At 35.6% G+C, this 57,671-nt stretch carries 44 protein-coding genes, 5 pseudogenes and 2 riboswitches; of the genes and pseudogenes, 20 read left to right on the forward strand and 29 right to left on the reverse strand.

What is annotated here, in order from left to right:
- Window positions 1–472, forward strand: a pseudogene (locus KFD70_RS19530) (DNA topoisomerase III); the annotation flags it as partial.
- 39 nt (window positions 473–511) lie between these two features.
- On the opposite strand, the gene KFD70_RS19535 reads toward KFD70_RS19530, so the two are convergent.
- The 6 genes from KFD70_RS19535 to KFD70_RS19560 form a co-directional block, all read right to left on the reverse strand.
- Window positions 512–3,400, reverse strand: coding sequence for a YhgE/Pip domain-containing protein (locus KFD70_RS19535; RefSeq protein WP_336453254.1), 2,889 nt, complete (start codon window positions 3,398–3,400; stop codon window positions 512–514).
- A 310-nt stretch (window positions 3,401–3,710) separates the two neighbouring features.
- Complete coding sequence (locus tag KFD70_RS19540; RefSeq protein ID WP_336453253.1) at window positions 3,711–4,502, reverse strand: endonuclease/exonuclease/phosphatase family protein; 792 nt, start codon at window positions 4,500–4,502, stop codon at window positions 3,711–3,713.
- A 3-nt stretch (window positions 4,503–4,505) separates the two neighbouring features.
- Window positions 4,506–6,143 (reverse strand): PTS transporter subunit IIBC, encoded by a 1,638-nt coding sequence (locus tag KFD70_RS19545; RefSeq protein ID WP_336453252.1) that lies wholly within the window; start codon window positions 6,141–6,143, stop codon window positions 4,506–4,508.
- A gap of 188 nt (window positions 6,144–6,331) precedes the next feature.
- On the reverse strand, window positions 6,332–7,996 hold the full coding sequence (locus KFD70_RS19550; protein WP_336453251.1) for a glycoside hydrolase family 13 protein: 1,665 nt from the start codon (window positions 7,994–7,996) through the stop codon (window positions 6,332–6,334).
- A 391-nt stretch (window positions 7,997–8,387) separates the two neighbouring features.
- Window positions 8,388–10,052 carry a SpaH/EbpB family LPXTG-anchored major pilin gene (locus KFD70_RS19555; RefSeq protein ID WP_336453250.1) on the reverse strand — a complete coding sequence of 555 codons (1,665 nt, stop codon included), beginning with the start codon at window positions 10,050–10,052 and terminating at the stop codon, window positions 8,388–8,390.
- 36 nt (window positions 10,053–10,088) lie between these two features.
- A complete protein-coding gene (locus KFD70_RS19560; RefSeq protein WP_336453249.1) occupies window positions 10,089–13,721 on the reverse strand; it encodes a SpaA isopeptide-forming pilin-related protein in 3,633 nt (1,210 codons plus the stop codon).
- Between the two features lie 155 nt (window positions 13,722–13,876).
- Window positions 13,877–13,969, reverse strand: a riboswitch (cyclic di-GMP riboswitch).
- A 261-nt stretch (window positions 13,970–14,230) separates the two neighbouring features.
- Between KFD70_RS19560 and KFD70_RS19565 the strand changes: the two are divergent.
- From KFD70_RS19565 to KFD70_RS19580, 4 genes and pseudogenes are all read left to right on the forward strand, one after another.
- Window positions 14,231–15,576 (forward strand): annotated as a pseudogene (locus KFD70_RS19565) (FAD-binding oxidoreductase).
- A 449-nt stretch (window positions 15,577–16,025) separates the two neighbouring features.
- Window positions 16,026–16,748, forward strand: coding sequence for an amino acid ABC transporter ATP-binding protein (locus KFD70_RS19570; RefSeq protein ID WP_336453248.1), 723 nt, complete (start codon window positions 16,026–16,028; stop codon window positions 16,746–16,748).
- Window positions 16,749–16,861: 113 nt separating this feature from the next.
- A complete protein-coding gene (locus KFD70_RS19575) occupies window positions 16,862–17,656 on the forward strand; it encodes an ABC transporter substrate-binding protein (protein WP_336453247.1) in 795 nt (264 codons plus the stop codon).
- 117 nt (window positions 17,657–17,773) lie between these two features.
- Window positions 17,774–18,466, forward strand: a complete 693-nt coding sequence (locus tag KFD70_RS19580) for an amino acid ABC transporter permease (RefSeq protein WP_336453246.1) — start codon at window positions 17,774–17,776, stop codon at window positions 18,464–18,466.
- 70 nt (window positions 18,467–18,536) lie between these two features.
- Here the strand turns inward: KFD70_RS19580 and desB are convergent, their stop codons facing one another.
- The gene (desB, locus tag KFD70_RS19585; RefSeq protein WP_336453245.1) at window positions 18,537–19,622 is read right to left on the reverse strand and encodes a Delta(10) desaturase DesB; all 1,086 of its coding nucleotides are present in this window, start codon (window positions 19,620–19,622) and stop codon (window positions 18,537–18,539) included.
- A gap of 610 nt (window positions 19,623–20,232) precedes the next feature.
- On the opposite strand from desB, the gene KFD70_RS19590 reads away from it, so the two are divergent.
- Both KFD70_RS19590 and KFD70_RS19595 read left to right on the forward strand, forming a co-directional pair.
- Window positions 20,233–21,756, forward strand: coding sequence for an FAD-dependent oxidoreductase (locus KFD70_RS19590; RefSeq protein ID WP_336453244.1), 1,524 nt, complete (start codon window positions 20,233–20,235; stop codon window positions 21,754–21,756).
- Between the two features lie 146 nt (window positions 21,757–21,902).
- Window positions 21,903–22,077: pseudogene (locus tag KFD70_RS19595) on the forward strand (MFS transporter); the annotation flags it as partial.
- Between the two features lie 141 nt (window positions 22,078–22,218).
- On the opposite strand, the gene KFD70_RS19600 reads toward KFD70_RS19595, so the two are convergent.
- From KFD70_RS19600 to KFD70_RS19635, 8 genes and pseudogenes are all read right to left on the reverse strand, one after another.
- The gene (locus tag KFD70_RS19600) at window positions 22,219–22,992 is read right to left on the reverse strand and encodes a nucleotidyltransferase domain-containing protein (RefSeq protein ID WP_336453243.1); all 774 of its coding nucleotides are present in this window, start codon (window positions 22,990–22,992) and stop codon (window positions 22,219–22,221) included.
- A gap of 222 nt (window positions 22,993–23,214) precedes the next feature.
- On the reverse strand, window positions 23,215–24,324 hold the full coding sequence (locus KFD70_RS19605; protein ID WP_336453242.1) for a PRK06851 family protein: 1,110 nt from the start codon (window positions 24,322–24,324) through the stop codon (window positions 23,215–23,217).
- Window positions 24,325–24,582: 258 nt separating this feature from the next.
- A complete protein-coding gene (locus tag KFD70_RS19610; RefSeq protein ID WP_336453241.1) occupies window positions 24,583–24,966 on the reverse strand; it encodes a hypothetical protein in 384 nt (127 codons plus the stop codon).
- Window positions 24,967–25,173: 207 nt separating this feature from the next.
- A pseudogene (locus tag KFD70_RS19615) lies at window positions 25,174–26,417 on the reverse strand (ATP-binding protein).
- Between the two features lie 562 nt (window positions 26,418–26,979).
- Window positions 26,980–27,648 carry a DUF2642 domain-containing protein gene (locus tag KFD70_RS19620; RefSeq protein WP_336453240.1) on the reverse strand — a complete coding sequence of 223 codons (669 nt, stop codon included), beginning with the start codon at window positions 27,646–27,648 and terminating at the stop codon, window positions 26,980–26,982.
- A 201-nt stretch (window positions 27,649–27,849) separates the two neighbouring features.
- Complete coding sequence (locus KFD70_RS19625; RefSeq protein ID WP_336453239.1) at window positions 27,850–28,299, reverse strand: spore coat protein; 450 nt, start codon at window positions 28,297–28,299, stop codon at window positions 27,850–27,852.
- A 108-nt stretch (window positions 28,300–28,407) separates the two neighbouring features.
- Entirely contained in the window at window positions 28,408–28,878 is a 471-nt protein-coding gene (locus KFD70_RS19630; RefSeq protein WP_336453238.1) for a spore coat protein, read from the reverse strand.
- 322 nt (window positions 28,879–29,200) lie between these two features.
- Window positions 29,201–29,440, reverse strand: a complete 240-nt coding sequence (locus KFD70_RS19635; RefSeq protein WP_336453237.1) for a helix-turn-helix domain-containing protein — start codon at window positions 29,438–29,440, stop codon at window positions 29,201–29,203.
- Window positions 29,441–29,631: 191 nt separating this feature from the next.
- On the opposite strand from KFD70_RS19635, the gene KFD70_RS19640 reads away from it, so the two are divergent.
- On the forward strand, window positions 29,632–30,000 hold the full coding sequence (locus KFD70_RS19640) for a hypothetical protein (RefSeq protein WP_336453236.1): 369 nt from the start codon (window positions 29,632–29,634) through the stop codon (window positions 29,998–30,000).
- 290 nt (window positions 30,001–30,290) lie between these two features.
- On the opposite strand, the gene KFD70_RS19645 is transcribed toward KFD70_RS19640, so the two are convergent.
- Window positions 30,291–31,340, reverse strand: coding sequence for an NAD(P)/FAD-dependent oxidoreductase (locus KFD70_RS19645; protein ID WP_336453235.1), 1,050 nt, complete (start codon window positions 31,338–31,340; stop codon window positions 30,291–30,293).
- A gap of 328 nt (window positions 31,341–31,668) precedes the next feature.
- On the opposite strand from KFD70_RS19645, the gene KFD70_RS19650 reads away from it, so the two are divergent.
- The 3 genes from KFD70_RS19650 to KFD70_RS19660 are packed head-to-tail and all read left to right on the forward strand — an operon-like array spanning window position 31,669 to window position 34,676.
- Window positions 31,669–32,592, forward strand: a complete 924-nt coding sequence (locus KFD70_RS19650) for an iron-hydroxamate ABC transporter substrate-binding protein (protein ID WP_336453234.1) — start codon at window positions 31,669–31,671, stop codon at window positions 32,590–32,592.
- A 51-nt stretch (window positions 32,593–32,643) separates the two neighbouring features.
- The gene (locus tag KFD70_RS19655; protein WP_336453233.1) at window positions 32,644–33,678 is read left to right on the forward strand and encodes a FecCD family ABC transporter permease; all 1,035 of its coding nucleotides are present in this window, start codon (window positions 32,644–32,646) and stop codon (window positions 33,676–33,678) included.
- Entirely contained in the window at window positions 33,675–34,676 is a 1,002-nt protein-coding gene (locus tag KFD70_RS19660; RefSeq protein ID WP_336453232.1) for a FecCD family ABC transporter permease, read from the forward strand. Before KFD70_RS19655 ends, KFD70_RS19660 begins: the two co-directional genes overlap by 4 nt.
- Window positions 34,677–34,730: 54 nt before the next feature.
- Here the strand turns inward: KFD70_RS19660 and KFD70_RS19665 are convergent, their stop codons facing one another.
- The 5 genes and pseudogenes from KFD70_RS19665 to KFD70_RS19685 form a co-directional block, all read right to left on the reverse strand.
- A complete protein-coding gene (locus KFD70_RS19665) occupies window positions 34,731–35,372 on the reverse strand; it encodes an L-fuculose-phosphate aldolase (protein ID WP_336453231.1) in 642 nt (213 codons plus the stop codon).
- Window positions 35,373–35,406: 34 nt separating this feature from the next.
- Window positions 35,407–35,754 carry a DeoR/GlpR family DNA-binding transcription regulator gene (locus KFD70_RS19670; protein WP_336453230.1) on the reverse strand — a complete coding sequence of 116 codons (348 nt, stop codon included), beginning with the start codon at window positions 35,752–35,754 and terminating at the stop codon, window positions 35,407–35,409.
- A gap of 54 nt (window positions 35,755–35,808) precedes the next feature.
- Window positions 35,809–36,324, reverse strand: a pseudogene (locus KFD70_RS19675) (phosphotransferase); the annotation flags it as partial.
- The gene (locus tag KFD70_RS19680; RefSeq protein ID WP_336453229.1) at window positions 36,320–36,862 is read right to left on the reverse strand and encodes a hypothetical protein; all 543 of its coding nucleotides are present in this window, start codon (window positions 36,860–36,862) and stop codon (window positions 36,320–36,322) included. The gene KFD70_RS19680 and the pseudogene KFD70_RS19675, both read right to left, overlap by 5 nt.
- Window positions 36,859–37,167, reverse strand: coding sequence for a helix-turn-helix domain-containing protein (locus tag KFD70_RS19685; protein ID WP_336453228.1), 309 nt, complete (start codon window positions 37,165–37,167; stop codon window positions 36,859–36,861). The genes KFD70_RS19680 and KFD70_RS19685 overlap by 4 nt, the downstream gene beginning before the upstream one ends.
- Window positions 37,168–37,745: 578 nt before the next feature.
- On the opposite strand from KFD70_RS19685, the gene ahpC reads away from it, so the two are divergent.
- Both ahpC and ahpF read left to right on the forward strand, forming a co-directional pair.
- Entirely contained in the window at window positions 37,746–38,309 is a 564-nt protein-coding gene (ahpC, locus tag KFD70_RS19690; protein WP_336453227.1) for an alkyl hydroperoxide reductase subunit C, read from the forward strand.
- Between the two features lie 14 nt (window positions 38,310–38,323).
- Complete coding sequence (gene ahpF, locus KFD70_RS19695) at window positions 38,324–39,850, forward strand: alkyl hydroperoxide reductase subunit F (RefSeq protein ID WP_336453226.1); 1,527 nt, start codon at window positions 38,324–38,326, stop codon at window positions 39,848–39,850.
- Between the two features lie 213 nt (window positions 39,851–40,063).
- On the opposite strand, the gene KFD70_RS19700 is transcribed toward ahpF, so the two are convergent.
- On the reverse strand, window positions 40,064–40,672 hold the full coding sequence (locus tag KFD70_RS19700; RefSeq protein ID WP_336453225.1) for an SAM-dependent methyltransferase: 609 nt from the start codon (window positions 40,670–40,672) through the stop codon (window positions 40,064–40,066).
- Window positions 40,673–40,930: 258 nt separating this feature from the next.
- A complete protein-coding gene (locus KFD70_RS19705; RefSeq protein WP_336453224.1) occupies window positions 40,931–42,037 on the reverse strand; it encodes a M20 peptidase aminoacylase family protein in 1,107 nt (368 codons plus the stop codon).
- Window positions 42,038–42,332: 295 nt separating this feature from the next.
- Here KFD70_RS19705 and nhaC point away from each other — a divergent pair, with 295 nt between their 5' ends.
- On the forward strand, window positions 42,333–43,754 hold the full coding sequence (gene nhaC / locus KFD70_RS19710) for a Na+/H+ antiporter NhaC (protein ID WP_336453223.1): 1,422 nt from the start codon (window positions 42,333–42,335) through the stop codon (window positions 43,752–43,754).
- Here the strand turns inward: nhaC and KFD70_RS19715 are convergent, their stop codons facing one another.
- The gene (locus KFD70_RS19715; RefSeq protein ID WP_336453222.1) at window positions 43,755–45,044 is read right to left on the reverse strand and encodes a transcriptional regulator; all 1,290 of its coding nucleotides are present in this window, start codon (window positions 45,042–45,044) and stop codon (window positions 43,755–43,757) included. It lies immediately after the preceding gene.
- Between the two features lie 90 nt (window positions 45,045–45,134).
- Between KFD70_RS19715 and KFD70_RS19720 the strand changes: the two genes are divergently transcribed.
- From KFD70_RS19720 to KFD70_RS19730, 3 genes are all read left to right on the forward strand, one after another.
- Entirely contained in the window at window positions 45,135–46,244 is a 1,110-nt protein-coding gene (locus KFD70_RS19720; RefSeq protein WP_336453221.1) for a mandelate racemase/muconate lactonizing enzyme family protein, read from the forward strand.
- 14 nt (window positions 46,245–46,258) lie between these two features.
- Window positions 46,259–46,954, forward strand: a complete 696-nt coding sequence (locus tag KFD70_RS19725) for a GNAT family N-acetyltransferase (RefSeq protein ID WP_336453220.1) — start codon at window positions 46,259–46,261, stop codon at window positions 46,952–46,954.
- A gap of 256 nt (window positions 46,955–47,210) precedes the next feature.
- Complete coding sequence (locus KFD70_RS19730; protein ID WP_336453219.1) at window positions 47,211–47,702, forward strand: hypothetical protein; 492 nt, start codon at window positions 47,211–47,213, stop codon at window positions 47,700–47,702.
- 333 nt (window positions 47,703–48,035) lie between these two features.
- Here the strand turns inward: KFD70_RS19730 and KFD70_RS19735 are convergent, their stop codons facing one another.
- The 5 genes from KFD70_RS19735 to rlmD all read right to left on the reverse strand — a co-directional run bounded on the left by KFD70_RS19735 (window position 48,036) and on the right by rlmD (window position 53,736).
- Window positions 48,036–48,743: a M48 family metallopeptidase gene (locus KFD70_RS19735; RefSeq protein ID WP_336453218.1), complete on the reverse strand. Its 708-nt coding sequence runs from the start codon at window positions 48,741–48,743 to the stop codon at window positions 48,036–48,038.
- A gap of 309 nt (window positions 48,744–49,052) precedes the next feature.
- A complete protein-coding gene (locus KFD70_RS19740; protein ID WP_336453217.1) occupies window positions 49,053–49,574 on the reverse strand; it encodes a YehS family protein in 522 nt (173 codons plus the stop codon).
- Window positions 49,575–49,944: 370 nt separating this feature from the next.
- Entirely contained in the window at window positions 49,945–50,793 is an 849-nt protein-coding gene (locus KFD70_RS19745; RefSeq protein ID WP_336453216.1) for a pyridoxamine kinase, read from the reverse strand.
- A 339-nt stretch (window positions 50,794–51,132) separates the two neighbouring features.
- A complete protein-coding gene (locus KFD70_RS19750) occupies window positions 51,133–52,122 on the reverse strand; it encodes a tRNA dihydrouridine synthase (protein ID WP_336453344.1) in 990 nt (329 codons plus the stop codon).
- 237 nt (window positions 52,123–52,359) lie between these two features.
- Window positions 52,360–53,736: a 23S rRNA (uracil(1939)-C(5))-methyltransferase RlmD gene (gene rlmD / locus KFD70_RS19755; protein ID WP_336453215.1), complete on the reverse strand. Its 1,377-nt coding sequence runs from the start codon at window positions 53,734–53,736 to the stop codon at window positions 52,360–52,362.
- A 121-nt stretch (window positions 53,737–53,857) separates the two neighbouring features.
- A riboswitch (purine riboswitch) is annotated at window positions 53,858–53,959 on the forward strand.
- 552 nt (window positions 53,960–54,511) lie between these two features.
- Here rlmD and KFD70_RS19760 point away from each other — a divergent pair.
- From KFD70_RS19760 to KFD70_RS19770, 3 genes are all read left to right on the forward strand, one after another.
- Complete coding sequence (locus KFD70_RS19760) at window positions 54,512–55,708, forward strand: NupC/NupG family nucleoside CNT transporter (RefSeq protein WP_336453214.1); 1,197 nt, start codon at window positions 54,512–54,514, stop codon at window positions 55,706–55,708.
- Window positions 55,709–56,185: 477 nt separating this feature from the next.
- Complete coding sequence (locus KFD70_RS19765; protein ID WP_336453213.1) at window positions 56,186–57,304, forward strand: polysaccharide deacetylase family protein; 1,119 nt, start codon at window positions 56,186–56,188, stop codon at window positions 57,302–57,304.
- Window positions 57,305–57,444: 140 nt separating this feature from the next.
- On the forward strand, window positions 57,445–57,627 hold the full coding sequence (locus KFD70_RS19770; RefSeq protein ID WP_336453212.1) for a hypothetical protein: 183 nt from the start codon (window positions 57,445–57,447) through the stop codon (window positions 57,625–57,627).
- Window positions 57,628–57,671: the final 44 nt, after the last annotated feature.

Raw genomic sequence — 57,671 nt, forward strand, 5'->3', positions numbered from 1 at the left:
AAAAGGAAAATTTAAAAAAGAAGTATTCATTTCAGAAATGAAAAGCTATACGAAAGAAATTGTTACCGAAATTAAAGTGAGCGATAAAAAATATAAACATGACAACATTTCAACGAAAACTTGTCCAGACTGTGGTAAACCAATGCTCGAAGTAAATGGGAAAAAGGGAAAAATGCTTGTATGCCAAGATCGCGAATGTGGTCATCGTAAAAATGTATCCCGTACGACAAATGCACGATGCCCGCAATGTAAGAAAAAGCTAGAACTTCGCGGTGAAGGAGCTGGACAAATCTTTGCATGTAAATGTGGCTATCGCGAAAAACTTTCTACATTCCAAGAGCGTCGCAAGAAAGAGTCTGGTAGTAAAGCTGATAAGCGCTACGTTCAAAAATATATGAAGCAGCAACAAAAAGAAGAAGAGCCATTAAATAATGCATTAGCAGAGGCATTAAAAAAATTAAAGTTTGATTAAAATAAAAAAGTTCCTACCGCTCTCGGTAGGAACTTTTTTTTAGTGAATAATTTTACTTCCTTTTGCATTCTCAACAAATTTTTCACTCGATTTGTTAATTGGTGTTTTCAGTAATAACGCCATAATAAGCATAATTACGACAAAGACACTTAATACAAGAAGGTCACGCAAGACAATATCCCAAAGCATTCCACCTACTGTTTCACGAATTGCACTAATTGCATACGTAAACGGTAAGAACGGATAAATTGCTTGGAAGAATGTTGGTGTCATTTGAATTGGGAATGTTCCGCCTGATCCAGCTACTTGCAGTACAAGTAAAATGATTGCCATCGATTTCCCTACGTTCCCAAAAATAGAAACGAGTGAGTATACAATACAAACAAAGACTGCACCGATAAATAGACTGAATACAACAAACCAGAACTTATTAACCACATACGTACCAAGTAAGAACATATCTCCCATTGATACGATAAACGCCTGCATAAGCCCTATCGTTAAGAACGTTAAGAAACGTCCAAAGTAAATCTCATGGCTCTTATAATTCGCGCCCGGCTCATGTACTTCTACTGTTAATAATGAAACCATTAACAATGCCCCTACCCATAACGCAAGCACTGTATAGAATGGTGACATCGCAGAACCATAGTTCGGCATCGCAAATAATTTATTTTCTTTTAAATTCACTGGATTTGCAAAATAGTCACTTTGTTTTTCAACATCATTTTTTAATAATCGGATAATGTCTTTTATATCCTCTTCCGATTCAAACTTGCGAATTTTATCTGCTAATTCTTTAATCTTTTTCTCAGTAGCTGGCATTTCAGCTTTAATATCTTCCACTTTCTTTTTACCTTCTACTAAGCCTTTAGATGAATCTTCTAGCAGTTTTTTTACATCTGGAAGCTTTTTATCTGCATCGTTTAAAATCTTAGATGTATTTTTTGACATCTCTTTTGTACGAGCAATTGCTGCATTGAAGTTCGGAACGATTTCTGAATCGTATCTTGCTAAAATGTCACCTAATTCAGCCGAAACATTTTTCGATACTTCATTAATACTTTCAATAACATCTTTTGCTGGTTGCTGTCCTTTATTAATAGCGTCAATCCCTTTATCCGTTAATTCCACGCCTTTTTGTAGACCATTTTGTGCTTTTTTCAACTTCGCAATTTGATCATTAAAGTTTTTATCGCTATTTACATCAGCTAAAACTTTGTTGGCATTCTCTAAGACAGGTATCATGTCACCAATCATATTTGAAGCTGCTTGGAATTGACCGTTTAAACTATTTAAGGCTACTTTCGTTCCATCTAACCCATTAATACCTTTATTTTGTATATCTTCCACTGCTTTTTGGGCGTTAGTTTTAACCTCTTCAATACCATCTCTTACTTTATTATATTCAGTCTTTGTCTTTTCATATGTTTCATTTATTGTATTAGTAGCTTGATCTTTAAGCCGTCCTATTTCTTCGGCAGTACTAACTGCTTTTTGATAATCCGCTACAAACGTTTCATTATAGTCTTTCTCAGCTTTATCAATTAAAGCATTCGTTGCATCTAGCTTTTGGTTAATTCCATCTCTCACATCTTGTTTTACTTCTTGCCCTGTACTAATTAGCTCATTAAGACGTTTAAATCGATTATTTAAATCTTGTTGACTATCTCTAATAGCAGTTAAATGATTTACTCTATCTCCAAAGAACTTCTTACCAAAATCAGTCGTTGCATTTTGCTGAAGTGTAGACATCATCGTAATGATTGAAGAAAGATTATCTATATGGGTTTGGAGATTATTAGAAACAGTTGTGATGTTTTTCTTGGCTATTTCAGGATCAATACTTCCATTTTGCAACCCATCCATTACACTTTTCGCATATGCCGTTCCTGTACGTGCTGAATTCAATACACTGTTTACTGTTTGATTAATCGTGCTTGCAATATTTTTATATCCCTCAGTATTTAATTCCGGAATTTGTAGTTGCGGCATTGCCGGAAACTCAGGAAGTTTAGGTAACTGTGAAAGATTTGGAACATCCAAGTTAATTCCTGGCCCCATTAAAAAGTCAGTTATGGCCGCCGCACCATCCATACCTTTTTTCAGTACCGTTAAATCTCTCTTAATTGTTCCTGGAGCATTCTTTAACGTTTCATCATTTCGTGCGAAAAATTCATCTAAACTTTTCAATGTTGCCTGCCCATCATTAATCACACTTTCTACAACAGGCAGATCCTCTTGTGCAACTTTTACAAGATCTTGTGCTCTAGTTGCATCATCTAACGCTGTATCCACAAGCGTATACATTTCTGGGAACTGTGCTTCTAGCTTGAATACAAGATCTTTTACTTTTTCGATGCTTGGTAAGTTTGTTTCTAAATCGATTCCGAGGTCATTAAACACTTGAAAAATCTCACCGTTTGCTGTTTTAACGAAGTTTTTGCTGATTTCTTCGGTTATACCTGATGCACCTTTTGCTGTAATTTTCGGTGCAATCGCATTTACCTTTTCATTCACATAATAATCTAGTTCTGGTTTTTGTGGATTGTCGCTAATTACTGTTGCAATTTTTTCAGAGAAATCTTTAGGAATTGTAATACTTGCATAATAGTCTCCGCGCTCTACTCCATAAATTGCTTGCTTTTCATCAACGAATTTCCATCCAAGGTTTTTATTCTTTTTCAAAGAATCTACAATTTCTTTCCCGATGTTAATATCTTTTCCTCTTAAATTTGATCCAACATCTTGGTTAGAAACTGCAATCGGAACTTCTTTTGTGTTTCCATATGGATCCCAAGAAGCTTTAATGTTAAACCATGCATATAACGATGGTAAAATCATTAGCCCTAATACAATTACAATCGCAGCCCAATGTTTGGCTACATTCCGTAAGTCCGTCTTATAAATACGCCATATTTGTTTCATATAAGCTATCACCTAACTATATATTTTTCCTTCTTTCGAAAATGATACATGCATTTTGTCATTATATCATTTTCTACATCGTGGATTAAACGAAAATGTACGATTTTTCCAATCAAAACACTTCACTTACTTCATTATATAACGAAGTCGATAAAGTATTCATACAAAATGACCAAATTGGTTTTACATTCAGTAATAACAAATATATAGGAAATGTCATAAAAAATACAAGTATTTTATCTTGGAAATACTTGTATTCGTAGAAAAAAATCCTCACAGCGCTTACATAGCTATGAGGATTCTTTCTATATTATATATCCAATTGAACTACTACTCCGAAATGATCTGAAATAACATTGCGATTTACACCATTGAAAATAACTTTTGAAGAAATAACTGTTGTTGGTTTGTTACTTAAAATAAGATCAATTCGTAAGTTTTGCTTATTTTCATCCCAACCAGCAATTTTTCCTTGTACAGTTGTTCCTTCATCTTTTTTCAAAGCTAGCTCATATGTGTCGTAAAATCCTTTTTGCATAAGATACTCGTATCCTTCACCTTGCAAACGAGCATTATTATTAAAATCACCCATTAAGAATGAAAGTTCATCTCCATTTACATACTCTATTAAACGATTCACTTGTCCTCGGAACGATTCTTCCTCATCATTCCACCAGCCAAGATGACAAGAATAAAATGTTATGTTCTTACCTTGATAAGAAATTGTTGCATGAACAATCTTACGTGTTTTCCAATACGCTGTATCCTTACTTTCTGAGACAAAGAAAGAACCTTGTTTTTCAATTGGATGTTTCGTTATAATCGCTGAACCTTCTTCATATATGTCATAACCAATATGCGAGAAATCCCAAACAATAGTGTACTTTTCTAATCCTAACTTCTCAAGCTCTGCAAGTAATACAAGTCCAAAGTTATCCTTTTTCTTGTTACCGCATACATTTTGAGATTTAATAGACTGACTAACCTCTTGTAAGGCAATCACATCGTAATCTTCTTCTTGAATCGTCTTAGCAAGATGTTTTATTTTTTCTACTTGGTTCTCTTCTTGCCAAGAATGACAGTTTAAAGTGAGTAATTTCATTTATTATGCACCTAACATATCTTGAATGTCTGATTTCAATACATCAGCTTTTGGACCATATACTGCTTGAACACCTTTATCTTTTACAATAAGGCCTAAAGCTCCATTTTGCTTCCATTGCGCTTCTGGTGCAACTACATCTAGATTTTTCACTGTTACACGCAAGCGTGTCATACAAGCATCTACGTCCGCAATATTATCTTTCCCACCTAACAAATCAATAACCTTTAATGCTAATGCGCCTTCTTTTACATTTGTTGCTTGTTCTGAAGATTCATCTTCGTTATCAATATAGTTACCTGCACGTCCTGGCGTTGGTAAATTGAACTTTTTAATCAAGAAATTGAATAATGTAAAGTTCAAACCAAAGAATACTGCTGATACAACAACAAAGTTAATTAAATCTCTTGTTAATCCTGCATTCACCATCATTGGTGTACGCGTAATTAGCTCGATAAAACCAAATGCATGAACGCGTAGATTAATCAAATCTGCTAGTGCAAAAGCAAGTCCAGTTGTAATTGCATATACAACATATAATACTGGTGCAATGAACATGAACATAAATTCAATTGGTTCCGTTACCCCTGTTAAAAATACTGCTAATGCAGCTGATAAGAACATTGGTTTATATTTTGCACGTTTTTCTTTATCAACATTACGGTACATCGCGAATGCAATACCGATTAATGCAGCTGTAGAACCGATAACTTGCCCTGCTTTGAAACGCGCTGGTACGACATTATTTAATAAATCGTTATAAGCTTTTGTGTCTCCATTTGCTAACAAGTTATTTAAATCTGTAATCCATGCAAGCCATAGTGGATCTTGTCCTGCGACCACTTGACCAATTTTCGATCCTGTTAACATCGTATATGTTCCGCCAAGCTCTGTATAGTTCATCGGAATCGTTAACATATGATGTAATCCAAATGGTAGTAGCAAACGCTCTAATGTCCCGTATACGAATGGTGCAACAACTGGTGCACTATCTTTAGATTCTGCAATCCAGCGACCAAATTCATTTAGTCCACTTTGAATGAATGGCCATAAAAGTGATAAAACAATCGCAGTAATTGTAGACCAAACGATAACAACGAACGGTACAAATCGTTTTCCATTAAAGAACGCTAATGCTTGTGGTAATTTATTGTAGTTATAATATTTATTGTATAAAGTAGCTCCTAAGAAACCTGTAATAATCCCTACGAATACTCCCATGTTTAATGCTGGTGCACCAAGTACAGAAGTGAAATAATCTTTTACAAGTAAATCTCCTGCTAATAATGAAGAAACCTTCGCTTTTGAATCCGCTAACATTTCAGCGTTTACACCAAATATAGCTCCCGTAATTCTATTCGTTAAGACGAATGCTAACAGCGCTGCAAATGCACCACCCGCACGATCCTTTGCCCATGATCCCCCAATTGCTACTGCAAATAAAATATGCAGGTTTGTAATAATTGCCCAACCAATGTCTTCCATTACTCTAGCAATCGTATGTACTGCATTTATATCCCCAGCAGACATACCAATTAGCTTACCAATGGAAATCATTAAGCCCGCTGCTGGCATAACTGCTACAACAACTAGCAATGCTTTCCCGAACTTCTGCCAAAAATCAAAAGACGTAATTTTCATCTGTTTCTTCCTCCCCTTTATTTATAAAATCCCTAATGATATAGATAATAATTTCTTTTTGCTTATGAAAACGATACCTTTCCAACGCAAACGTTTTCATAAACCTATTTTAATAAAAGCGTTTTCACATTGCAATATAAATTTATTATTTTTCATAAAAAAAGATGCTACAAGAGCATCCTTTTTTATTAAGAAATACGATAAACCCTTGTTTCATAAGGTTTTAACGTAATTGTAGTACTATCATTATGTTCAGCTACATCATAATTATTTAAAAGCAAACGTTTGCGTTCTAACGCAAACGAGTTCTCATTATACACAGCTTCCTCATTTGAAATATTACTAATAACAATCACTTTTTCATCATCTAACGTACGTGTATACGCATAAATTTGTGGATCGTCCTCTAAGATTAAATCATATGTTCCATAATTAAATACATTATGCTCTTTTTTAAGTGCAATCATCTTTTTATAGAAATTAAAAATAGAGTCATCCTCTACTTTCTGCTTTTGAACATTAATTTCTTTGTAATTTGGATTCATACCAAACCATGGTGTACCAGTTGTAAAACCAGCGTTTTCTTCATCGTTCCATTGCATTGGTGTGCGTGAATTATCGCGGCAAGATGCCCAAATAATTTCCATCATCTCTTGATGCGACACGCCTTCTTCAATCTTTTGACGATACAAATTCTTAATTGCTACATCATCATAATCTTCAATATTCGGGAATTGAACATTTGTCATTCCAATCTCTTGCCCTTGATAAATAAATGGTGTTCCATGCATAAAGAAGTACATCGCTCCTAAAGCTGTTGCACTTTCACGCCAATACTGCTCATCATCTCCCCATGTAGAAACGATACGAGGTTTATCATGGTTCTCAATATACAGCGCATTCCAACCTTTATTTTCTAATCCTTTTTGCCACTTTGTTAACACCTGTTTCAGTTCCACAACATCAAGCTCTTTTTTCTTTTCTGCATCCCATAAGCTTAAATGTTCAAACTGAAATACCATATTGAATTTACCATTTTCTTCTCCAACCCAAAGATCAGCATCTTCAATTTTCACACCATTTGCTTCTCCAACAGTCATAATATCGTATTTAGAAAATGTGTTTTCTTTTAACTCTTCTAAAAGCGGCTGAATCCCATCAACATTCATATGCTTATCAAAAGAAGGTACGTATGTTAAGCCTTTTGGATTCGGCATATCTTTTAAGCCTTCTTCTTTTTTTATATGACTGATTGCATCCACACGGAACCCATCAATTCCTTTATCTAACCACCAGTTTACAGTATCATATAAAGCTTCACGAACCTCTGGATTCTCCCAGTTTAAATCCGGCTGTTTACGTGAGAATATGTGTAAGAAGTATTGATCTGTTACGTCATCGTACTCCCAGGCAGAACCATTAAAAATACTCTCCCAGTTATTCGGTTCTTTTCCGTCTTTTCCATCACGCCAAATGTACCAATCACGTTTTGGATTTTCTTTAGAAGAACGGGATTCAATAAACCACGGATGCTCATCGCTCGTATGATTAATAACTAAATCAATAATAAGTTTCATACCACGTTTATGCACTTCATTTAGTAACTCGTCAAAATCAGCCATCGTTCCAAACTCATCCATAATGTCTTGATAATCGCTAATATCATATCCATTATCATCATTTGGTGATTTATACATTGGACAAATCCAAATTACATCTATTCCTAAATCCTTTAAATAATCGAGTTTTGCAATGATACCTTGTAGATCTCCAATACCGTCGCCGTTAGAATCCATAAAGCTGCGTGGATAAATTTGATAAGCAACCGCTTCTTTCCACCAAGTTTTCTTCATAATAATCTCTCCTTTTGCATCCTTTTTAAAATTTATGCAAACGTTTTCGTAACACTATCATAACAAAATATGGAGAGTTTGCAACGAGAATTTTTCATACTATCATTAAATATCTACATTTTTCTTAGAAACAATACCCTTGTTTTATTGTTATTAACTATATTTCAAGAACAAAATCGTCAAAGCCATTCTATGCATGGTATTCCACAGAACACGTACTCTTTTGGTTAACAAATTACTTACAATTAGTTGAATATACGTCCTAATAAAAAACACATCCAAAAATAATATTACATTTCATAGCACCTCTTTAATTGTGCTAAAACACAAAAAAGAGAAGAGCTACTCGCCCTCCTCTTTTCACATTACATCACTATATTTCTCTATAACCTTAGTTTTTTGCAGGTTTTTTTCTAAAGAATACAAAAGCTGCTACAGCCATTAACACAAGACCTACTACAGTGAATAGAACTGTACCCATACCACCTGTTGCAGGAAGAATCCAGCCGCTCTTGTTGTTTTCTACTGTTAATTTCACTGTTTGGTTATCTTTATCAATCGTTACATTAATTGGCTCTTTTAATTTTTGATAAGAAGCTTTTGTACCATCTTCTTTTGTATAAGTTGGTGCTTTCGTTTCGACGATTTGATACTCACCATATGGAATTTGTTCCCATTTAATTACACCATCACTATTTGATACACCTGTCATTTCTTTACCATTTACTACTACAGTGTTTCCATTTTTATCTTGTAGTTTAAATTCTGCGCCTTCTAGTTTTTTACCATCAGCCCCGTCAACTTTTGTTAATGCAATGCTACCAGTTGTTGGGACAACAATTACTGGCTTAGATTCCTTGTGGCCACTTACATCATTGTTGTTTGTAAAATCAATTGTTGCTGTATTGGGAATTTCTGTTCCAGCTGCTACTTCTTCTTTAATTTGTGATTTGATTTGTAAATGAAGCTCTTTTTTACCATTTAATTTTGAGAAATCTTTTACAGTAGCTGTTACTTTTTGTCCTTCTACAACTACTTCTACCACACTTGAATCTATTTCTACACCGTCAATTTTCACAACTGGCTTACCTTGAATCACTAATCGATTATCTAAAGTATCTGTTACAACATAATTCTTATAATCTTTAATATCCTCTGGGATCAACGTTTTAATATCATAATTGTAATCTTTTAACGGATTAATCGGTAAAAATTCTAGATCATTATTAATCTTTTTGTCAATCGTTGGTTCTTCATAGTTTTTCACTGTTACTGGCACTACTACACCAGACTTAATTGTACCATCTGCATTAATTGTACCTGACTCTTTAATTGAAAACGCATGTTTTGTTGGATCTAAAACATATCCATCTAGCGCTTTTGTTTCTTTAAAGTAGTAGTTACCATATGGTAAGTTTTCTACACGAATTGCACCATCATCGCCAGTTTTTAAACCTTCTCCATTTTCAACTACTGTGTTATCTTCATGATATAAAGTAAATTCTACGCCTTTTAATACTTTATCTTTCGCACCTGTTTTGATTAATTCTACTGCACCACGTTTTGTTTCATTCTTTGGGTACATATGAACATCATAGTTCAATTCTTTACCGTCTTTCGCTGTCATTGGAATATCAACATAATATGTGTTTTTATTTAAGTTAACATGAGCTGGACCAGCAATTTCTTTTACTTCATAACGACCTAAAGGAAGATCTGTAAATGCAGCTTGTCCATCTTTACCTGTTGTTTTTGTAATCGCTTTTGCATCTGCAACATCTTTTACAGCTTCTTTTACAATCTCTCCATCTTTTGTAATCTTTTCAAAAGATTTGATTTGTTTAATTTCAAACGTTACACCTTCTAGTGCCTTAGCATCTCCTGGAATTGTTTGACCCGCTTCACCAGTTCCTTCACCTGTTGCTGCACCTTTTTCTTGTTCGTACTTATGAATTGTTAAAGAACCTTTCTCTGGAGCTGCTGCATTTGCGAACATGCTCGGTAATGTTGCAAATGTTAATACAAACATTAAAAGCATACTAAAAATCTTTTTCATATTTATTATCTCCTTCTCTATTAATTTTTAACTCTATTAGTTACTGCTTCTTTTACAGAAAAATAAAAATACCGTGATTACCATAAGTATCGTACCGAGAAGATAGAAAATAGTGGTCCCTATTCCACCAGTGTCCGGAATTACCCATTCACTCTTCGTATTTTCTATCGTTATTTTTTGTACTGATGATCTGACCTCTATTTCAATTGGATCTCTTAAAAGCATATAGCCATCTGGAGCTTGTATTTCTTTAATCGTGTACTTTCCAAATACTAATTGGTCAGAAATTGCCTTACCATTTTCATCTGTCGTTAATTTCCCAACTTCTTTTCCATCTTTATCCAAAATTTGGAATACAGCATTTTTCAATTTCAGATTGACATTTTTCGCATCAACCTTCGTAAGTTCAATTACGCCTTTTTCTAACAATTCGTTTTCAACGGTTATCTCAATCGGCGTTTTTGTGTCTTTCGTTATTTCGAAATCATATGATTTACCGTCTAGTTTATAACCTTCTGGAGCTGTGACTTCAACTAACTTATATTCACCGATTGGTAAATCAGTTGCTCTAGCTTTTCCATCTTCGCCCGATGTGATTGTTTGGATGACCTGATCACCTTTACCCCGAACTTCGAAAACAGCACCTTCTAACGGATTGTTACTACCTTTTTCTACTTTCGTAACTTCTAACTCTCCAGCATCAACTGTATCTTCAACTAGCCCAGCATCGATTGTCATATTGTGTTCATCTTCACCAAGTTTGATAATTTCTGAGTATCCATCTTTATCAACGTTAGAATCGCTTTTTTCATCATTTCCAGCATTCTTTTGCGTCCACTTATATCCATCTGGCATTTTAAATCTAACTTGATATTCACCTGGATCTAAATTTACGAATTTGTAGTAACCCGGATTTCCTTTTTTGTCATTACCAGTTCTCGTCATACTAATGACTTTTCCATCTTTATCTAGTAACTCTACGACTACACCGTTCATACCAGTGTTTCCGTCATTTTGGATTCCGTCTTTGTTTTTATCTAGCCAAACGTAATCTCCTAATGAACTCTTTTTCGAAGCTTTTAACTGTACACCAACTCGGTTTGGCTCTGCTGGTTGAATCCATTTTCCAGTTACGTCATTTATTGCACTATATCCAAACGAATTCCATGCAATTCCAGTAGAATCATCTATATCAACTGGCGCACGCATTGACCATTCTAGTATCGCTTCTTCTCCAGGGTATACAAGTTTATTCTTATCAAATTCAAACTTAACAGCAGTTACTTTTGTTAAATCTGATGGTGGCTCTAAAGACCAGTTAGGGTCGTTGGCTCCCTTTGGATTCACGAAAACATCATTATCTTGTATCAAATCATCACGTTTCGGATTTGATGCAGTCGTATAATAAATTTTAATAAAGTCGCCTTCGGTAAGTTGAATTGGTGAAGTTAAATATGGAGTCCATTTACTACCACGTTCTTGAACATGATTCTTTGTTTGTAAAACTGATTGATCACCCTCTGCCGGGAATATATCAATTAAGACACCATTTCTTACTGCTACAGTTCCACCATTTTCAATTTTCAAGCGGTATTTTACTTCTCCACCTGGTACCGTCGTTGCAACTTCTGGTAAACCTTTCCAATCCTTATCTAATTCACCTTTTACATATTTAATTGATTTTAAAGATTGTTCTTCTTCAATTTCTATAGCATCTTCACTTTCAATGATTGGATCGGTAACATCTCCATCACCATCCAGATCATTTTCATCTTTTAATGTTTTTTGCTGCCACTCATTCGCAGATTTAATCTTTGATACATTAGACATCAGACCTGCTTTGTTGTAATACTTACCTGCCATTGCAAAGTTATTTACCTTCACTTTAAATTTCACAGTTATCGCATCACCTGATGACATATCCAACTCAGGAAAATTCCATCTTAAGAGAGTTCTTCCCTTTTCTTTATAGTTTGCTATTGTTTCTACCTTTACTTTTGCAGCATCATATGACTTCTTATCCCAACCACCTTTGGCAAGTGTATACTGCTCAGAACCAGGAACATACTCCAAACCTTTTGGTAGCCAATCTACAATGATCGGTTGTTTGAAAGGAGCAGACTGCCAATCTGCGTTACCAGTTAATTCAAATTCAACTATATCACCCTTGATGTACTTTTCTCCTGGCTTTGTTAATGCTTTTTTCTTAAATGTAACTTTTGATTCCGGATTTTCTTTTACTGTCACTTGTGCGGTAGCATCTTTTTGGTACTGCTTTCCATCGATATCATATGAAATATGTGCTGTATTTTTTAAAATGCCTTCTTTAAAATTGGGATCATCCACTTTAAAGTACAACCAAACTCCAGAACTTATAGCAAAATTCGCAGGTACTTTACCAAATTCATATCGAATTCCAGTTACTTTGTCGCCTTCAGCTAAGGATAAAGAGGAAACATCTAGCCACTCTCCTCTATTGTTACGAATGACTTTCCATTCTTTCCACTCTGGATTGTTTTTTGTTTTATATAAAAGCTTATATTCACTTACACCTAAGAATACACCAGTGTGCATTCTCGTAAAACGTAGTTGTTCATCAAAGCGATCATCTTGAAGAACAAAATTATCTATTTCCTTAGAATATTGATTTTTAATGTTATACAGTGTAAAAGCAATTTCTTCATTTTTACTGTATTCAGGCTTTTGAGCAGCCTTTACTAAATTTGAAAAAGCTTGATCTGGTGGAATAACAGGAGGTTTTGTTTCTTTATTTGAAACTGTAACATATGCATGTGTTTGTTTTGTCAGTTCCTCTTCACCTTTTGGCTTCAGCTTCGCTTCAACCCTATTTGGAATTGATTTACTTTGATTTTCACCAAAATTTTCTTCCGGAAACTTCACCTTAACTGTAACAGCCTTTTCGCCTTCTACATTCTTCAAATCCCATGTTACGGTATGTGAATTTGCATCATATTTTCCGTTATCACTCGCCGAAATAAATTGTGCTTCCTTCGGTAACAGATCTTTGATTGAAAGAGAATCTAGCGTCGTTGGACCACTAACATGTTTAGCTCGAATTGTATATTCGACTTCTTCTCCTGGCTTAATTGTCCACTTATTAGGAGTCTTACCTATATTCCATTCTGGTTTCTTAGGTGGTTCAGGTGGGACTTCTTTTTCATGTGCTACAACAGTTACATTATTAGAAGTTTTTCCTCCTTGATCAGATACAAAATCTGCTACAGCTGTAGCTGTCGTTCCATCTTTTGTTCCTTTCGGAAACTTAACTGTAATAGGAACCGCTTTAGAATCTCCATTTGGAAGAAAATCTTTAAATGTATAAATGACCGAATGCGTTTCTTTATCATATATCGCATCCGTACCACTAATCTTCCCATGTCTTACATATTCGACTTCAGGTGGTAGTTTAACAATAATTTTTGCATCTTTATGTCCACCCTCTAATCCGAATGTACTTAAATCAAGTTGATATACAAAATCTTTGTCTACATCTTTTTGCGAACCATCTCCGCCCTCTACTGAGAGCTTTAAACTGACATTCGCTTCTTTGTCATATGTTGCAGCTTCTACCATATGTATAAACGGCTGTGCAATGATTTGCATTAGCATTAAACAAATGACAAATATACTAATCTGCTTATTCTTCATACTCACGCCCCTCCATTAATATTTTTTCAGTTTAGATATCCTTGCTGTTGTTGAATATCACCCCCTTTCAGGTAAAGACGAATGCGAGTGCATACTGTCTGCGTGTTATTTTTTGACAATTCCGCAAAATAAAAAGATTGTCGGGTTGCAATTAATATTGCAACCCGACAATCTTAGTAACAGTAATTTATCACCTTAGACTCTAAGCTTTGCGACCTACCCTTTCGAATAGTGTGCCAAAAATTTCTATTTTAAAATCACATATACTAATATACTAGGTAAAAGATTTCTTTTCAACACCATTACGAAAAGAACCTACCAAATACTATCACTTTGAACAAGTTACACTGTTTCTACCTTTTTAATAGAATCCTTGCCAAATTTCAATTTGCTACTCCTTCTTTCGCAAACTATACACCTTAATCAGCTGCGAATGCTGGTAATCACTCCTAAACAAGCTTTCTCATACAATAGTAATAAAATGTTCTATAAAAGAAAGGAGCTCTATTTTGAGTCAAACAAAACTAACCGGTCGTATCGTAACTCCAACAGACCCAGAATACGATATAGCCCGAATAAACTTAAATTTAAGTATTCCAAAGCTTCCTTACATAATTGTCTTCTGTCAAAATAAAAAAGATGTATGCAATGCCTTAAAGTGGGCTAGAGAACGTCATATACCATTTCGTGTACGGAGTGGTCGCCATAGTTATGAAAATTTTTCACTATTAAACGATGGTCTTGTTATCGATGTAAGTGAAGTGAAATGAACAGAATTACAGTCTCTCAAGATCGTTTAACCGCAACCATTGAAGCTGGTGCAAATCTTGGCACTGTTTATAGAAAACTTTGGAAATACGGCGTAACACTCCCAGCTGGAACAAGTGCCAGCGTAGGAGTTGTTGGGTTAACACTTGGTGGCGGTATTGGTATGCTATCACGCCTATTCGGATTAACCTGTGATCAACTATTAGAGGTAGAGATGGTGCAAGCATCCGGTAAAAAAGGAGCGAGACTCATTCGTGCCAGCAAAATGAAGAACCCTGATTTATTTTGGGCATGCCATGGTGGAGGTGGTGGAAACTTCGGAATAGTTACATCATTAACATTTCGTGTTCATCCCATTCAAAATGTCTCTATTTTTTCGGTCACTTGGGAATGGGAAGACTTTATTAGCGCATTTCAGGCTTGGCAAAGCTGGGCGCCTTATGTAGATGAGCACCTTACTTCATCTATTGAGTTATTTTCTAAACAGCGAAATGAAATTGAAGTAAAAGGCGAATTTGTTGGTCCCCCTTCTGTTCTTCTTGACTTATTATCTCCTCTACTCCATGTAGGATCCCCTACCCTTTTTATCGATAAAGTTCCTTATATAGAAGCTGTTCAATTCTTTAATAGTGGTAATATCCCTGAAAATTTCAAACGCTCTGGTTCCTATGTATATAAACCAATTCCTCTTAGAGGAATTCAAGTTCTAAAACATTTTCTTAGTCATGCTCCCAACCCTTCAGCTAGCGTTTGGCACCAATCACTTGTAGGAGCTGTAGAAGATATCTCTCCAAATGAAACAGCTTATTTTCACCGAAAAGCAATTATTGCCCAAGAATATATTTCATCTTGGGAATGTGATGAAGAGGAAGAAGAAAATATACAATGGATTAAAAATTTGCAAAACGCTATGTCGCCATATACATTAGGCGACTGTGTCAATTGGCCTGATATTGATATTAAAGACTGGCAGCGCACTTACTATGGGACAAACTTTTCCAAATTACGGGCAGTAAAAACAAAATACGATCCATTCAATGTTTTTAAGTTTCCACAAAGCATTCCACCTTTCAAATTTCTAAAATAAGCTTCTCAATAATCTTGAAATATCCCCATTTAGATTAGGCAGAATGTCATTCTGTTCTTCCTTACATAAAGTGAAACTTCCATAAGTGGGGGCTTCATCCCCCACTTATGGTTAGCTCTCACCAATCGGGCTTTTACGGGTAGTTGATTTCCTACCTATCTTCCTTGTTTCGCTCTGAATCTTAAGGTAGGGATCTTACTGCCCGTTAATGCGGGATAAAACACAAATGACTTTTAATTGGATTCTTCACTCTCAAAAATCTAGGAAATTGAATCCCTTTTCAAATAAGAGGCCTCCCTTACTAATCATAAAAATCAAGAAAATATTTCTCACGTAATCTATACCAAAACAATGTTTTTGGCAAAAAATAAAGGGTTTTGACACTTCATGACTAATAACAAAAATAAGGGGCAACATTTGTAAAAGACAATTTTGACTGGGGGGTTGGTATGATTCAAGTTCAAAATTTAGTAAAATCGTTTGGTTCATTAGACGTTTTAAAAGGTATCAATTTAGAAGTAAAAGAAAAAGAAGTTGTTGTTTTAATTGGCGCAAGTGGTTCTGGAAAAAGCACTTTACTTCGTTGCCTTAACTTTTTAGAAATGTACGATGAAGGTGAAATTCACTTACAAGGGGAACGAATTGATCCTAAAAGTACAAACTTAAACAAAATCCGCGAAAATGTTGGAATGGTATTTCAACACTTTAACCTCTTTCCACATATGACCTCATTAGAAAACATCGTAGAAGCACCTATTCATGTAAAAAAAATAGACAAAACAAAAGCGAGAGAAATTGGAAACGATTTATTAAAAAAGGTCGGATTACAAGACAAAGCAAATGTAACACCTCACCTTTTATCTGGTGGACAAAAGCAACGTGTTGCAATCGCACGCGCACTTGCGATGAATCCAAAAATCATGCTATTTGACGAACCTACATCAGCTCTTGACCCTGAACTTGTTGGAGAAGTACTCCAAGTTATGAAGGAGCTAGCTGGCGAAGGAATGACAATGGTCATCGTCACCCATGAAATGAGTTTTGCACGAGATGTAGCAGATCGCGTCATCTTCATGGATAATGGACAAATTGTAGAAGATGCGCCACCAGAACAGTTTTTTTCAGCGCCGTCAAATGAGAGAGCAAAACAGTTTTTACGAAACATTTTATAAAAATATTTTAATCTCATACGGACAGCTTATCTCCCAATAGAAAAACTCTCATAGTACTTTGAAACGTGGCATGATTGTCCGTATGTAAAAGATAAATATCTAGGAGGGGTTTTGTGAGAAAGAAAATATTTACTGTTGTTGCAGCTATTACACTATGTGCATCATTCCTACTTGGAGCCTGTAGTAAGGAAAGTAGTACGACTTCGGGTGGTGGCGAGAAGGAATTTCGCTATGCAATGAGCGGCTTATATAAACCATTTAACTTTAAAGAAAATGACGGGAAGTTAGTTGGTTTTGATGTTGAGATTGGTGAAGCACTCGCAAAAAAAATGGGAATGAAGCCTGTTCCAGTTACAAATCCTTGGGAAACATTAATTCAAGGTCTAAAAGCAAAAAAATATGACGTCATATTAGGAAGTATGGCAATTACAGAGGATCGACTAAAGGCTGTTAATTTTTCAAACCCATATTACCGTTCTGGCGCTCAAATTTTCGTAGCTAAAAAGAATGATAGTATTTCTTCCGCAGAAGACTTAAAGGGGAAAAAAGTTGGTGTTGTAAAAGCAAGTACCTTTAAAACACTAGTTGCAAAACAAACAGATCAAATCACAGAATATGACAGTGATATTACTGCTCTTATGGATTTAGAACCAGGCCGAGTAGATGCAGTTATTACTGATCAAATGGTTGGTCTTCGTATGATTAAAGAAGGTAAGTCGAATGTAAAAGAAGCTGGCAAACCATTGAATCTTGATGAAATGGGAATTGCAATTCGCAAAGATGATAAAGAAATGGTGAAGAAGGTAAACAAGGCATTAGATGAAATCATTAAAGATGGCACATATGAAAAAATCAGTAAAAAATGGTTTGGACGAAACATTCTTGGAGAAGAGGAAAAGATAAAATAAAACGATTTACTTCTTCTAAAGAACAAATCATTTTTTACCCCATAAGCGATGCCCCACCTCAGCTGTGGGGCATTTGTATCTATTTCTGAAAATAAATTCTATATTGAGGTGACTCGAATGATTGAAATTTTCACATCTACGTATCCTACCCTTCTAAAGGCTGTTGTCATAACATTACAATTAACATTAACTTCCTTACTACTTGGTTCATTAATTGGATTACTATTTGCCTTCTTTCGTATCTCTAATAATAAAGTATTAAATAATATCGCTCATGTTTACATCGCTATTATCCGTGGTACACCGTTAATCGTACAAATCGCAATTCTTTACTTTGGTATTACATCTGTTATTGTCTTCACACCTTTTTGGGCTGGTGCAATCGCTTTGGCTATTCATAACGGGGCGTATATTACAGAAATTTTCCGCGGGTCTATTCAATCTGTCGATCGAGGGCAATTAGAAGCTGCACGCTCTCTTGGAATGTCTTATCCGCTCGCTATGCGGCGTATTATATTACCACAAGCATTTCGTTTCTCTATTCCGCCCCTAGGAAACCAATTTATTATCGGATTAAAAGATTCTTCACTTGTTGCCTATGTAGGTATGTCAGAATTATGGGGCTCCGGCCTCTCTATAGCTGCTGGTAACTTCCAACAATTAGAAACATATATTATTGTTGGGATATACTATCTTGCACTCGTACTTTTATTTACCTATCTCGTAAACCTCTTAGAGAAAAGACTTCAGCGTAAACAAAGTAATTCTTTACAAGTAAATAAAGAGAAAGAAAAGGCGGTCTCTCTTTAAAAAAGAAAAGCAAGCTACTCTTTGGTAGCTTGCTTTTGTAGTTGGAGGTTTCTAAATGATTCATCAAAAATCATGGATTCACTTTTTTGATCGTTTCTTGCTCCTCTATATGCTCCTCACGATATGAAATATTCTCAGGATCTAGTCCATTCCCTAGAGAACCATAGAAATGTTCCTTATGAGGATCAACTAATTCACTACCTTGGTAGTACACACGAGGCGTGTTCCAAAGCGCTGCTAATGCTTTTGTCATCGGCATTTCATGATAACGCTCCGGCCACATTTCTTTAATCTTCTCTTTTACTAACGGATAATATTTTGAACTCATAGCAGGAAACAGATGATGTTCCGTATGATATGAGAAATTAAAATGTAAAACGTCAACCCAGCGCGGCACTGTTACAGATAAACAGTTAGCTAGTGGATCATTCACAGGAACAATTGGGTTTAAACGATGGTTGGTTGCAATATATGCCATTACAATAAAGTTTGCAATTAGTAACGGAATCACATAAGCAAACAGCCACTTTGCAGGCCCCATAATAAATAGTAAGCTAATCCATACTGTCCATGGCAAAAGAAGTTGAAGCCATACAGATCGTTGATTCGATGACTTAAATTCTTTTATAAAATGAAAGAACATCCGAGTTGAATGTATTGTAAATTGAATTGTTAGTGACAGAAAACTAAAGAAAGAACGTACATGAAGGGGCATACGATACACCCATCTTAAAAATTTACTCTTCTTCATCTTTTCAAGCGTTGGCCACGCATCAGGATCATGTTCTTCATGCTGCGTATGAACATGATGCGTTGCATTATGCCACTTTCTCCATAATTTCGGTCCTGTAGACAACGGCATAAATGCAATCGCCCCTAAGAAATCACGAAGCCAAGCTTTTCTTACAACCGTCCCGTGCAAAATTTCATGTCCTAAAAATCCAAGTGAAGCAAAACATAATCCGAGAACAATTGCAATCCCGAGATTTGCCCACACATTTAAATCGAATAAACCAATCGTTATTAATCCAGCTACCGCCACAAGTAAATAAGCCAGTCCACCAAACAAACGAGTTGGAACTGGTTTAAATGCTTTTTTTGGCAAATGCGGCGATACACGTGCTGCATACCATCCAAACGTATGAAGCTCCTTCATCCTTTTGCCCCTTTCTTATGCCGCGCTTACGCAACTTGCATAAATCAATTCTTGTTTCCAGATTGATAAAACTAGGTAATTATAAAAAGCATTTATATACATAAATCATACTCACTCTATTGTCACTCATTTTTGCTTTTATTATTAATGAAAAACATTTCTCTTTTTACTCTTTATCAACCTTTCCACATGATGAATCATATCAATAGACTTTCTGTATTGTCAATAACTTTTATGACCTAGTAATAAAATGTGGTTATATTTTTATAATAATATTTTATTTTACCAAAGAAAAAACATAGATTTTATAAGCCTTTATCCATTATATATATCAATGCTTTCACATATAAGAAAATTAGTTTTATTCAAGAATAGCTTATATACGAACAGAAATAATTCTTTATAGAATTAACTGTCATTTAAAATACCCTTATGACGAAACATGCGATTTTTATTATACTAATATAATTTTTCGTTTTATAAATATTTATAATTACCTTCTGTTCGCTTTATATTATTTTCTGCTTCTAAATAGAAAATACTTTACATGAATTTCATATAAATTGGAAAAATTAAGTAGTAAATTGTTTTAAAACAGGAGGAATATATGATGACAAACGATTCATTTCCCCGATTTCCAGAACCATACTGGCGTGATTCTACTTCACTCCCTACTTTTCCTAAACTAGCAGAAAATATAAGAACTGAAGTTGCAATTATCGGTGCTGGAATTACAGGCATCACAACCGCTTATTTACTTTCAAAAAAGGGTATGAAAGTTGTTTTAATCGATTCCGGAAACATTTTAAATGGAACGACAGGCCATACGACTGCAAAGATTACTGCACAACACGACCTGATTTATGATGAGTTGATTCATCATTTTGGAGCTGATCAAGCTCGTCTATACTATGAGGCAAATGAAAAAGCGTTACAATTTATTAAAGAAACAATCCAAACAAATAACATCGACTGTGACTTTACTGAAGAAGATGCCTACTTATACACAACTTGCAACGACGGATTACACAAATTAACAAAAGAATACGAAGCTTATAAAAAGCTAAATATTCCTTGTGACTATGTAGATTCCATTCCAATTCCTATCTCAGTTCAGGCAGCGCTTGTTATGAAAAACCAAGCACAGTTTCACCCTCTTCATTATTTAAAAAATCTGGTAGATCAGTTTGTTGAAGCGGGCGGAACAATCTATGAGCAAACGACTGCAATTGATATTGAGAAAGGTTCATATCCACAAGTTATTACAAAAGATGGACATCGTATTACATGTGGATATGTTGTCTCGAGTTCCCATTTCCCTTTCTATGACCCCAGCTTTTTCTTTACAAGAATGTATGCAGAACGTTCCTACGTTTTAGCTATAAAAGCAAAAAAAGATTATCCTGGAGGTATGTATTTAAGCATTGATAATCCTACACGTTCCTTACGTTATACAACAATGAATGGGGAAAAACTCATTCTTGTCGGCGGTGAAAACCATAAAACGGGACAAGGAATCAATACAATGCTTCATTATGAAGCACTATACTCTTTCGCAGAAGAAACATTTGGAATACACGAGATTTCATACAGATGGTCAACACAAGATTTAACTACTTTAGATAAAGTTCCTTACATTGGCCATATTAATGAAAATAATCCAAACATATTTGTTGCAACTGGTTATCGAAAATGGGGTATGACAACAAGCACCGCTGCAGCCCAAATATTAACAGCTGCGATTACAAAAACAAAGAGCCCTTACAAAGATCTCTTTGCTCCATCACGATTCCATTCAGATCCAGATATAAAAACATTCGTTTCCCAAAACCTTGATGTAGCAAAACATTTAATTGAAGGCAAGTTAGAATTTGTACTTCGTAAACCAGAAGACCTTGAAAACGGTGAAGGTTCCGTTGTAAGAGTAAACGGAAAACGGGCAGGTGCTTATAAAGATGATGAAGGAAAACTACATATTGTCGATACAACCTGTACGCACCTCGGTTGTGAAGTTGAATGGAATAGCGGTGATTGTACGTGGGATTGTCCTTGTCATGGCTCCCGCTTTTCAATCGAAGGAGATGTAATTGAGGGGCCGGCAGAGAAACCACTGAAACGGGTTGATGGAGAATAAGTTCCCTTAAACTAAATTTGCCCCATAGAAAGACATTGCTCTTTTTATGGGGCAACTATTTAAACACCGATAAAATTCGACAATTGAAGGATAATGTTAATTTTTAATAAATTAGTATATTAATCTATTTAAAAGAGGTGTATACTATGCAACCATCTTCTCCATCTCATCTAGAATCCACAAAAACAAACTTTTCAAACTCTATTACAAAAATTGTCGTTTTCATCTGTTGGCTATGATCTAGGTATTTACGGTGCCGCTTTACCATTACTTCTAGAAGATAAAAGCTGGGCCCTGTCTCCTGCAGAGGCTGGCACAATTATTGTAGGAATATTAATGACTCTACAATATGATCAAGTATGGAACTTTTACTTATTTGCAATCGCTGGACTTATTGCAGCCATCGCTATTTTCTTTATTCCTCAACAAAGTAAAGCTAGCTAAAACAAACCGAGCACCAATCTACTGGTGCTCTATTTCAAATAACATATCTCGAAACAAATCATTCAACTTCTCAACTTCAATGCCCCTTCCTTTTTCAATCCCCTTCACATATTCCTGGTAATACTTTATCTGCTCCTCCAAAAATTCATTTAATACTATATTTTTTGGACCAGCATCCAGCTCAACACCCGCTTTTTTCTTTACTAGCAAATCTTCAATTTCATTTAAAAGCTTTTGTTCTAGCGACAATTCATTAATGAATCGTTCAAATTCTACAGGCGGTAATATCCCTTTCTCTTCTAACCATTTACAAGCTAAAATAGGGCGCAATACGTAGAAGTACTTTTTCAACTTCACACGCTCTCCTTGTAAAAATTCACGATAGTTTTTTGAAGCCATATGTAAGTAGTGATAAATCGTTGCTTTTGGATCAAAATCGCTTTCGCTCATTTTCTGTAGACGTTCTGGGAGATCCGAGTTCTTAGAATAAAAGATCGGAGAACGGATCCATTCTAATAATGCTGGATTTGATTTCGCAAATAGTTGCAGTGCTTTTCTAATATCCCAACCACTTATATCTAAAACATCACTAATTGGATACTCAATAACATCACGCTTTTCATTTATGGATAAATACCAATCTACCGGATGAATGTATACAAATCTAACATCGTAATCACTATCTTTCGACGGGAATCCCCATGCACGGCTTCCGGATTCGACAGCAAATAAAATTTTCACATTATTTTCTTTCTCAATTCTCTCTAATTCCAATTGAATTTTATCTCTCATATGTATCATCCTCATTTTTTGATCATTTCCCTGGAAATTCGACAAATATAATCTACTTATTATTGAAGTGTTATTCTAATTTTAACATCGATATATCGTTGACCACTCCCACAGCTAAAGCGTGTGAGCTTTCCCGCTCACAAATTCTGTAACTCTTTCGTATGTAAAATAATAAATTTCTCAGAAAGCTGTCAGGTCCTTCCCGACAGCTCTACAATCACTTCATTTTTGCTGCTTGCCAACAAATTTAGCAATTCGCTCAAATTCACTCTGTATTTCATCTTTATAAGCATCTACTTTTGTAAAATCCATCGCAGTAATATAAATTCTTTCCAATTTATCTCGAACTGCTTTTGCTTTCGCTAAAAAAGACATCGCTTCACTCATTTTTGTTTTATATTGAATGGAAACATCGCGAATTTCTGTAGCGTATTTCTCATCCGTTCCCGGAGTAACAATGAGATCGTACATATCAATAATCTCATCACCTTCTCGTTCAGGAAAGTATTCATGCGGTGCAGTGCTGTCAAAGATTGCAAAACCTAATTCTCTTACAATAATCATATCAAGGCTATTTGGATCAAAGCCACAATGATACACTTCAACTTCAAAGCCTTTTTCTTCTGCTGCAGCTGCTAATTTTTTTAACATCGTCGATTTCCCTGACCCTGGGCGTCCTTTTATAAAATAGCGATGCGGAATACCTTCTGTTAAATTTGGAACAAAATCAACCGCACCTTTTGGTGTTGCTGCCCCCAAGAAGCGGTGCTTTACAACCGCTTGTTTTCCTTTGTTATCTGCAAATAACTTTTGTATAAGCTGATTTGTTAATTCATTCGCTTTTTGAAAATCAATATTATCAATATAAATTCTTTCCCAATCATCATGTATAGCTAATGCTTCTTTGAAACAAGCATATGCTGATTGAAATGCGCCACTTGCTTCTGAAATATACCGTGTAATTTCATCTTTATGTTTTCGTAATTTCTCGGAATCCCATGCAACACCTAAGTTTACATATTCTTCTACAACTCCAGGTGTTTTTGGTTCAATGATATGTGGTGCTGTTCCATCTACAATTCCTACTTTTAATTTTGGGATAATAACACCATCGATGGATTTATTATCAGAAGAACAATGCAAAAGCTCAATATCATATCCTCTTCCACCCCACTCACGCCCAATTGCTTTCATCAGTGAGGATTTCCCCGTTCCTGGACCACCTTTCAAAATAAAAAGCCTTTCCAATCCACTTACATTTTCCTCATATAAGCTATAAAAACCTCTCGCTGTATTTCCTCCAGCATAATAATTTAAAATCTTTCCTGTCACTGCCCTCACTCCTTTACCCCGCATTAACGGGCAGTAAGACTCCCACCTTAAAATTCAGCGAAGGCAAAGAAGTTAGGTGGGAGATCAACTGCCCGTAAAAGCCCGATTGGTTCAACTAATAATCAGTGGGGGATGAAGAAAACCCCCACTGATTAAAGTTTCACTTTATAGCAGTCTACTTACATAAGTTACCATATGCTGGAATCCTTAGTTGGGTGAATATCTATTTTCGTTCTTGCAATAAAAAAGCAGAGATCATCATTGATCTCTGCTTCGGTATTTTCGATTTAAATGAAAGAAAAATTGTTCAATTCGAGGACGAACCCATGCAAAATAGTCTTTATCTTTCTTTTTCGTACAAATGATTTCTTCTCCGTCAACCATTTCAACAAGCTCTAGTTCTAACAATTGCCTCGTAAATTCTAGAATGTTTACTTCTTCTTTTGGATATTCTTCCTTTAATTTCTCTTCGATCTCTCCTAATAAAAAGCCGTCACGCATCATTGCAAGTGCATCAATACAAAGTGGCGGCATTTCATATTTTTCGCCTGTAATTGTATCTTTTACAATATAATTCTTTTGCTCTTTTCGAAATTGAATGTTGTGTAAACATACAGTCGAATTTAATGTTAATTCCATCATACCACCTCTTTCATAATATCTGCATAGAAAAAAGGATGCGTATGCACCCCTCTTTTTAGTTCACGTAAAACAAAAAACTACAAACCGTTATATGAGCAAGAAGCTGCATACCGATATTTTTCTCCATTATAAACTAAGTGTTTTATAAAAAAAAGCATTCTCGAATCTTTTTATAAAATGTTTATATTTACACAACAAGAGCACTTTTCAGAAAAGTGCTCTTGTTTCTAATTTCGATATAGTTGGCAATGTTATTTCTACTTTTGTCCCTTCACAAATATCACTTTCAAATTTGATATCCCCTCGATGTTCTGCAATAATTTTGTGTGTAATAATTAAGCCAAGACCCGTTCCATTCTCCTTTGTTGTATAAACAGCTTTTCCAAGTTTATCTATTTTTTCACTATCCATACCGCATCCTTCATCCTGAATGAAAATACAAATTTTTTGGTCAATTGTTTTAGATGCATAAACCTTTAAGCTTCCGCCATCCATCATAGATTCAATTCCGTTTTTCACAAGATTTAATACTACTTGCTTTAATTGTTTTTCGTCACCATTTATATCAGGTAAGTCTTCATCTACCTGTATATCGATTTTTACATCATACTGCATTGCATAACTTTCCATTAATTGAACAACATATAACAAAATCTTTTGCATATCACACAATTGATAAGTTGTTGGTCTTGGCTTTCCAAGTAGCATTAACTCGCTAACAAACCCATTGATTCTCTCAATTTCTTGTAGCATAATATCGTAACTAACAGCATCGGTTGGATTGCGTTCTTTTTGAATTTGAGTAAATCCTTTTAAAGCTGTTAGCGGGTTTCGAATTTCATGCCCAATTGCTGTAGACATTTTTCCAATCAACACAAGATTTTCTGTTTTTTCCCTATCTTTGAGCACTGTCACAACTGTACGAACATACGACTGAAACCTCTTTAATAAAGAGTTGGAAATAATGAAAAAGAAAATACACAGTACTAAGGGGATAATAACTTTTATATCTTTTAACAATAAAGTAAAAAACGTATACTTCCCAATTACGCTGAAAGCAACTAAATAAAAATATTTTTTATTGACAAAGACCGGTGCGAAAAGTATTAGAAATATTTCTACCATATTTCCATTTTCAAATACGCGATCTGCTTTTAAATAAATCATTACATTATTGATAACATCAATTAGCATATAGCCCATTAAAAATAAATATTTAACAGCATATGTATGCCCTATCTTTTGAAGATACATGGAAGTCGGAAATAATAAACTTACAAAAATATATATCCAAAATCCTAGTCCACCCTCTGGCCATCCGACTTGTGCCTCGTTTATGTTCATTGCAGGATATATACAATGTCATATACAAATAAAATAATATAAAATAGTAATAAAAATACTTTTAAAGCTTCTTTTTCTTCCTGCATTAAGCTTTGTAATTTACTCATCCAAATAACCCCTCTTAAGCAATATAACAGTATGTTGCATTGGTTAATTCTTTAAATTATACTTATGAAATTGTTGTCAGAGCAACCTGTAACTCTTTGACCATATTTAAACATTACTTTAAATATGGATTCCTCCTCATCTAGTTATTACGTCATATAAATTTCATAATACATCGTCCCATATGAAATAGCTATTATAGATCTAAATTAAAAAACGACATAAGGTGAAACGTTAATCAGTGGGCTTTTTCTTCATCCCCCCACTGATCGATTATCAGCCCTCGCCAATCAGGCTTTTACAGGTAGTTGATTCACCTCCTAACTTCTTTAGAAAAGCGGAAGCAGCTCGCTCAAAATCGCAGGACGCCCGCGCCCTAGGCAGAGAGGCGCTTTTTACCTCGTCCGATGGGGCTAAACGACCGGAGATTCTAGCCGCTAGAGCTGGACAATGCTTTCGCTGACTCTTGAGGCTTGGTTCTTACTGCCCGCAAATAGTGGGATAAAAATAGGCTCGACCTTTTCTTCTACATATATAAAAGAAAAAGCAAGCCTTCTTAACTCCTTACGGAAAATGAACCGATTTTACATGTTTAATATTTAAATATATTTTTTCATCACGCGCCTTAACTAACTCAATATGACTATCTTCAATTTTCGTCATCTTCCCAATTTTATTTGCATGTTCTCCTAAATCAAACACCATCATTTTTCCTGACATTTTGATTAGCTGTTCTTCAAATGTTCTAGCTATTGTAATATTTAATGGATTAACTGGAAGTTCATTTTTACTGAGGGAGTACGGAATTTGATTTTCTTGATAGGGGATTAACCATTTTAGATGTTTTAAAGAAATATATACTATTTTATAAACGGGACTATAGAATACTAAATAGTCATTCATAACACCTGTAACATAACCATGGATAGAGTGATCACCCGCCACATAAACCTCTGTAAAAATCCCTTTAGCTGTGCTCAAGACTTTTCGTAGGGAAATGGACGGCGACTCGCTTTTCATGATAGAATCCATTTCTGTTCTTTGTATTTCGGCCACAAAACTCGCCATAAATTTATAATACTGAATATGATATAAGGAAATATAGATATGATCTTTTCCATCATAAATAACAACAATATCATTGCCCACATCAATTAATATTCCTTTAAACCTTTTATCACCAATTAATGTAACATAGATATATTCTCCAATATTTTTGCTTAGTTCATTCATCTGTATCCTCCCTTCTTCAAAGAGTGGCTCCCTCTCTTTCTCTCATTCACATGTAGCTAAAAAAGAATACTAAGGGGAAAGCATGTATGCAGAACGACACAATAATCTCTGTCCACCAGCATAAATAGCAGAGGGGACATCTAAACTATAGTAAAATAATAGCAATTCAACGAAAAATATTTTCCTCTTCTTACTAATACATTACTCTTCTTCATCTTTATGAGTTTGAACGATTTGATTCACGTTTTTAATGTAAAAATTAATAACGTAGATTATTTCATCACGGTTTATTACTGTAATGTACTCTTCATTTACTTCACTTAATACCCCTTCTACACTTTCTAGTCCTCCACGATTGATTTTGACCCATTTATACTTAAGGCTACCTAGTATCTCTTGAAACGAGGTACCATCCACATAATATTGCTCAATAAAATAAGGACTTAATTCTATCTCTTTTTTCTTTTTCACAACACCCTTTACATGCTGCCGTTGATAATAAATGACTTCTCCCGTATTTCCTTGTAAAATGAGATAATCATCGCCTACCTCTAACAAAACACCCGTATAGCTTTCTGGTCCTCCAAGATTTACTTTTACGCTTTGATAAACCCAGCTTTCTATTTGATTTTCAGGTAATATATTTTCCAATTTTATCCCTCCTTTTGCTTTATTACTATTTGCCTCGATTATCCACTTGATTATCTTGTTCCCCTTACTTTTTGAATATGGAACATATATTATATTTTGATTGGATTATTAGTTATTTGACTGATAGTCTTGATAGCCATATATTTCATCTTCTAGTGCCTGTATGTCATAAGTTACATTTTTAATATGAAAATGTGGAATCTGTACAATTTCCTCTTTTACAATTAATGTCACATATTCAGAAGAAACATCTTGTAGAATTCCTTCATTTTTTTCTAGACCACCACAATTAATTTTTACCCAACGATGCTTTAAAATTTGTAGTAAATCTTGAAAATCTTCACCTTCTGCAAATATTGGTAAAACTCCAATATCTGCAGCAACGTCTTTTGCATTCTTTGTAATACTTTTTAGATGTTGAAGTTGATAATAGTAAAACATTTTGTTTTCACTTAATAAAATGAAATAATCCAAATACACTGCGACCACTGTACCTTTTTGGGACTCTCGTCCACCTCGATTCACTCTAACACTTTCTCCAATCAATTCATACAGCAAGTCATTACTAATGATGCTCATGAGAAAACTCCTTTCAGTTTCTTATAAGTCGTTTGCACTGATAGTATATGTATCTATACAGGTTACGTTCTCTACGATTGTCTCATTATACAAAAATATGTTTTTAACACGGGAGTACATATACCCCTTATGTATAAAAGACTAACATGGCTTCTATCAATGCCCATCCTGATATTAGTCCTCCATCTTATACAAAAAACTTTATTATTTCATCATAAAAAATACCGTTTCAAGATGCTTATCCTACAGCTCTTGAAACGGTATTTATAAAACTGGTTCTGTATAATTTTTCATAGAATACGACGCTATAAACCCAAGAAATTTAATCTTCGTCTTTTACATCCATATCCTCTGGAATTGGCTCATTTAATATTTCTTCTACTAACTGCTTATATTTTTCCATTTGCTCTAAATGTGTGTTGAACTGTTCTTTATTCAGCAAATATTGCTCACCGTCATACAAAGCTCGAATTCGTTTTTGTTGAACTAATTCTTCAATGTAAGATTCAGGAAGATTTAAATATTCCGCTGCTTCTTTTATCGTTATATACAATGGTTTCATTCCCTTATTATTTTTTCATATACAGCATTCATCTTACTTCATTATAGGACAATTTTGTAAACAAAATAAAAAGATTTTGTAAATACAAATCAAAAAGCAGGTAGATGCATTCCATATATTGTATAATAATATAGTGAGTATTCAAAAAATATAGATGGCATTTATCCATTTACAAAAAGGAGAGTTAACATATGGCAACTCGTCACATCATTACAATGTTAGAGCAATCATTACAAGCGGAAACAACAAACACTGCCGCTCAACTTTCTAAAGCTTTACCAAAAAGAATTATTGAGCAAACAAAGACTGCAAATGAAGACGTAAACTATAATACCATTGGAGAATGGTATCAAAATCATTTCTTATTCAAGCAAGGTGATTTTCTCTGGGCTAAATATGCTTACTATGATGCATACTGCGAAGCATTCCAAAGCAAAGGGCAACTTACAAAACGTGTACGTCACATATTAGAATCTGTTGCTAGAAAACATGGAAAACAATACATTTCTTCTGTACAAAACAAACAATTTCCTGATCAGTACACACAAGGAACAGCGTAATTTTCCTTATCTCTAAAAAGAGATAAAAAAATTTTACAAATAAAATGTTCACGTCTCTGTATTCTCTTCTTTCAAAATACACGTAAAAGGCGTGACCTGAAGAAACCGGTGTAATACAAATGATAAAAAACATAGTAAACAGATAAACACCCAGCCTCCTTCCTTTCTTAATAAAGATAGGAAAGTGACTGGGTGTTTATTTGTTATCAAAAGTAATTGAAACATCTTTCATATATCTGCTATAAAAAAGATATATGAGATTTACACTCGTTTCCCCTCTGTTTTTTCTTCTATTTCATCATTTGCTTAATAAGCTCCCTATTACGCTGTTTAAATACATCATTATGTGATGATACCATTCCATATTCACTCGCATCTGGCTGAATAAATTGTTTTGCTTTATTTACAGCATTTCCAGCATCTTGGAAAGCACCCGCAATTAAATGCAATTTCCCTTCATGCTTTAAAATATCTCCAGCAGCATATAATCCTTCTATTGAAGATTCACTATTCGTACTCCCAGCAATAAAATAATCATCAGCAATTTCAACATTTAAATCGCTATTTTCCAATAACTTCATATCACGTTCATAACCGTGATTAATGATTACTTCATCAATTGGTAAATAGGAAACCTCTCCTGTTTCGTGATTAGTCAGTTCCACACGTTCAATCGCTTCATGATTTTCGCCTGCAATTAATTTCGTAATCGATGTATGAAAGATGCAGGAAACTGAGCTATTCATAAGCTGAGTAACTTGTGCTTCATGACCAGCTAAAGCATCTTTTCTATATGTTAAATAAACCTTTTTCGCAATTGGCTCTAATTCATTTGCCCAATCTATCGCAGAATTCCCACCACCTGAGACGATAACAGTCTTATCTTTAAATTGTTTTAAAGATTTTACAGTATAATTTAAATTTGATACTTCAAATCTCTCTGCACCTTCAATTGCTAGCTTTTGCGGTTTTAATATGCCGCTTCCAGTAGCTACAATGACTGTTTTTGAAAAATGTTTTTGACCAGAGGAAGTGATTAACACAAAAATCCCCTCTGGATTCTTAGTAATTGATTCTACTTTTTCATTTAATACTACTTCTGGATGAAATGTTAACCCTTGCTCTACAAGCTGCTCAATTAACCTTGCTCCAGTAACCGGTGGCAATCCCCCGATATCCCAAATCATTTTCTCGGGATAAACATGTATTTTTCCACCTAACTGTGGCTGAAATTCAATTATTTTTGTTTTCATTTCTCTTAGTCCACTATAAAACGCTGAGTAAAGCCCTGCCGGACCTCCTCCAATCACGGTCACATCAAATAATTCTTCTGGATTCATTTGTGTTCACTCCTCGACCATTCTTTTAAATGATTATCATTCTCAATAAAATATACCTTTTTTCCGTTAAATTTACAATCAAAATTACTATTGACAAGACAAAAAGATAAAATTATATTATTTAAAGAGTTAATATTGATAATCATTATCAATATGTAAGCGATTAACAAAATTGGAAGAGAAAATAACGCTTCACTTATTTATAGACTACTCAACTATTTTATGATAAAAAATCTCAATATCAAGATTTGTGGGCACAATTAATTATGAGACACCTACCTTGTTAGAAAGCTATACATTACATACACTTTATAAAAGGAGAAGAAAAATGAAAAAATTATTCATTTCACTTACAGTTCTATTCGTGCTCGTTATGAGTGCTTGTAGCAACGGCTCGACAGATAAGAAAAACGATTCAACTGCAAAGGGAAGCAAATCAGAAACAATTACATACCAATCTGAAAACGGGAAAGTTGAAGTTCCTGCAAATCCAAAACGCGTTGTTGTACTATCATCATTCGCAGGTAACGTAATGTCCCTAGGTGTAAATCTTGTTGGTGTAGATTCATGGTCTAAAATGAATCCACGTTTTGAGAATAAATTAAAAGATGTTACAGAAGTATCTGATGAAAATGTTGAAAAAATTATCGAATTAAATCCAGATTTAATCATTGGTTTATCAAACATTAAAAATATTGATAAGTTAAAGAAAATCGCTCCTACTGTAACATTCAAATATGGAAAAGTAGACTACTTAACACAACATTTAGAAATCGGTAAACTACTAAATAAAGAAAAAGAAGCAAAAGCTTGGGTTGATGACTTCAAAAAACGTGCGCAAGCTGCTGGAAAAGATATTAGAGCAAAAATTGGTGAAGATACAACTGTTTCTGTTATCGAAAACTTTGACAAACAAATTTATGTATTCGGCGATAACTGGGGCCGCGGAACAGAAATTCTTTATCAAGAAATGAAATTAAAAATGCCTGAAAAAGTAAAAGAAAAAGCCCTAAAAGATGGCTACTACGCATTATCTGCTGAGGTTCTACCTGAGTATGCTGGAGATTACTTAATTATAAGTAAAAACAACGATACGAATAATTCATTCCAAGAAACAGAATCGTACAAAAACATTCCAGCTGTGAAAAACAATAAAGCTTTTGAAGTAAACGCGAAAGAATTCTACTTTAATGATCCAATTACATTAGATTTCCAATTAGATTTCTTCAAGAAAAGCTTTCTTGGTAAATAATATAACAACAATGAGGAATTCTTATTTAAAGGATTCCTCTTCCTTTATTCTATGAAAAGAAAAGATGTGAAACTAATGACAAAAGACAATCTACGTTCCACTTCCTTTGTATACAAACTCATTTTAGGAATCATTATGTTCTTTATTATATTTATGATTGCCATGGTATTTGGCGCAGCAGATACCACTATAAAGGATGTATGGATAGCGCTGACTTCCAATGTTAGTGGAGAAAAATTCTCCCTCATCCGTGAACTCCGCTTGCCACGTGAAATTGCAGCCATTTTTGTTGGAGCTGGACTCGCTGTTTCTGGTGCGATTATGCAAGGCATCACGCGAAACCCGCTCGCTGATCCAGGGCTACTCGGGCTAACTGGCGGTGCGAATGCTGCACTCGCAATTACAATTGCATTTATCCCTTCCGTAAATTATTTTTATATGATGATTGCTTGCTTTGTCGGAGCTGCTGTCGGAGCCATTATGGTTTTCGGAATTGGTATGGTGAAAAAAGGTGGACTTTCACCTCTTCGAATTGTACTAGCTGGTGCTGCTGTTTCTGCATTCTTAATCGCTGTTTCAGAGGGAGTCGGGATTTACTTTAAAATCTCACAAGACGTATCTATGTGGACTGCTGGGGGTGTAATCGGAACATCATGGAGTCAATTACAAGTCGTTGTTCCAATTATTTCAGTTAGCATATTCATTGCAATCTTATTTTCAAAGAAATTGACCATTCTTAGCCTGAGCGAAGAAGTAGCCGTCGGATTAGGTCAAAAAATTATCGTCATTAAAATCATTCTTTTTATCGTTATCATTTTACTTGCTGGTGCTTCTGTTGCACTTGTGGGGAATATGGCATTCATAGGCTTAATGGTACCTCATATGGTCCGCCCTATTGTCGGACCTGACTATCGATTTGTTATACCGATGTCTGCTCTTGCTGGTGCTTCTTTTATGCTATTAGCGGATACACTTGGACGCACAATTAACGCTCCATATGAAACACCAATCGCTGCCATTATCGCAATCGTAGGCTTACCATTCTTCCTATTCATCGTACGTAAAGGAGGCAGATCGTTCTCATGATTCAACAAGCTAAAAAACAACGAGTAATCGTGCTTGCCTTACTGATGCTTATTGCAACAACCATCGCGATTGGAATGGGCCTAGGAGCAGCCTCACTATCTTATGATAGACTGCTACCTACACTTTTGGGCCAAGGTACATTTAAAGAAGAATTTATTTTATTTTCTCTTCGATTACCGCGAATTGTAATTACACTATTAGCTGGTATGGCACTTGCCTTATCAGGGGCTATACTGCAAGGCATAACGCGTAATGATTTAGCCGAACCTGGTATTATCGGTATTAATTCAGGGGCTGGCGTTGCGGTTGCCCTTTTCTTTTTATATTTTCCAATCGACGCAGGTTCATTTGTTTACCTCTTACCAATCGTTGGATTTATTGGTGCCTTTCTTACAGCTTGTCTCATTTACATATTTTCATATAGTAAAACAGCTGGACTTCAGCCGATAAGACTGACACTAACAGGAATTGGATTTTCATTTGCTCTTTCTGGAACGATGATTGTCCTTATTTCATCTGCTGAACGTGCAAAAGTAGACTTTATCGCAAAGTGGATTGCGGGAAACATTTGGGGAGATGACTGGGTTTTTGTGTTAGCACTCCTTCCGTGGTTAGCCGTACTCATTCCATTTACTTTCTATAAAGCAAATCGATTAAATCTCCTTGCCTTAAACGAGCATGTAGCAATCGGTGTTGGTGTCGCACTTGAAAAAGAACGCCGCTTGCTTCTCATAGCTGCCGTCGCATTAGCAGCTTCTGCCGTTTCGGTCACAGGAGGAATCGCCTTTATTGGACTCATGGCCCCTCATATCGCAAAATCTTTAGTTGGGCCAAGGCATCAACTATTTATCCCTGTCGCTATATTAATCGGCGGATGGCTATTATTACTTGCAGATACAATTGGTCGTCATATTGTAGAACCAAGTGGAATTCCTGCGGGGATTATGGTTGCTTTGATTGGGGCTCCTTATTTTATGTATCTATTATTGAAGAAATAGAAAAAATCCCTTGAGAATGTAATTACTCTCAAGGGATTTTTCTATTCATTCATCTTACTGTTGACCATACCCATCAAACTTTTTCGCCAATGTTGCCATTTCTTCCTCTGGCAACAAATTCGGCTCTCCAATACACTTCGTTTGATAGTAAATTTGTGCGCAAAACTCAATTTCCTCCGCAACAGTAAACGCCATTTTTATATTGTTCCCACCAGCCATTAAACCATGATTCGCAAGTAAGACTGCACGACGGTCAATCATGCCTTCAAAAGCTGCCTCAGCTAATTCTTCTGTTCCAAATGTTTCATAAGGTGCACAGCGTACATTCGGTCCTGCGAAAGCAATTAAATAAGATACTGCTGGAAGTTCCCATCCTAATGATGCAATTGTTTTTGCATAAGGCGAATGAGTGTGCACAAGCGCATTGATATCCTCACGCTTTCTATAATAAATAAGATGCATATCTAGTTCACTAGAAGGCTTTCTTTCACCTTCTACAATCTCGCCATCTAAATTCAATATAACTACATCTTCAGGCATTGTTTCAAAATAATCCAAGCCACTTGGGCTTATCGCAACAAGACCTTGCTCACGATTAAAGATACTAATATTACCACCAGTTCCCTTTGTTAATCCGCTAGTGATCATTTTCTTTCCATACGCTACAATCTCTTCTCTTTCTTTTTGTAGTAACATATATACATCCCCCTTGATGTGAACCTTTTGATGATTAGTTTGCTAAAATAATTGGTGTCCCATATTCTTTATAGTTGTTAATACATTCTTGTTGCAGTAGTGTCAGCGGTACAAGCTCATCTGTAATAATTTTTGTAATGCACTGTTTATTACACACTTCATAAAAGGCAATCTTTCCGAGTTTCGTATGATCCGCTAAAACAATGACTTCACTCGATTTGCTAAGCATCGCTTGCTTCGCTTCCCCTTCATCGATAGACGTATCTGTCAAACCTTCATGGAAGCTCAGCGCTTTACTGGAAATAAAAGCCTTATCAATATAAATTGCCGCTAAATACTGTTTTAAAGAAGGACCCTTGACCGATAATGATTTTCCGCGCAAAAAAGAAGGGTCTTATATTATGTTTTCAATTTGCACTTATATATTTCATAATGACTAAAATAGCTTTCTTAAGTTCTCAGTAAGCGGAGCCCTAACAATTCCCTTTTCCGTAATAATTGCCGTTATGTTTTCATGTGGTGTTACATCAAACGCTGGATTATATACTTTACTTTCTTTTGGAGCTGAATATTGTCCAAATCGATTAATGACCTCAGAAGCATCTCGCTCTTCAATTGGGATTTCCTTACCTGTTGGCGTTTTTAAGTCAATTGTCGGCGTTGGTGCTGCGACATAAAATGGGATGTTATAGTATTTTGCTAAAACGGATACACCAAGTGTTCCAATTTCATTTGCCACATCAGCATTTACCCAAGCAAACATTAAATTTGCCATCACATTCCCAACGTTATATCCCATCGGGCCATAGAAAGCAAACTCTGGATCAATCACCTTGGTAGAGTCTTTTCTTACAAATACAGAACCAGTATGTAAATCACCATGAAGTAAAGCCTGCGCATTCGTCATAAATGAAAATTTACGTTTTGCTACTTCTAGACGAAACTGATCATCTCCATTTGCGCGCTAAAGATTTGTTCATTCTTCGTTGTCGTTTTTCGATGAGTTTATTGTATCGGCTATACTGCGCTGTTCGTCCTTCACTGTCTACATACAATTCACTTTGACTATAATCTAATCCAATTACTTCTTCAGAAGTAATTAATTCTACCTGTTTTTCATGTGGACAAAACCAATCAACAGAAAGAGAAACAATGTAGTTTGTCCCTTCTCTCTTAATGGTTGCTTTTTTGATGATTCCGTCAATTGGTAATTCTCGGTGGAGATGAATCGAAATACCTTCCTGGAACTTTGGAATACATAACAAATAAGAACCATTCACTTGCGTAATTTTAATATTTCCATTTGTTTGGTTCGTCGTATAGCTGAATTTCCCTTGTTTTCTACTGTGGAATTGAGGCATACCTTTGATGTCTTTTAATGTGGGAACATATCCGATTGTTTTCATCTTTTTTCGCACTGCTTTTTTGTATTGTACAGGGCGTTTTGCATATGTCTCATTATATTTTTTAATGGCTGCCTGAAATCTCATTTTGCGTCATTATACACAAAAGAATCGTTACTTCTATCTAAATAATCGTATTTGGCGGTAATCGTTGTGTAATTCGGAACCTTATAGCGAATGAACCCACATTCAAAAGCGATAGATTCTAGATATTCATACAAACCAGCAACGTATTCGTTATACACTTTTCGTTCACATCCGAACGCCCTTTCTAATCTCGTTGCTTGTTCTTGCGAGGGGAAAATAGCGTATCGAAAGGCATAGGTAGCCCACCCATCCGGCAGTGACTTTTTTGTTCCTTTTACATGTACACCCTCTTTTGTGGTTGCCATATACGCTCTCCTCCCCTTATATTTCCATATTTATTATATCGTATAGGATCAAAATCGCGTACAAAAAACATGTAAGCGACCACCTATCGAAAATTCCTCCCCCACCTATACCTTGTTTAGAGAAAGGGCTTCTCAGTTAAAATGATAAAACTTTAATCAGTGCTTTTTCTTCATCCTCTACTGATTATTTTCACCAATCGGTTTTTAATATACATAGTCGCTTTATTTACCTATACAAAAGTATTTTTTATGGAATGACCTCACTTAAAAAGAATGACTTGAAATTTCAAATAATATTCAAATTATAATTCGAGTTATTCATCGTACCTTCTACTATAATAGAGTTAAAGGAAACAATAGATTTTACCAGTAGTTCATCCATTTCAAGGGAAAAAACCTTACATCTTCAAATCAATTGATAATTCTTTTCAATAAAGTTGTACATTCCCCTTGACAAAATAAACAATTTTATATGATAATAAATATCGAATTAGAATTATTATAGTTAATTAAAAACTTTATTTTATGAGCAAGCTAATTTATGTTGCTTAAAACCCACATTTAGGAGGAATTGTAATATGTTATTAATCGGCACAGAAGTAAAACCGTTTAAAGCGAATGCTTACCATAATGGAGAGTTTATCCAAGTTACTGATGAAAGTTTCAAAGGCAAATGGAGCGTAGTTTGCTTCTACCCAGCAGACTTCACATTCGTATGCCCAACTGAACTTGAAGATTTACAAAACCAATACGCAACTTTAAAAGAACTAGGCGTTGAAGTATACTCTGTATCTACAGACACTCACTTCACACATAAAGCATGGCATGATAGCTCAGAAACTATCGGCAAAATCGAATACATTATGATTGGTGACCCAACTCGCACAATCACTAGCAACTTCAATGTATTAGTTGAAGAAGAAGGTCTTGCTGCTCGTGGTACATTCATCATTGACCCAGACGGCGTTATCCAATCTATGGAAATCAATGCAGACGGTATCGGCCGCGATGCAAGCATTCTTGTTAACAAAATTAAAGCAGCACAATACGTTCGCAACAATCCAGGTGAAGTTTGCCCAGCTAAATGGCAAGAAGGTTCTGCAACACTTAAGCCAAGCCTTGACCTTGTAGGCAAAATTTAAGGAGTTCGATCAAAATGATACTAGATGCAGATATAAAAACACAACTATCCCAATACCTTCAGTTAATGGAGAACGATATCTTACTTAAAGTTAGCGCAGGAGACGATAACATATCTAAAGATATGCTATCTCTAGTAGACGAATTAGCTACTATGTCATCTAAGATTACAGTAGAAAAAGTTGAACTAGAGAGAACACCAAGCTTTAGCGTAAATCGCCCTGATGAAGACACTGGTGTAGTATTCGCTGGTATTCCATTAGGACACGAATTTACTTCATTAGTGTTAGCTTTACTACAAGTTAGTGGACGTGCTCCAAAAGTTGAACAAAAATTAATCGATCAAATAAAAAACATTCAAGGCGAATATCATTTTGAATCTTATATCAGCCTAAGTTGTCATAACTGCCCTGATGTTGTACAAGCTCTTAACGTAATGAGCGTTCTAAACTCTGGTATTACACATACTATGATTGACGGCGCTGCATTCAAAGAGGAAGTAGAAAGTAAAGATATCATGGCAGTACCAACTGTTTACCTAAATGGTGAATCTTTCGGAAGCGGTCGTATGACACTTGAAGAAATTTTAGCTAAAATGGGTAACGGTCCAGATGCATCAGAGCTTTCTGATAAAGATCCGTACGATGTTCTTGTTGTTGGTGGCGGCCCAGCTGGTGCAAGTGCAGCAATTTATGCGGCACGTAAAGGCATCCGCACTGGTATCGTTGCTGAGCGCTTCGGTGGTCAAGTAATGGATACTATGGGCATTGAGAACTTCATCAGCGTAAAACGCACTGAAGGTCCTAAGCTAGTAGCAAGCCTTGAAGAGCACGTAAAAGAATACGACATCGATGTAATGAATCTACAACGTGCGAAACGTTTAGAGAAAAAAGAACTTATTGAAGTGGAACTTGAAAACGGCGCTATTCTGAAAAGTAAGAGCGTAATCGTTTCAACAGGTGCTCGCTGGCGTAATGTTGGCGTACCAGGCGAAGCTGAGTTCAAAAACAAAGGTGTAGCATACTGCCCGCACTGTGATGGTCCATTATTCACTGGAAAAGATGTAGCAGTTATCGGCGGCGGTAACTCTGGTATTGAAGCAGCTATCGACTTAGCGGGTATCGTTAATCACGTAACTGTTCTTGAGTTCATGCCAGAATTAAAAGCTGACGCTGTATTACAAGAACGTCTTAACAGCTTACCTAACGTAACTGTTCTGAAAAACGTTCAAACGAAAGAAATTACTGGTACTGACAAAGTAAACGGTATTTCTTACATCGATCGTGAAACTGAAGAAGTTCACCACGTTGAATTACAAGGTGTATTCGTTCAAATCGGTCTTGTGCCAAACACAGATTGGTTAGGCGACACTGTTGAACGTGTTCGCGGTGAGATTGTAACAGACAAGCACGGCGCTACAAACGTACCAGGAGTGTTTGCTGCAGGTGACTGTACAAATAATCCATACAAACAAATCATTATTTCTATGGGATCAGGTGCGAATGCAGCTTTAGGTGCATTTGATTACTTAATCCGTAACTAATAAAACGGACGTGGATTTTAAAAAAGCAGGTGCCTTTGGCACCTGCTTTTTTGAGTTTATCAAATAGTAAATAAAATTATATCAGCGATAATTCAAATATATCGATCGTTTCTTCAATTATATCGGCGATTTTTTCAATATATCAGCGATTCGACAAGGAATATCGACTTAACGACAAATATTGATAAATATATTCTTCTTCCAACTTCTATTTTACGATCCTAATCTATAAATTAAAAACCTTTCATTCCCATTTTTCTCATAAGCCCCCGGCAATCTAACTTCCTTTTTCAGCTCAAATGCAGTTTGATTCTCTAAGAAGAAAATATAATCTTCTGAAGGGTAATATAAGATGAGATCAACATCCCTCTCCACCGCTTCTACCGAAAGCAAAATGTTATTCACTACGTTCATAAACACTTGCACAGAAAATGGATTAAAGAAATAAAATCGATTGTCACGCGGATTAATCTCATATTCTTGCGCTAAACAACATTGAAACCCAATTTTATCTTTACTATTTTTCACCTTTCTCGCGTAACGTTCACGATTTTCCATCGCTTCTTTATAGAACTCTTCATTCATTTCAATTCCCACTGCTGAAGCACCGCACTTATGATGAATATAAAAGTTTAACCGCCCTTTTCCGCACCCAAAATCTATGATCCGATCGTTACTACTTATTTCATATTGATTCAACAGTTCTTCTAGCCCGCTATATGGTGTTGGTTCATAGCGATGGTAATGTAAAGATTTATTGAATCCTTTTTGTTCTCCTACTGTTTTTATATTGAATACCGCATCATAATATTGTTCGTTCATTGGTTTGCTCCCATTTAAGAAATAATACTTTTTATTATACACCACAGAAAAAAGCCTGATAAAATCAGGCCTTTCAGGTTGTGAAGGAAAACAAGAATGGGTAAATGAAATTTTATCAGCGTTTTTTCAAATATATTGACCATTTCTCACAATATATCGGCCATTCGACAAAGGATATCGCTCAAACAACAAATACCGACAAAAAATCTGTCGGTACTCGTTTCCTGATACTCTAGAAAGCCTGATAAAATCAGGTTTTTATTTTAAAGCTTTTAACACAGTTTGCTTCAATATTTCTACCCCATCCATGATACAAGCGTGATCAAACTTCATATAAGGGTGATGTAACCCTGGTTTTAAATTGGCCCCTAACCCTAACATAACAGCTTTTACATGCGGTCTTTTCACTGTATAGTAATGAAAGTCATCACTCCCTGTTGTATAAAGTGGCGGTGTGCAACCTTCTTCACCGTATATTTCAAGAATCCCTTTACGCATAAGTTGTTCTGCCTCTTCCGATACCTCTGCTCCAGGTGCAATATCAACCCATTCATAAGAAATCTTCGTTCCCATTGATTCAGCCGACTGAATGACATGCTCTATCTTTTTCATTAACTCTTCTAGCAATATATTATTCTCAGCTCTTACGTCTAAAGCGAATTGTCCATTCCCTGGAATAATATTTAAATTGTCTCCACCAGCTTGGCATTTCGTCATTTTAACAGAGTATGATTTTTGCGGCGATAGCCATAGATTTTTTAATCCGATATTAATCATGGAAATGACGTCAATCGCATTCACACCTTGATGTGGTCTTGCACCGTGCGCATCATCCCCATGTATATTCACTTCTAAGAACCCTGCTGCTCCATGACGGATAGATGGTGCTGCTTTTTTTAAAGGTAATTCCTCAATTGGGCGTAAATGAACACCGAATAAGAAATCAGCGTCGTCAACAGCCCCTTTCTCCACCATCTTTAAAGCGCCGTTCCCTTTTTCTTCTGCAGGTTGGAAAATAAATCTAACTGTTCCGCTTTCCCAATTGACATTTTTCAACTGTAAAATAAGCCCCATCGCAATTGTCATATGAGCATCGTGACCGCAGGAATGATTCGCCTTAAATTCCCCATCTACCTCTTGCCACAGTGCATCCATATCGGCACGAATTGCAATAACCGGTTTTCCCATTCCGATTTCGGCTATCACCCCAGGACAATCATCAAATACTTTATATGAAATTCCTTCTTCTTCTAGAAATTTAGTAATATAAGCTGTTGTCTCATATTCCTTCCAACTTACTTCAGGGTTTTCGTGTAAATGCTGAAAAATTTCAGTTAAACGCTCTTGCAGCTCTATTGTTTTCAATTTTTGTTCTCCTTCCCTAAACTCTATAAATAAAATAGTTTTTTCTAATACTAATGTTTTTAAAAATATATTGAATATTCATTCGGATGTCAAATTACTCTTCTTAATAATAAAATAACTCCTTTTTTAAGGTGCAAAAAAATATGTATTTCCCCTTATTTATAACTGAATTTTCAGTAAATTGTAAACCTTTTACATTGACGAGTGTAAGAAAATACGTTTATTATAACCATAATAAACGTCCATTTTGCGACAATTTAAAATTATTAAACAAATATACATTAGGAGGTAAAATATGAAAAAAGAAATGTCCTTTGGTATAGCTATCATTCCAATAATTATTACAATCGTTGTCATGATGATTACAATTGTAGTGCTAAAACAAAGTCCACATGTTCCGCTTATTATTGGGACAACAGTTGCATCGCTTGTTGCCTGGCGTTTTGGCTATACGTGGAAAGAAATTGAAGAAGCAATGTATAAAGGGATTCGTCTTGCACTCCCAGCTATCGTCATTATTATTCTTGTCGGTCTAACAATTGGCGCTTGGATTGGCGGCGGGATTGTTGCAACGATGATCTATTATGGTTTAAAACTTTTAACATCTTCTCTATTTTTAGTTTCCATTACAGTTATTTGTGTCATTGTTGCATTGGCGATTGGAAGTTCATGGTCAACAATGGGAACCATCGGCGTTGCTGGTATGGGAATTGGAATTAGTATGGGTATTCCTGCTCCAATGGTTGCTGGTGCGATTATTTCTGGCTCTTATTTTGGCGATAAAATGTCTCCTCTTTCAGATACAACAAACTTAGCATCCGGTTTAACAAATACCGATTTATTTGTCCATATTCGCCATATGCTTTTTACAACGATTCCAGGGTTAATTATTACTCTACTTGTCTATGCATTCTTAGGCAGAAACTTTGGTGCAAATACGATTGATACAAAAGGTATCGAAAAAACATTAAACGTATTACAAGATAGTTTCGTTATTTCACCTTTCTTATTAGTTATTCCATTAATTGTTATGGTGTTAGTTGCGAAAAAGGTACCGGCTATTCCAGCTATTCTTGTCGGCATTATTTTAGGGTTCTTATCCCAAGTTTTTGTTCAAGGTAGTTCTGTTTCAGACTCCGTCAGCGCTTTACAAAATGGTTTTGTCATCGAAACTGGAAACAAACTAGTTGATGATTTATTTAACCGTGGTGGTTTAGATTCTATGATGAATACCGTTTCCATGACCATTGTCGCTATGACTTTCGGAGGGGTCCTAGAACATACCGGTATCCTTCGAGTCATTGTAAACCAAATTTTAAAACTTGCTAAATCAGCGAAAGGACTTATATCTTCTACAATCCTTTCTTGCTTTGCTACGAATCTCACTTGTTCAGAACAATATATTTCTATCGTCGTTCCTTCTCGAATGTATGCAAATGCCTATAAAGAAAAAGGACTTCATTCAAAAAACCTATCCAGAGCTTTAGAAGATGGCGGAACCTTAACTTCCGTCTTTGTACCTTGGAATACATGTGGTGTATTTATTCTCGCAACTCTTGGAGTAGGTGCATTTGAATACGCCCCTTATGCTATATTAAATTTCATTGTACCTATCATTTCTATTTTGTATGGATTCACAGGTTTTACAATTACAAAACTTTCCGAAACTGAGAAACTACAACTGCAAAAGGAGCAAGAAACAACTTTAGAAGCCTAGTCACTGCTCTTTCGTAGCCGGATAAAACGAGTAGATAGGAATCTTTAACTCATAAATAGCGCGGGGACGTCCTTGTTGATAAGGCATTTCCTCGCCGCAAATATTTGCATATCCGTAATCAACTAATTTTTTTAAAATACGTTCTGTTGTTCGTCTTGTTACTTGTAAGTAGTCCGAAAGATCCGCTGCTGTAAATTGGAGCGATGAACGCGATTTACTAAATTGAATAATTTTTGATAAGTTTGCCGGGCTAAGCTTTGTTTCTTTCGCTATCTTTAATAGCTCAGGATGATCATTTTTAAGGCTATGTACTTTTTTTTCTTTTGGAAAAGGACCCAGCAGCTCTTTTTCATCCGTCAAAATATAACAGCAACTCTCTATTGGATGATTAGCTGCGAAACCTTGAGCAATTTTAGCATGTTGCTCTGCTTCTCTCACTGTGCTTCCGTAGCCGAATCCAAGCGCTATAGGATCTTTCGAATTGTTAAATAAAGTTTGGAAAGAACTTGTGTTAATAAACCCTTCAATATCACCACGTGTTGTATACAAAACATATGAAGTTTTATCTACTTGTCGAAATGAACCGTGAATTCCACGAGCAAACATGTTGAGATGTTCAATTGGCATATGATGTTCTGACGAGAATGATACGAAACAAACTGCTACAGTTGCTGAATTACTTTTTGCTAACTGTGCCTTTGCTTTTGCATCTTGTAACCCTTGTATCATCGATTTTGTCGGATCGAGCATTCGCTCTGCAGGAACACCACGTTCTATAAGCTCATCATAGACAGCATGAACACTCGTTAGTGCTAAATCGATTAATCCCGATTGATATTTAGAATAATGAAAGGTAACAATTTCGTTTATTTCAATCATCTTAGGAAACATGTCTTGATAACCCATAACATGCGGAGTATTCTTTATACCAATATCATGAAAAACATTTGTAACAAAAGAAGAATCCACTAAGTCAATTGAAATGCGCTCTGGACGAATGTTTTGATGATATAAAACGGAAAGTAAAGATGTCGCAAACGCCATTTCATCTTGCTGCAAGTAAACGCTTGGAATTGGCATTTGTTCTCTTATTTCTTTTGAAATATAATAGGGTAAAGCACCAGAAAAAAAGATAACATCACATGGATTTAAATGCTGAATAATTTCTGGAGATTCTTTTGGAAGAGCATAAATATAAGGTTCAATCTCTATATCTTCCATTCTGTGGGCAACAGGTAAAAGTTGTTGCATAAAATCATGTGAACCAATAACTGCAATTTTTATCACCATTTGCTCAAGCTCCTTATTACTATTTAACGACTATTTAACGTCACTATATCAAATGTACAAAAGTATTGTAAACAGGAAGGGGTCTATTCAATGAAAATTACAGCAATCCATCTCTATGCAATTCGTTTACCACTACGTGATCCATTTATTATTAGCTACGGCACTTATTATGATATGCCTTCAATTATTGTAAAAATCGAAACAGATGAAGGAATTGTCGGCTATGGTGAAGGTGTAGCCGATGACCACGTTACAAGTGAAACGTGGGAAAGTACTTTTCATGTTTTAAAACATACGTTAGCGCCAGCCTTACTTGGCATGAATCCAATGAATATTGAGAAAATACACGACATCATGAATCAAACCATTTACGGCGTCCCTACTGCAAAAGCTGCGATTGACATTGCTTGTTTTGATGTGATGGGTAAAAAGTTAAAGCAACCTGTATATCAATTAATCGGTGGTCGTTATCATGAAGAGTTTCCGATTACTCATGTTTTAAGCATCGCTTCTCCAGAAGATATGGCAGAAGAAGCTGCTTCCATGATGAACAAAGGCTATCAATCTTTTAAAATGAAAGTCGGGACAGATGTCAAAAAAGATGTGGAAAGAATCGAAGCTGTGCGTGAACGAGTAGGAAGTAATATTGCTATTCGTGTTGATGTAAACCAAGGCTGGAAAAACAGTGCAAATACATTAACTGCCTTGCGCTCACTTAAACATTTGAACATCGATTGGATTGAACAGCCTGTTATAGCTGACGATATTGATGCTATGGCTTATATTCGCTCCAAAACAGACATACCGCTTATGATTGACGAAGGACTAAAAAATTCTCGTGAAATGCGCCAAATTATCAAAATGCAAGCAGCTGATAAAGTAAACATTAAACTAATGAAATGCGGTGGCATCTATCCTGCTGTTAAACTCGCTCATCAAGCAGAAATGGCCGGCATTGAATGCCAAGTTGGCTCCATGGTTGAATCATCTGTTGCTTCTTCGGCAGGATTCCATGTTGCCTTTTCTAAAAAAATCATTACAAGCGTCGAACTGACAGGGCCGTTAAAATTCACGAAAGATGTCGGCAATCTCTCCTATGACGTACCTTTTATTCGCTTAACGGAAAAGCCTGGATTAGGTGTTGATGTGAATGAAAATATACTACATGAATTAACAGTCTTTCAAGACGTTGTTCGCTAAAGGAGGACTACAACATGAACATTCTTTATGAAGGAACATTAAAACAAAACGAGCAAAGCTTTCAAGTTACACCATTATCTTTAGAGCACATCGAGCAAATTTTATCTTTGCAGGATGTTGTAATTGAAGCATTAGAAAATAAAGCTAGCTTACAACCGCTCTCACGCGAAGAATTTCAATACATACTAGATGGTAACGGTATGATGATTGGTGCATTTATAGAGCAAGAACTGATTGCATTTCGTGCTCTTTTAGCTCCGCCTATTGATGATGAACATTTAGGGCTTGATATCGGTTTAACACATGAAGAATTAGACCGCGTCATCTATCAAGAAATCTCAAATGTTCATCCAAAGTGCCGTGGTAATGGAATGCAAAAAATATTAGCAAAAGTGATTATGGAACAATTAACACAGTCAGACAGCAAATATGATTACGTTTGTTGTACAGTTGCGCCGTTTAATATTCCAAGTTTAAAAGATAAGTTTGCGCAAGGGATGGAGATTGCGGCGCTGAAGGAAAAGTATAACGATCGTATCCGTTATATTTTCGTTAAAGACTTGAAGATAGATGAAAAGAAAGACTGGAAAGCTATTGAAACACTTCCAATGCAGGATATAGCTGGTCAGCAAGAGCTATTAGCAGATGGATATCATGGGTACAAGATGGAAGAACAAGATGGAGAGTATTGGATTCGGTATGGAAAGTAGGACAATAGCCGTTACTCCCTAATATTCAATTACTTTTCTTGATTTTGTTTATTTCAAATACAAGAAAGGTGAGGTGCCCTTCTTAAGCTATTAAGCAAAATTACACTTTTTCTAAAAAGAACCCTGATTAAAATTAGGGTTCTTCTTAGCGTTCTAGAATAGAGAAGAACCCAGAAAGAATTGATAAATAACACAACAACCTTAAAAATGCATAATCTATATAGGTATGAGTTTAATTAGCTATGGAGGTACAAGAATGATAAAATTCCAATCTTTTAACGGTACCATAACCATGATTAGTGATTTTCCGATAGGAGAAAATGAGGCAGGAGCGGGTTGTTACAAATTAATATCTGTAGATAATGGATTTGGAACTTTAGTAAATTTCGTAGTAGCACCTACTACTTACTTTGTTGACAATGTAATAGTAGAAGTAGGAGATAGGGTAACTGGATATTATGATGCAAACGCGCCTGTTCCCCTCATATACCCTCCACAATTTCGAGCAATTGTTATGGCCAAAGATACACTGGATCGAAATGTGAAAGTAGACTATTTTAACAACCAATTAGAGAGCAGCGATGGCCAATTAAGATTAAATATTTCCCCATATACTCAAATTTTATTAATAAATGGGCAACCCTTTACCAGAATTCCTATAAACCGAAACCTAATTGTTGTCTATGGCGCTACCACCAAAAGTATACCAGCTCAAACCACTCCCTATAAAATTATTGTAATGTGTTAGTGATGTATAATCATTAATCAGTATTTTAAAATGGATTCCGAGCATTTACTCTTGCTGATGAATTTAATTTTAACCACTTTGATAACGTGAAAGAAAAATAAATATAGCTATATATTCCTTCTGATTCTTCAAAAATCAACAAGAGCCTATCCACATGGAGAGGCTCTTACTCACAGTCATATATCTATTCTTCATTTTTAACAAGCCACACACTCCACATGTCCAGAGTGTATGCGGCAATACATTAGGATGTTTGTGAGTTCAGTTATAAGAGGAGAAGCAATTATAAACTAAAACTGTAGTGTAATAGTAATCGCTCCAACGATGTCACTACTAAACCGTCATCTTCCAACTTGATAGCGCTAACCAGTTTTCCATTCCCTTATAATCAGGCATTATCTTCCCAACAAGACGCCAAAAAGAGCGATCATGATTTAAATGAACCATATGGCACATTTCATGAACAACTACATAGTCAATCACCCTCGGCGGTGCCATTGCCAGCTTCCAATTAAACGTTAATTGTAGATTGGAATCACAAGTTCCCCATGTACGGTTACTATCTGAAATACGGATGGAACGTGGCTTTATTTTAAAGTTACTTTGATAAGATTTTATACTCTTCTCTACTAACGCTTTACACTGCTGGTAATAAAATCGTTTTAAAGCTTGTTTTATTTTCTCATCCTCAAGCTCTTTCACATATATATGCAGCTTATCCCCTTCAAACACTGCATTGTCTTGCCCAATACTTGCATCTTGAGAAATCTGTATCGGATATGTGTTCCCTAAATATAAAAAGCTCTCGCCTTGATTATAAGCCTTCTCCTGTGGCCCGTGCATTCTCTCCTTCATTTCCTTACGTGTTTTCTGAATCCAATCCCATTTCTCCTCTAACAATTGGACTAAGTATTCAACAGGCGTTCCTTTTGGAGCTTGTACTTCCACATTCCCGTACGAATCTACATAAAGACGTACTGATTTTTTCTTCTTATAAGTTATATGAAAATGAATTGTCTCACCTAAATATGTATGTACCATTTCATCACCTATATATATCTAATTTGATTTTCTAACATATAAATTGTGGCTATGAAGAACAGAAAGAGACTTTCACTCATTTTCTCCTTCTGTTTTTACATGGCATGGGGCGAAAAAAGGCACTGACCGCTTCTACCTATGAGCGGATCCTCTCTCCCATCTAAAAGGAATGGTTTTATGTCGGTTTTTCAATCCGTATTTATATAGCGGATTTGTTCATATTATTTTTACAAATAAAAAAGAGTAGGTTACAAACACCCTACTCTATCTATTATATCATTTACTGCTTCACCATAAATGTTACAATACTTATCCTCTATACTTTACAGCTAATCCCTTTACGAAATTCCTTGCGTATCTATCACCGCACTCTTTGTAATTCTTATGGCCTTTCTTTCTTAATAGAGCGCCTAACTCTCCTTTTGTCACCTTAACTCCTACGCTATCTAATATAGCAAGCACATCCTCACTCGTTAAAAATAGTGCTATTTTCATTTTCTTTAGAAGAAGATTATTGGCACTTTCATTACTCTGTAAAGGTGCCGCAGGTTGTCCTGGTTTCGGATCTTGTTTTCCTCTTTTTAAAGTAATAAATCCATTTAAAAATGCCTCTAACATCATCATATCGCATGTTAATACGTAATCCTCTTCGACTACATCCGCATTTTCAGCCTCATGTTGTGGACTTTTCTTTACTTTTGTAAGCATATCAACTACTTCTTCTTTCGTTACTTCCATGCCACCAAGTTTAAATATTTCCACCATATCTATATCTTTTATATCCATAGCATATCTTACTCTCTTTAATATATCATTATTGCTCATAGCCATTGCTATTCCTCCTGAAATGTTGGTTATTTATCTAACCGTCAAAGTGTATTCTCTAACGTGCTTAAAAAACTATATATATCCAACTTGATTTTCCAACATATATATCCATTTTGATTTTCAAGCACCTAAGTCGCGGCTATGAAAACAAAAGAAGATCTCCACTCGCCTTCTCCTTTTGTTTTCACTTGGCATGGGGCGAAAAAAGGCAATGACCGCTTCTATGCATGGCCGGATGCTCTCTCCCATCTAAAAAAAGAATAGGTTGATGTTCGTTTTTTCATTTGGATTTATATATTATGTTAAATATAATTTTCAAACTACTGTCCGCTAAATTAATACTTTAACATTTTATCCTGATTAAAGTTTCACTTTATAATAACATTCTCAAATATTTTTCGAAGTTAACTCCCTCTACTTCAGGAATTTTTTCCAAGGAAGTATCATGAATGGCTGCTGTTAGAAATGCCTCTGCAAGCTGTACAGATTTTTCTAGGTCCTCTCCTCGCATCATGCTTCCCATTATGACCGAAGCAAATAGATCACCTGTACCAGAATAACTTTTACCATTATACAGAATCGCGTCATAAAAGGTTTTATTCTCGTCCAAATACATATTCCCGATAAACTGCTTATCTGGATTTGCTGACGGTGGATTCACGCCAGTTATGATCACCTTAGCATCAGTTTCTTGCTGCAATGTCTTTCCAGCTTCTTCTAACGCTTTGATAAAATCACTTTCATTTAAATAGCTATATAGTTTTTCATAAGATAATCCGGTTAATAGACAGCACTCCGTTACATTTGGTGTAATCACATCTGCACATTTCACAAGTTCTCTCATTCGTACTAACAATTCTTCTGTAAAAAGTTTATAGGCCTCCCCTATATCCCCCATCACAGGATCAACAAGTAAGATGTTCTCTTTTGTATGAAATTTATCTAAAAAACGAAAAATATTATCAATTTGCTCTCGGCCAGTTACGAAACCAGTATAGATTCCGTCAAAGGTTACATGAAGCTTGCTCCATTCCTCTTCGAAATATTGCATTTTAGATGTAAAATCTTCACAGAAAAAACTTGGATAACCTGTTTGTGAAGACAATATAGCAGTTGGTAAAGGACATGCCTGCACCCCCATTACCGAAAGAACCGGAATCGCGGCTGTTAATGAACATTTTCCAAAGGATGATAAATCCTGTATTACAGCGACTTTTTTCATAATAACCTCCATAAGATCTATCCCACTTAAGCTTTATTCATATTATCACAAATGAAAAATGGAAAAAATCCCCGATAATCCCGTGAAAAACTATACCTTTCACTTTCAACTAAGTTAAAGAGCTTTCTAACACTAAAAACTTACGCCTTCAATTCTATATTCACGAGTAGAAAGCGTCTCTTATAATATCGCTTGGAAATATTCGAATTCAATATAGTTTCGTTAATCCTTTTCAAAAAACTTAAAAAAGCAGCGCCCCCTAATCAGAGAGCTGGCTGCTTTTTTTTAAAATAAGTACACATGAGTTGATGTAATTCATTTCCCTCTAACTTTTGAGAGTTACACCATTTCACTGTCCCCTGTCTCATCAACACTCGCCTCAAACTTATCAAGCAATGCACGCACTTCATCTGTTGATTTCGTGCTCATCAATTGATTTCTTAATTCAGCAGCTCCATGGAATCCTTTTACATAAATTTTGAAAAAGCGATGAAGCCCTGTGATTGAACGTGGCAGTACTTCCGCATATTGATCTTGAAGATCAAGCTGTAGTCTTAAAAGATCAAGGTGTTCTTTACTGCTATGCTCTTTTGGCTCTTTTTCAAAAGCAAACGGATTTTTAAAAATACCTCGCCCAATCATAACACCATCAATACCATATTTTTCAGCAAGCTCCATCCCCGTTTGACGGTCAGGAATGTCCCCATTGATTGTTAGTAGCGTATTTGGTGCGATACGGTCACGTAATTTTTTGATCTCCGGAATTAGCTCCCAATGCGCATCTACTTGGCTCATTTCTTCTCTTGTACGTAAATGAATAGAAAGGTTCGCAATATCCTGTTTTAAAATATGCGTTAGCCACTCCTCCCACTCATTTACCTCCTTAAAGCCAAGTCGTGTTTTTACGCTAACAGGCAGTCCGCCCGCTTTTGCTGCTTGAATTAGTTCTGCTGCAACATCTGGACGCAGAATAAGGCCACTACCTTTTCCTCTTGATGCCACATTCGGTACTGGGCAGCCCATATTAATATCGATACCTTTAAATCCTAGCTCTGCCATGCCAATACTCATTTGACGGAAATATTCAGGATTATCTCCCCAAATATGCGCCACCATTGGCTGTTCATCTTCTGTAAAAATTAAACGGCCACGTACACTTTTCATACCTTCTGGATGACAATAGCTATCCGAGTTTGTAAACTCTGTGAAAAATACATCCGGTCGACCGGCTTCACTTACTACGTGACGAAAAACAACATCTGTCACATCTTCCATTGGTGCAAGTACAAAAAATGGTCGTGGTAAATCACGCCAAAAATTATCTATCATTTCAAACTCAAATCCTCTCAATATGGTTACAACTTCAAACTCTCGATTAAAAAATATAAAGCCAAATGTTACACTTATATCATGCTTCATAACTTATTATCAAACACAAGTACATTTGTGCATTTATAATTTGTGAAAATCGGCAATGTTTATTTTAACTAAAATCGATCCTAAATGGTATGTTTATAAACCAAAAAGCAGATGGTATAGATTTTTTCTATATCAACTGCTTTTCTATTATACCAACGCAAGCCAAGCCACACACTCCACATGCGTCGTATGCGGGAACATATCAACAGGCTGAACTTCCTGCGTTTTATATCCGCCTTCTTCTAATACTTTTAAGTCACGTGCAAGTGTCGCCGGATTACATGATACATATACAACGCGCTTTGGTTTCATGTCGATGATTGTGTTTAGTAATGCTTCATCGCAGCCTTTACGCGGCGGATCGACAACGATTGTATCGGCAATTACACCTTCTTTGTACCAGTTTGGAATAACGACTTCCGCTTCTCCTACTGCAAATTCAGCGTTTGTCATGTTGTTTAATGCAGCGTTTCGATTTGCGTCTTCTATTGCTTCTGGAACGATTTCAACGCCATATACTTTTTTTGCTTTTTGCGCTAGGAATAGTGAGATTGATCCGATTCCGCAATATGCGTCGATTACTGTTTCGTTCCCATCTAACTTCGCATACTCTAATGCTTTGTCATATAGCACTTTCGTTTGTTCTGGGTTTACTTGGTAGAAAGAACGTGCTGAGATAGCAAACTTAATATCACCGATAAAATCATAAATATATTCTGATCCGTATAGGACTGTTGTTGTGTCTCCGAAAATTACGTTTGTACGTTTCGTGTTTACGTTTTGAACGATTGATTTTACATTTGGGAACTTCGCTGTAATTTCTTCAATAATCGCCTTTTTATTTGGAAGTTCTGCCGTACGTGTAATAAAGACAAGCATAATTTCCCCTGTTACTTGTCCGTAACGAGCCATCACATGGCGGAGCGTTCCTTTATGGCGCTCTTCGTTATACGCTGAGATACCGTGTTTTTCACAAATACGTTTTACTTCTTGAATTAACGTATCGTTCTCTTCTGCTTGAATTAAGCATGTTTCCATATTGATGATGTCATGTGTTCCTTGACGATAGAAACCAGCTACAAGCCCGCCTTCACGTTCTCCAATTGGTACTTGTGCTTTATTTCGATAAACCCAAGGATTCTGCATACCGAGAACAGGATGAACTGGTACATCTTGTAGTCCACCGATGCGCTGCATTACGTCACGCACTTGTTTTTGTTTTGCTTGTAGTTGTCCTTCATATGTTAAATGCTGAAGCTGACAACCGCCGCATTGGTTATAAACTGGACATTCTGCATCTTTACGATATGGACTTTCTGTATGAAGCTTCATTAAACGACCAAACGCGAAATTCTTCTTTACTTTAATAATTTTAATTTGTGCTTCTTCACCTGGTAATCCATTTTTGACGAAAATAGGATATCCTTTTACTTTCGCAACACCGGCACCATCATGTGTTAAATCTTCAAATACTACATCTATGAACTCGTTTTTTTCAACTGGTGGCGTCATTTTATTAACCATTTTCCGACCTCTCTTTTTCATAACACTGCGTTACATTTTATCATACTTACATGGTCTTTTTCTATTGGAAGAAAAAAAGCTATTGACGGTGCTTCTCTATTAATGTTACGCTACTAATAATTTAATACGGACGATGTTACCTCATATATACTCGATAATATGGATCGAGAGTTTCTACCCGGCAACCGAGAATTGCTGGACTATGGGGAAAACTAATGAATACTAGCTTTTTGTGTATACAAAGACTCATATTGATTAGCTTTCTCTCATAGATGAAAGTGAATCCATATGGGTCTTTTTTATTTTTTACTTTTCTAAAAGGTCAGACATCTTACGTATGACATAAAACTTCTCTAACTTTATTTTCATTTTGATTTCCAAGCATATAAGCTGCGGCTATAAAGAATGAAAAGTGACCAGCTCTCGCTTCCTCTTTTTGGTTTCACTTGGTACGGAGCTGAAAAAGGCACTGACTGCTTCTACGCTTGGCTGGATTCTCTCTTCAACCTAAAAAAGGATGTCGGTTTTTCAAGCATATAATCCGCGGCCATGAAAAACAAAAGGTGACCTACTCTCGTTTTCTCTTTATGGTTTCACTTGGCATGGGGCTAAAAAAGGACCTGACCGCTTCTATGCTTGGCTGGATTCTCTTTTCCCTCTAAAGGAAAGGGCTTTTATGTCGGTTTTTATGCTGGTTTTTCAATTTGTATTTATTAGTTATATAACGAGCGTTTTATGCAAAAACTTTATACGAACTTCTGAAAGGGGCAACTACATGCAATATGTAATGAGCATTATCGGTATTCTTGCCGTGTTAGGTTTATGTTTTGCTTTGTCAAACAACAAAAGTAAAATCAACTTCCGTGCAATTGCTATTATGATTGGTTTCCAAATTTTAATTGGTTGGTTTATGTTTGGCACAAAGATTGGTCAGCAAATTATCATTTTTATTAGTAAAGTTTTCAACAAGCTGATTAAACTTGGTACAACAGGTGTTGATTTCCTCTTTAACGGAATCCAAAGAGACTTTGTCTTTTTCTTAAATGTACTATTAATTATCGTCTTTTTCTCAGCACTACTTTCTATTTTTAGTTATTTAGGCGTTTTACCATTCATCGTTCGCGTTGTCGGCGGTGCGATTTCAAAAATTACTGGTTTACCACGCGTTGAATCATTCCATGCAGTGAACTCTGTATTCTTCGGTTCAAGTGAAGCATTAATCGTTATTAAAAATGATTTAAAACATTTCAATAAAAACCGTATGTTTATCATTTGCTGTTCAGCAATGAGCTCGGTTTCAGCTTCTGTTACAGCATCTTACGTTATGATGTTAGATGCAAAATATGTACTAGCAGCACTTCCATTGAACTTATTCTCTAGCTTAATTGTTTGTTCATTATTAACACCAGTTGACACACAAAAAGAAGAAGAAGTAGTTCAAAAATTTGATAGAAGCCTATTCGGTGACAGCTTTATCGGTGCAATGATTAACGGTGCACTAGACGGCTTAAAAGTAGCAGGTATCGTTGCTGCTTTAATGATTGCCTTTATCGGTGTTATGGAAGTTGTAAACTACGTAATTAGTGCAGCTTCAGGCGCAATGGGATATGCGATTACACTGCAACAAATCTTCGGTTATGTTCTTGCTCCATTTGCATTCCTAATGGGTATTCCAGCTCACGATATCATCCCAGCTGGTGGAATTATGGGAACAAAAATTGTGTTAAATGAATTCGTAGCTATTCTTGATTTAAAAGAAGTTGCAAAAACGTTATCTCCACGTACAGTTGGAATCGTTACCGTATTCTTAATTAGCTTCGCAAGTATTAGTCAAATCGGTGCGATTGTCGGTACAATCCGTGCCCTGTCTGAAAAACAAGGAAGCGTCGTATCTAAGTTTGGCTGGAAAATGCTATTTGCATCCACACTTGCTTCTATTTTATCCGCTACGATTGCTGGATTATTTATTTAATCATGAATCACCCTATCTTCTTCTATTTCGAGAGGATAAGGGTGATTTTTTCATCTCAAAAAGTGAGCATCTAATAATATGCAAAATTGCATACACCCTTTCATAAAATTTCTCTTTTATATATCAAGAGATAAATATATACTAATATTGGTCAGAAAATCTTTTTTGTCTATTTGCAGTGAAGAAATATCCAACAACAAAAACCAAAAGTGAAAAGAGTGTTCTTTAAAACTACCTTCGAAAACTACTATTTTCGAAGGTAATTTTTTTGTTCAAAAAAATTTTACACAAGACAAATTCTTTGCAAATACACATCATTTTTGTCGAATTCTCCCAAAAGAGTTATTCCCCTCTATATTCCATAGTGATATGATAGACAAGGGTATGCTTTACATAAACAATCTCTTATAAAAAAACAGATAGAGAATTTATTACATATAAGAGCCAAATATAAAAACACAATAGAAGGATGATATTATGAAGAAATATGCATGTATCGCTTTGCTTTCTTCTGCTATTCTCGTAGGTTGTAACACTAGTACTGCTAGTGAAAAACAAACAAAAGAAGCAACTTACAAGGGCAAACACGAAACGAAGGAAGTACAGACCAAAGCAGTAGAAATACCTTTAACACAAGGAATCATTTCATGGGATCCATTTGAATACAACGCAAAAAATACGACACTTTATACAAAAGGTTTAAAGGATTCATTTAAAGAAGTGCGTTACAATATTTGGCGTACAGCTGACGGCCCTGAAAGTAAACAAACCTTTGTATCACAAGACAAAGCTCGTGATTTTGCTCTCCCGTTTCATTTACAATCATTTCATTTAAAACGTGGAGAATTTCAAATTGAAACAGTGGGATTAAAAGATGACAACACAGAAGTTCCCCTAGTGAAATCTACGATTACATTCCAGCAATATGTACCTTTCCTTATGTACCATGCGATTGAAAAATACCCTGGACCAAGTGATGGTGATTTAGGTTTATATGTACCACCAGAACAGTTTGAAAAGCATATGCAATATTTAAAAGATAACGGTTATACAATGTTAACGTTTGAACGTTGGGGTGATGTAAACCGCGTCAATAAGCCTGTCTTTGTAACAATGGATGATGGTCGAAAAAACAATATGAATGCTCTTCATATTTTACAAAAATTAAAAGATGATACATTCCAACCAGCAGCAACAGAATTCCTCGTTTCAAGTACTATTGATACACCAAATCGTCTTACGACAGATGATATAAAACAAATGCTTGATTCAGGTATTTTTTCCATTCAATCTCATACTGCTAACCATACAATGATGGCTTATACAGCTAATTATGATGAAGAATTACGTGCATCAAAAGAAAAAATCGAAAATCTTACAGGCAAAAAGGTCATTGCCCTTGCCTATCCGGTAGGTTCTTATAATGATCCAGCTGTGGAAGAAACGAAGAAACATTATGAATTTGCAGTAACTACCGATTATGGAACTCATATTACAAAAGGCACGCCGAATGAACAATACTTAATTAAGCGACACTTTGTTGGCCCTAATACAACAATGGCCCAGTTCATGTCGCTTGTAAAAGAAAAATATTAATCGTTTTTTAGGCTACTTTTATGAAAAAGTAGCCTTTTCTTTACTTTTCCAACTTTAAAATCAGCTTAAATTTTAGTCTTGAACATGTAGTACCACTTTCTTAAATGTTATAATTTGTAAAAAACACATTGGAGGTTCCGATGAAATTACATGCTCTTTTTGATTTCCTACATCTATTATTTTTAAGTATAAAAAGTCATTATGTTTTTGGCATTCCTAGTTATGTATTTTTAATTCCTTTCATCTTTGTTGTCGGCTACATTGTTATCATTTGTAACAAACCCGCAAAGAGAAAAAGACTTCGCAGTAGAGAAACTTCTTAACTATTTATTTCTTTGAACTACCACCACTTTATTATAACGATATA

Origin of the sequence: Bacillus pfraonensis, from assembly GCF_050768835.1 — a bacterium.
Taxonomy (GTDB): domain Bacteria; phylum Bacillota; class Bacilli; order Bacillales; family Bacillaceae_G; genus Bacillus_A; species Bacillus_A pfraonensis.

Excerpts from the sequence above, each read along its gene's own strand:
- KFD70_RS19535 (WP_336453254.1), bottom strand. The coding sequence starts at position 3,400 with ATGAAACAAATATGGCGTATTTATAAGACGGACTTACGGAATGTAGCC.
- KFD70_RS19540 (WP_336453253.1), bottom strand. The coding sequence starts at position 4,502 with ATGAAATTACTCACTTTAAACTGTCATTCTTGGCAAGAAGAGAACCAA.
- KFD70_RS19545 (WP_336453252.1), bottom strand. The coding sequence starts at position 6,143 with ATGAAAATTACGTCTTTTGATTTTTGGCAGAAGTTCGGGAAAGCATTG.
- KFD70_RS19550 (WP_336453251.1), bottom strand. The coding sequence starts at position 7,996 with ATGAAGAAAACTTGGTGGAAAGAAGCGGTTGCTTATCAAATTTATCCA.
- KFD70_RS19555 (WP_336453250.1), bottom strand. The coding sequence starts at position 10,052 with ATGAAAAAGATTTTTAGTATGCTTTTAATGTTTGTATTAACATTTGCA.
- KFD70_RS19560 (WP_336453249.1), bottom strand. The coding sequence starts at position 13,721 with ATGAAGAATAAGCAGATTAGTATATTTGTCATTTGTTTAATGCTAATG.
- KFD70_RS19570 (WP_336453248.1), top strand. The coding sequence starts at position 16,026 with ATGATTCAAGTTCAAAATTTAGTAAAATCGTTTGGTTCATTAGACGTT.
- KFD70_RS19580 (WP_336453246.1), top strand. The coding sequence starts at position 17,774 with ATGATTGAAATTTTCACATCTACGTATCCTACCCTTCTAAAGGCTGTT.
- desB (WP_336453245.1), bottom strand. The coding sequence starts at position 19,622 with ATGAAGGAGCTTCATACGTTTGGATGGTATGCAGCACGTGTATCGCCG.
- KFD70_RS19590 (WP_336453244.1), top strand. The coding sequence starts at position 20,233 with ATGACAAACGATTCATTTCCCCGATTTCCAGAACCATACTGGCGTGAT.
- KFD70_RS19600 (WP_336453243.1), bottom strand. The coding sequence starts at position 22,992 with ATGAGAGATAAAATTCAATTGGAATTAGAGAGAATTGAGAAAGAAAAT.
- KFD70_RS19610 (WP_336453241.1), bottom strand. The coding sequence starts at position 24,966 with ATGATGGAATTAACATTAAATTCGACTGTATGTTTACACAACATTCAA.
- KFD70_RS19620 (WP_336453240.1), bottom strand. The coding sequence starts at position 27,648 with ATGAATGAACTAAGCAAAAATATTGGAGAATATATCTATGTTACATTA.
- KFD70_RS19630 (WP_336453238.1), bottom strand. The coding sequence starts at position 28,878 with ATGAGCATCATTAGTAATGACTTGCTGTATGAATTGATTGGAGAAAGT.
- KFD70_RS19635 (WP_336453237.1), bottom strand. The coding sequence starts at position 29,440 with ATGAAACCATTGTATATAACGATAAAAGAAGCAGCGGAATATTTAAAT.
- KFD70_RS19640 (WP_336453236.1), top strand. The coding sequence starts at position 29,632 with ATGGCAACTCGTCACATCATTACAATGTTAGAGCAATCATTACAAGCG.
- KFD70_RS19645 (WP_336453235.1), bottom strand. The coding sequence starts at position 31,340 with ATGAATCCAGAAGAATTATTTGATGTGACCGTGATTGGAGGAGGTCCG.
- KFD70_RS19650 (WP_336453234.1), top strand. The coding sequence starts at position 31,669 with ATGAAAAAATTATTCATTTCACTTACAGTTCTATTCGTGCTCGTTATG.
- KFD70_RS19655 (WP_336453233.1), top strand. The coding sequence starts at position 32,644 with ATGAAAAGAAAAGATGTGAAACTAATGACAAAAGACAATCTACGTTCC.
- KFD70_RS19660 (WP_336453232.1), top strand. The coding sequence starts at position 33,675 with ATGATTCAACAAGCTAAAAAACAACGAGTAATCGTGCTTGCCTTACTG.
- KFD70_RS19665 (WP_336453231.1), bottom strand. The coding sequence starts at position 35,372 with ATGTTACTACAAAAAGAAAGAGAAGAGATTGTAGCGTATGGAAAGAAA.
- KFD70_RS19680 (WP_336453229.1), bottom strand. The coding sequence starts at position 36,862 with ATGAGATTTCAGGCAGCCATTAAAAAATATAATGAGACATATGCAAAA.
- KFD70_RS19685 (WP_336453228.1), bottom strand. The coding sequence starts at position 37,167 with ATGGCAACCACAAAAGAGGGTGTACATGTAAAAGGAACAAAAAAGTCA.
- ahpC (WP_336453227.1), top strand. The coding sequence starts at position 37,746 with ATGTTATTAATCGGCACAGAAGTAAAACCGTTTAAAGCGAATGCTTAC.
- ahpF (WP_336453226.1), top strand. The coding sequence starts at position 38,324 with ATGATACTAGATGCAGATATAAAAACACAACTATCCCAATACCTTCAG.
- KFD70_RS19700 (WP_336453225.1), bottom strand. The coding sequence starts at position 40,672 with ATGAACGAACAATATTATGATGCGGTATTCAATATAAAAACAGTAGGA.
- nhaC (WP_336453223.1), top strand. The coding sequence starts at position 42,333 with ATGAAAAAAGAAATGTCCTTTGGTATAGCTATCATTCCAATAATTATT.
- KFD70_RS19715 (WP_336453222.1), bottom strand. The coding sequence starts at position 45,044 with ATGGTGATAAAAATTGCAGTTATTGGTTCACATGATTTTATGCAACAA.
- KFD70_RS19720 (WP_336453221.1), top strand. The coding sequence starts at position 45,135 with ATGAAAATTACAGCAATCCATCTCTATGCAATTCGTTTACCACTACGT.
- KFD70_RS19725 (WP_336453220.1), top strand. The coding sequence starts at position 46,259 with ATGAACATTCTTTATGAAGGAACATTAAAACAAAACGAGCAAAGCTTT.
- KFD70_RS19730 (WP_336453219.1), top strand. The coding sequence starts at position 47,211 with ATGATAAAATTCCAATCTTTTAACGGTACCATAACCATGATTAGTGAT.
- KFD70_RS19735 (WP_336453218.1), bottom strand. The coding sequence starts at position 48,743 with ATGGTACATACATATTTAGGTGAGACAATTCATTTTCATATAACTTAT.
- KFD70_RS19740 (WP_336453217.1), bottom strand. The coding sequence starts at position 49,574 with ATGGCTATGAGCAATAATGATATATTAAAGAGAGTAAGATATGCTATG.
- KFD70_RS19745 (WP_336453216.1), bottom strand. The coding sequence starts at position 50,793 with ATGAAAAAAGTCGCTGTAATACAGGATTTATCATCCTTTGGAAAATGT.
- KFD70_RS19750 (WP_336453344.1), bottom strand. The coding sequence starts at position 52,122 with ATGATAGATAATTTTTGGCGTGATTTACCACGACCATTTTTTGTACTT.
- rlmD (WP_336453215.1), bottom strand. The coding sequence starts at position 53,736 with ATGGTTAATAAAATGACGCCACCAGTTGAAAAAAACGAGTTCATAGAT.
- KFD70_RS19760 (WP_336453214.1), top strand. The coding sequence starts at position 54,512 with ATGCAATATGTAATGAGCATTATCGGTATTCTTGCCGTGTTAGGTTTA.
- KFD70_RS19765 (WP_336453213.1), top strand. The coding sequence starts at position 56,186 with ATGAAGAAATATGCATGTATCGCTTTGCTTTCTTCTGCTATTCTCGTA.
- KFD70_RS19770 (WP_336453212.1), top strand. The coding sequence starts at position 57,445 with ATGAAATTACATGCTCTTTTTGATTTCCTACATCTATTATTTTTAAGT.